At 66.6% G+C, this 55,461-nt stretch carries 59 protein-coding genes (2 of these 59 running past the window's edge); 27 read left to right on the forward strand and 32 right to left on the reverse strand.

Annotated features, from left to right (window positions below; all coding sequences use genetic code 11):
- The 6 genes from B215_RS0116390 to B215_RS0116415 form a co-directional block, all read right to left on the reverse strand.
- Positions 1-187 carry the beginning of a DMT family transporter gene (locus tag B215_RS0116390; protein ID WP_019370730.1) on the reverse strand. 731 nt of this gene lie to the left of the window's left edge, so the window shows 187 of its 918 coding nt (coding positions 1-187); it begins with the start codon at positions 185-187; the stop codon falls past the left edge of the window.
- The gene (locus tag B215_RS0116395) at positions 184-1,185 is read right to left on the reverse strand and encodes a threonine aldolase family protein (RefSeq protein WP_019370731.1); all 1,002 of its coding nucleotides are present in this window, start codon (positions 1,183-1,185) and stop codon (positions 184-186) included. The genes B215_RS0116390 and B215_RS0116395 overlap by 4 nt, the downstream gene beginning before the upstream one ends.
- A 43-nt stretch (positions 1,186-1,228) precedes the next feature.
- Positions 1,229-2,206 (reverse strand): L-histidine N(alpha)-methyltransferase, encoded by a 978-nt coding sequence (gene egtD, locus B215_RS0116400; protein WP_019370732.1) that lies wholly within the window; start codon positions 2,204-2,206, stop codon positions 1,229-1,231.
- Positions 2,206-3,483: an ergothioneine biosynthesis protein EgtB gene (gene egtB / locus B215_RS0116405; protein WP_050990207.1), complete on the reverse strand. Its 1,278-nt coding sequence runs from the start codon at positions 3,481-3,483 to the stop codon at positions 2,206-2,208. The genes egtD and egtB overlap by 1 nt, the downstream gene beginning before the upstream one ends.
- A gap of 64 nt (positions 3,484-3,547) precedes the next feature.
- Entirely contained in the window at positions 3,548-4,111 is a 564-nt protein-coding gene (locus B215_RS0116410) for a cob(I)yrinic acid a,c-diamide adenosyltransferase (protein WP_019370734.1), read from the reverse strand.
- Between the two features lie 9 nt (positions 4,112-4,120).
- Complete coding sequence (locus B215_RS0116415; protein ID WP_152997693.1) at positions 4,121-4,582, reverse strand: hypothetical protein; 462 nt, start codon at positions 4,580-4,582, stop codon at positions 4,121-4,123.
- 161 nt (positions 4,583-4,743) lie between these two features.
- On the opposite strand from B215_RS0116415, the gene ruvA reads away from it, so the two are divergent.
- Positions 4,744-5,340 carry a Holliday junction branch migration protein RuvA gene (gene ruvA / locus B215_RS0116420; protein ID WP_019370736.1) on the forward strand — a complete coding sequence of 199 codons (597 nt, stop codon included), beginning with the start codon at positions 4,744-4,746 and terminating at the stop codon, positions 5,338-5,340.
- Positions 5,341-5,522: 182 nt separating this feature from the next.
- Here ruvA and B215_RS20325 read toward each other — a convergent pair whose 3' ends face one another.
- On the reverse strand, positions 5,523-6,413 hold the full coding sequence (locus B215_RS20325; protein ID WP_019370737.1) for a 2-hydroxyacid dehydrogenase: 891 nt from the start codon (positions 6,411-6,413) through the stop codon (positions 5,523-5,525).
- 107 nt (positions 6,414-6,520) lie between these two features.
- On the opposite strand from B215_RS20325, the gene B215_RS20330 reads away from it, so the two are divergent.
- Genes B215_RS20330 through ruvB form a run of 3 tightly spaced genes read left to right on the forward strand, consistent with a single transcriptional unit; the run spans position 6,521 to position 8,414 of the window.
- Positions 6,521-7,144, forward strand: a complete 624-nt coding sequence (locus tag B215_RS20330; protein ID WP_019370738.1) for a hypothetical protein — start codon at positions 6,521-6,523, stop codon at positions 7,142-7,144.
- Positions 7,141-7,395, forward strand: coding sequence for a hypothetical protein (locus tag B215_RS0116440; protein WP_019370739.1), 255 nt, complete (start codon positions 7,141-7,143; stop codon positions 7,393-7,395). The genes B215_RS20330 and B215_RS0116440 overlap by 4 nt, the downstream gene beginning before the upstream one ends.
- Complete coding sequence (gene ruvB / locus B215_RS0116445; protein WP_019370740.1) at positions 7,392-8,414, forward strand: Holliday junction branch migration DNA helicase RuvB; 1,023 nt, start codon at positions 7,392-7,394, stop codon at positions 8,412-8,414. The genes B215_RS0116440 and ruvB overlap by 4 nt, the downstream gene beginning before the upstream one ends.
- A 44-nt stretch (positions 8,415-8,458) precedes the next feature.
- Here ruvB and thiL read toward each other — a convergent pair whose 3' ends face one another.
- Genes thiL through hisG form a run of 4 tightly spaced genes read right to left on the reverse strand, consistent with a single transcriptional unit; the run spans position 8,459 to position 11,790 of the window.
- Positions 8,459-9,358, reverse strand: a complete 900-nt coding sequence (gene thiL, locus B215_RS0116450) for a thiamine-phosphate kinase (protein ID WP_019370741.1) — start codon at positions 9,356-9,358, stop codon at positions 8,459-8,461.
- A gap of 28 nt (positions 9,359-9,386) precedes the next feature.
- A complete protein-coding gene (gene nusB / locus B215_RS0116455) occupies positions 9,387-9,848 on the reverse strand; it encodes a transcription antitermination factor NusB (protein ID WP_019370742.1) in 462 nt (153 codons plus the stop codon).
- Between the two features lie 8 nt (positions 9,849-9,856).
- Positions 9,857-11,143, reverse strand: a complete 1,287-nt coding sequence (gene hisD / locus B215_RS0116460; protein WP_019370743.1) for a histidinol dehydrogenase — start codon at positions 11,141-11,143, stop codon at positions 9,857-9,859.
- Positions 11,140-11,790, reverse strand: coding sequence for an ATP phosphoribosyltransferase (gene hisG / locus B215_RS0116465; protein WP_019370744.1), 651 nt, complete (start codon positions 11,788-11,790; stop codon positions 11,140-11,142). Before hisG ends, hisD begins: the two co-directional genes overlap by 4 nt.
- 61 nt (positions 11,791-11,851) lie before the next feature.
- Between hisG and B215_RS0116470 the strand changes: the two genes are divergently transcribed.
- Positions 11,852-12,931 (forward strand): DUF2332 domain-containing protein, encoded by a 1,080-nt coding sequence (locus B215_RS0116470; protein WP_019370745.1) that lies wholly within the window; start codon positions 11,852-11,854, stop codon positions 12,929-12,931.
- Between the two features lie 248 nt (positions 12,932-13,179).
- Positions 13,180-15,996 carry a TonB-dependent receptor gene (locus B215_RS0116475; protein WP_026009345.1) on the forward strand — a complete coding sequence of 939 codons (2,817 nt, stop codon included), beginning with the start codon at positions 13,180-13,182 and terminating at the stop codon, positions 15,994-15,996.
- A gap of 50 nt (positions 15,997-16,046) precedes the next feature.
- Here B215_RS0116475 and B215_RS0116480 read toward each other — a convergent pair whose 3' ends face one another.
- The 4 genes from B215_RS0116480 to B215_RS0116495 all read right to left on the reverse strand — a co-directional run bounded on the left by B215_RS0116480 (position 16,047) and on the right by B215_RS0116495 (position 18,744).
- Positions 16,047-16,946: an alpha/beta fold hydrolase gene (locus B215_RS0116480; protein ID WP_019370747.1), complete on the reverse strand. Its 900-nt coding sequence runs from the start codon at positions 16,944-16,946 to the stop codon at positions 16,047-16,049.
- 66 nt (positions 16,947-17,012) lie between these two features.
- Positions 17,013-17,912 carry a pirin family protein gene (locus B215_RS0116485; RefSeq protein ID WP_019370748.1) on the reverse strand — a complete coding sequence of 300 codons (900 nt, stop codon included), beginning with the start codon at positions 17,910-17,912 and terminating at the stop codon, positions 17,013-17,015.
- Between the two features lie 110 nt (positions 17,913-18,022).
- Entirely contained in the window at positions 18,023-18,463 is a 441-nt protein-coding gene (locus tag B215_RS0116490) for an NUDIX hydrolase (RefSeq protein ID WP_019370749.1), read from the reverse strand.
- On the reverse strand, positions 18,460-18,744 hold the full coding sequence (locus B215_RS0116495; protein WP_019370750.1) for a BolA family protein: 285 nt from the start codon (positions 18,742-18,744) through the stop codon (positions 18,460-18,462). Before B215_RS0116495 ends, B215_RS0116490 begins: the two co-directional genes overlap by 4 nt.
- Before the next feature lie 107 nt (positions 18,745-18,851).
- On the opposite strand from B215_RS0116495, the gene B215_RS0116500 reads away from it, so the two are divergent.
- From B215_RS0116500 to B215_RS0116520, 5 genes are all read left to right on the forward strand, one after another.
- Positions 18,852-19,397, forward strand: coding sequence for a J domain-containing protein (locus B215_RS0116500; protein WP_019370751.1), 546 nt, complete (start codon positions 18,852-18,854; stop codon positions 19,395-19,397).
- A gap of 88 nt (positions 19,398-19,485) precedes the next feature.
- The gene (gene yajC, locus B215_RS0116505) at positions 19,486-19,815 is read left to right on the forward strand and encodes a preprotein translocase subunit YajC (RefSeq protein ID WP_019370752.1); all 330 of its coding nucleotides are present in this window, start codon (positions 19,486-19,488) and stop codon (positions 19,813-19,815) included.
- On the forward strand, positions 19,815-21,401 hold the full coding sequence (secD, locus tag B215_RS0116510; RefSeq protein ID WP_019370753.1) for a protein translocase subunit SecD: 1,587 nt from the start codon (positions 19,815-19,817) through the stop codon (positions 21,399-21,401). The genes yajC and secD overlap by 1 nt, the downstream gene beginning before the upstream one ends.
- 12 nt (positions 21,402-21,413) lie before the next feature.
- The gene (gene secF, locus B215_RS0116515; protein WP_019370754.1) at positions 21,414-22,385 is read left to right on the forward strand and encodes a protein translocase subunit SecF; all 972 of its coding nucleotides are present in this window, start codon (positions 21,414-21,416) and stop codon (positions 22,383-22,385) included.
- 4 nt (positions 22,386-22,389) lie between these two features.
- Entirely contained in the window at positions 22,390-22,761 is a 372-nt protein-coding gene (locus B215_RS0116520) for an Mth938-like domain-containing protein (RefSeq protein WP_026009346.1), read from the forward strand.
- 128 nt (positions 22,762-22,889) lie between these two features.
- Here the strand turns inward: B215_RS0116520 and B215_RS0116525 are convergent, their stop codons facing one another.
- The 3 genes from B215_RS0116525 to tgt form a co-directional block, all read right to left on the reverse strand.
- Positions 22,890-24,116: a hypothetical protein gene (locus tag B215_RS0116525; protein WP_019370756.1), complete on the reverse strand. Its 1,227-nt coding sequence runs from the start codon at positions 24,114-24,116 to the stop codon at positions 22,890-22,892.
- A gap of 101 nt (positions 24,117-24,217) precedes the next feature.
- Complete coding sequence (locus B215_RS0116530; RefSeq protein WP_019370757.1) at positions 24,218-24,403, reverse strand: hypothetical protein; 186 nt, start codon at positions 24,401-24,403, stop codon at positions 24,218-24,220.
- Positions 24,404-24,433: 30 nt separating this feature from the next.
- Positions 24,434-25,564 carry a tRNA guanosine(34) transglycosylase Tgt gene (tgt, locus tag B215_RS0116535; RefSeq protein ID WP_019370758.1) on the reverse strand — a complete coding sequence of 377 codons (1,131 nt, stop codon included), beginning with the start codon at positions 25,562-25,564 and terminating at the stop codon, positions 24,434-24,436.
- Between the two features lie 44 nt (positions 25,565-25,608).
- On the opposite strand from tgt, the gene B215_RS21890 reads away from it, so the two are divergent.
- Positions 25,609-26,250 (forward strand): cupin domain-containing protein, encoded by a 642-nt coding sequence (locus B215_RS21890; protein WP_019370759.1) that lies wholly within the window; start codon positions 25,609-25,611, stop codon positions 26,248-26,250.
- Between the two features lie 10 nt (positions 26,251-26,260).
- Positions 26,261-26,422, forward strand: coding sequence for a hypothetical protein (locus B215_RS21635; protein WP_162839588.1), 162 nt, complete (start codon positions 26,261-26,263; stop codon positions 26,420-26,422).
- A 41-nt stretch (positions 26,423-26,463) separates the two neighbouring features.
- Here B215_RS21635 and B215_RS0116550 read toward each other — a convergent pair whose 3' ends face one another.
- Positions 26,464-27,717 (reverse strand): NupC/NupG family nucleoside CNT transporter, encoded by a 1,254-nt coding sequence (locus B215_RS0116550; RefSeq protein ID WP_019370760.1) that lies wholly within the window; start codon positions 27,715-27,717, stop codon positions 26,464-26,466.
- Positions 27,718-27,891: 174 nt separating this feature from the next.
- On the opposite strand from B215_RS0116550, the gene B215_RS0116555 reads away from it, so the two are divergent.
- The 7 genes from B215_RS0116555 (at position 27,892) to B215_RS0116585 (ending at position 32,240) form a co-directional block, all read left to right on the forward strand.
- Positions 27,892-28,539, forward strand: a complete 648-nt coding sequence (locus B215_RS0116555; RefSeq protein ID WP_019370761.1) for a queuosine precursor transporter — start codon at positions 27,892-27,894, stop codon at positions 28,537-28,539.
- A 20-nt stretch (positions 28,540-28,559) separates the two neighbouring features.
- Positions 28,560-29,459, forward strand: a complete 900-nt coding sequence (gene argB / locus B215_RS0116560; protein ID WP_019370762.1) for an acetylglutamate kinase — start codon at positions 28,560-28,562, stop codon at positions 29,457-29,459.
- 75 nt (positions 29,460-29,534) lie between these two features.
- Positions 29,535-29,831, forward strand: coding sequence for a YggT family protein (locus B215_RS0116565; protein WP_019370763.1), 297 nt, complete (start codon positions 29,535-29,537; stop codon positions 29,829-29,831).
- A 10-nt stretch (positions 29,832-29,841) separates the two neighbouring features.
- Positions 29,842-30,150, forward strand: a complete 309-nt coding sequence (locus B215_RS0116570; RefSeq protein ID WP_026009348.1) for a DUF167 domain-containing protein — start codon at positions 29,842-29,844, stop codon at positions 30,148-30,150.
- The gene (gene folD / locus B215_RS0116575) at positions 30,140-31,015 is read left to right on the forward strand and encodes a bifunctional methylenetetrahydrofolate dehydrogenase/methenyltetrahydrofolate cyclohydrolase FolD (RefSeq protein WP_019370765.1); all 876 of its coding nucleotides are present in this window, start codon (positions 30,140-30,142) and stop codon (positions 31,013-31,015) included. The genes B215_RS0116570 and folD overlap by 11 nt, the downstream gene beginning before the upstream one ends.
- Positions 31,015-31,620 carry a hypothetical protein gene (locus B215_RS0116580; RefSeq protein ID WP_019370766.1) on the forward strand — a complete coding sequence of 202 codons (606 nt, stop codon included), beginning with the start codon at positions 31,015-31,017 and terminating at the stop codon, positions 31,618-31,620. The genes folD and B215_RS0116580 overlap by 1 nt, the downstream gene beginning before the upstream one ends.
- Positions 31,617-32,240 carry a MarC family protein gene (locus B215_RS0116585; RefSeq protein WP_019370767.1) on the forward strand — a complete coding sequence of 208 codons (624 nt, stop codon included), beginning with the start codon at positions 31,617-31,619 and terminating at the stop codon, positions 32,238-32,240. The genes B215_RS0116580 and B215_RS0116585 overlap by 4 nt, the downstream gene beginning before the upstream one ends.
- Before the next feature lie 37 nt (positions 32,241-32,277).
- On the opposite strand, the gene B215_RS0116590 is transcribed toward B215_RS0116585, so the two are convergent.
- Positions 32,278-34,080: a hypothetical protein gene (locus B215_RS0116590; protein ID WP_019370768.1), complete on the reverse strand. Its 1,803-nt coding sequence runs from the start codon at positions 34,078-34,080 to the stop codon at positions 32,278-32,280.
- A 61-nt stretch (positions 34,081-34,141) separates the two neighbouring features.
- Here B215_RS0116590 and B215_RS0116595 point away from each other — a divergent pair, with 61 nt between their 5' ends.
- Together B215_RS0116595 and B215_RS0116600 are read left to right on the forward strand one after the other, a co-directional pair.
- Positions 34,142-34,561, forward strand: coding sequence for a GtrA family protein (locus tag B215_RS0116595; protein WP_236704372.1), 420 nt, complete (start codon positions 34,142-34,144; stop codon positions 34,559-34,561).
- A gap of 1 nt (position 34,562) precedes the next feature.
- Positions 34,563-35,294, forward strand: a complete 732-nt coding sequence (locus B215_RS0116600) for a class I SAM-dependent methyltransferase (protein ID WP_019370770.1) — start codon at positions 34,563-34,565, stop codon at positions 35,292-35,294.
- Between the two features lie 50 nt (positions 35,295-35,344).
- On the opposite strand, the gene B215_RS0116605 is transcribed toward B215_RS0116600, so the two are convergent.
- The gene (locus B215_RS0116605) at positions 35,345-36,370 is read right to left on the reverse strand and encodes a glycosyltransferase family 2 protein (protein ID WP_019370771.1); all 1,026 of its coding nucleotides are present in this window, start codon (positions 36,368-36,370) and stop codon (positions 35,345-35,347) included.
- Positions 36,371-36,529: 159 nt separating this feature from the next.
- Between B215_RS0116605 and B215_RS0116610 the strand changes: the two genes are divergently transcribed.
- Both B215_RS0116610 and B215_RS0116615 read left to right on the forward strand, forming a co-directional pair.
- Positions 36,530-38,737 (forward strand): TonB-dependent hemoglobin/transferrin/lactoferrin family receptor, encoded by a 2,208-nt coding sequence (locus B215_RS0116610; protein WP_019370772.1) that lies wholly within the window; start codon positions 36,530-36,532, stop codon positions 38,735-38,737.
- 17 nt (positions 38,738-38,754) lie between these two features.
- A complete protein-coding gene (locus B215_RS0116615; protein WP_019370773.1) occupies positions 38,755-39,738 on the forward strand; it encodes a DUF6607 family protein in 984 nt (327 codons plus the stop codon).
- Positions 39,739-39,827: 89 nt separating this feature from the next.
- Here B215_RS0116615 and B215_RS0116620 read toward each other — a convergent pair whose 3' ends face one another.
- Both B215_RS0116620 and B215_RS0116625 read right to left on the reverse strand, forming a co-directional pair.
- On the reverse strand, positions 39,828-41,633 hold the full coding sequence (locus B215_RS0116620; RefSeq protein WP_019370774.1) for a DUF885 domain-containing protein: 1,806 nt from the start codon (positions 41,631-41,633) through the stop codon (positions 39,828-39,830).
- Positions 41,634-41,716: 83 nt separating this feature from the next.
- Positions 41,717-43,804 carry a RelA/SpoT family protein gene (locus B215_RS0116625; RefSeq protein ID WP_019370775.1) on the reverse strand — a complete coding sequence of 696 codons (2,088 nt, stop codon included), beginning with the start codon at positions 43,802-43,804 and terminating at the stop codon, positions 41,717-41,719.
- Between the two features lie 179 nt (positions 43,805-43,983).
- Here B215_RS0116625 and B215_RS0116630 point away from each other — a divergent pair, with 179 nt between their 5' ends.
- Positions 43,984-44,466 (forward strand): winged helix-turn-helix transcriptional regulator, encoded by a 483-nt coding sequence (locus tag B215_RS0116630; RefSeq protein ID WP_019370776.1) that lies wholly within the window; start codon positions 43,984-43,986, stop codon positions 44,464-44,466.
- A gap of 14 nt (positions 44,467-44,480) precedes the next feature.
- Here B215_RS0116630 and B215_RS0116635 read toward each other — a convergent pair whose 3' ends face one another.
- Both B215_RS0116635 and B215_RS0116640 read right to left on the reverse strand, forming a co-directional pair.
- Positions 44,481-45,467, reverse strand: a complete 987-nt coding sequence (locus B215_RS0116635) for an SGNH/GDSL hydrolase family protein (RefSeq protein ID WP_019370777.1) — start codon at positions 45,465-45,467, stop codon at positions 44,481-44,483.
- A 31-nt stretch (positions 45,468-45,498) separates the two neighbouring features.
- Positions 45,499-46,395 (reverse strand): iron-containing redox enzyme family protein, encoded by an 897-nt coding sequence (locus tag B215_RS0116640; RefSeq protein WP_019370778.1) that lies wholly within the window; start codon positions 46,393-46,395, stop codon positions 45,499-45,501.
- 156 nt (positions 46,396-46,551) lie between these two features.
- Here B215_RS0116640 and B215_RS0116645 point away from each other — a divergent pair, with 156 nt between their 5' ends.
- Together B215_RS0116645 and B215_RS0116650 are read left to right on the forward strand one after the other, a co-directional pair.
- The gene (locus B215_RS0116645; RefSeq protein ID WP_026009350.1) at positions 46,552-49,086 is read left to right on the forward strand and encodes a glycoside hydrolase family 9 protein; all 2,535 of its coding nucleotides are present in this window, start codon (positions 46,552-46,554) and stop codon (positions 49,084-49,086) included.
- A gap of 71 nt (positions 49,087-49,157) precedes the next feature.
- Positions 49,158-50,666: an acetyl-CoA hydrolase/transferase family protein gene (locus B215_RS0116650; protein WP_019370780.1), complete on the forward strand. Its 1,509-nt coding sequence runs from the start codon at positions 49,158-49,160 to the stop codon at positions 50,664-50,666.
- A gap of 9 nt (positions 50,667-50,675) precedes the next feature.
- Here the strand turns inward: B215_RS0116650 and B215_RS0116655 are convergent, their stop codons facing one another.
- From B215_RS0116655 to coaD, 7 genes are all read right to left on the reverse strand, one after another.
- Complete coding sequence (locus tag B215_RS0116655; RefSeq protein ID WP_037514040.1) at positions 50,676-51,341, reverse strand: HAD hydrolase-like protein; 666 nt, start codon at positions 51,339-51,341, stop codon at positions 50,676-50,678.
- A complete protein-coding gene (locus tag B215_RS0116660) occupies positions 51,334-52,311 on the reverse strand; it encodes a cation diffusion facilitator family transporter (protein ID WP_019370782.1) in 978 nt (325 codons plus the stop codon). The genes B215_RS0116655 and B215_RS0116660 overlap by 8 nt, the downstream gene beginning before the upstream one ends.
- 64 nt (positions 52,312-52,375) lie before the next feature.
- Positions 52,376-52,873 (reverse strand): EF-hand domain-containing protein, encoded by a 498-nt coding sequence (locus B215_RS0116665; protein WP_019370783.1) that lies wholly within the window; start codon positions 52,871-52,873, stop codon positions 52,376-52,378.
- Between the two features lie 164 nt (positions 52,874-53,037).
- Positions 53,038-53,319: a DUF2809 domain-containing protein gene (locus B215_RS21035; RefSeq protein ID WP_050990208.1), complete on the reverse strand. Its 282-nt coding sequence runs from the start codon at positions 53,317-53,319 to the stop codon at positions 53,038-53,040.
- A 76-nt stretch (positions 53,320-53,395) separates the two neighbouring features.
- Positions 53,396-54,427 carry a tRNA preQ1(34) S-adenosylmethionine ribosyltransferase-isomerase QueA gene (gene queA, locus B215_RS0116675; RefSeq protein WP_019370784.1) on the reverse strand — a complete coding sequence of 344 codons (1,032 nt, stop codon included), beginning with the start codon at positions 54,425-54,427 and terminating at the stop codon, positions 53,396-53,398.
- A 13-nt stretch (positions 54,428-54,440) separates the two neighbouring features.
- On the reverse strand, positions 54,441-55,229 hold the full coding sequence (locus B215_RS0116680) for a peptidylprolyl isomerase (RefSeq protein ID WP_026009352.1): 789 nt from the start codon (positions 55,227-55,229) through the stop codon (positions 54,441-54,443).
- An 82-nt stretch (positions 55,230-55,311) separates the two neighbouring features.
- Positions 55,312-55,461 carry the final stretch of a pantetheine-phosphate adenylyltransferase gene (coaD, locus tag B215_RS0116685; RefSeq protein ID WP_019370786.1) on the reverse strand. 360 nt of this gene lie beyond the right edge of the window, so only the last 150 of its 510 coding nucleotides appear in the window; its start codon lies beyond the right edge, outside the window — the gene reads right to left on this strand; it ends in the stop codon at positions 55,312-55,314.

Genomic DNA, 55,461 nt, shown 5'->3' on the forward strand with positions numbered 1-55,461 from the left:
GCATCGCGGCCCAGACCAGCGTCGCGGCACCGGCGACGAGGAAGCGATAGCTAACCGACCAGCTGGGCGGCACCACCGCCAGCTGATCCTTGATGACGAGCCAGGTCGAGCCCCAGATCAGGGTGACCAGCAGGAACGGGATCAGGACCGTCAGCCGGGCGGAACGTGGGGTGTCGGCGCCGATCACAGCGCGGCGATCGCCTCGGCGAGCGGCCGGATGGCGTCCTCCGCCTGGTCCCAACTGGTAACGAGGCGGACCTCGCCCTCGGCCCAATCGTAGAAATCGAAGCCGAGCGCGCGCAAGGCTTCGGCTTCCGCCGGGTTCGCTTTCAGGAATACCTCGTTGGCCTGCACCGGGTGCACCAGCCGGTCGCCCGCCGCCTCGGCCAGCAGGCGTGCCCCGGCATTGGCGGCGCGGGCATTGGCGCGCCACAGGTCGTTCTCCAGCATCGCCAGCAGCTGCGCGGCAAGGTAGCGGCCCTTGGAGAAGAGCAGCCCGGCACGCTTGCGGCGGTAGAGCGTCACGTCGGCCAGCTCGGGGCGGAAGAACACCAGCGCCTCGGCGCTCATACCCCCGTTCTTGACGAAGCCGAAGCTCAGCGCGTCGACGCCGGCGCGCCAGGTGACGTCGCCGGGATGGCAGCCGAGATGCGCGACCGCGTTGGCGAAGCGCGCGCCGTCCATGTGCAAGCCAAGCTTCCTGGCCCGCGCCAGATCGCCGATCGCGGCTACCTCGTCGGGCGTGTAGACCAGGCCGTACTCGGTGGCGTTGGTGATCGAGATCGCGTGCGGCTGCACCTGGTGCACGTCGTTGCGGATCGGATCGACCACCGCATGGATGGCCTCGGGCGTCAGCTTGGCGCCGGGGCCGGTGGCGGTCAGCAGCTTGGCGCCGTGCGTGTAGAATTCGGGGGCGCCGCCCTCGTCGCAATTGATGTGCGCATCGCGGTGGCAGACGATGCCGCCATGCGGCGGGCAGAGAGCGGTCAGTGCGAGGCAGTTGGCCGCCGTGCCGGTGGGCACCCACAGCGCGCGGACCTGGGTGCCGAACAGATCGGAGAACGCGCCGTCGAGCCGCTGCGACCACGCATCGCCGTCATAGGCGGTGTCGAGCCTGTTCGCCTCGAGCAGCGCCTGGAGTACGGGCGGGCAGACGGCGGCGGCATTATCCGAAAAGAAGCGCATAGCCAGACCCTTGCGGCCTGGCGCGCGCCCGGTCAACGGCCTGTTACGGCGCCCGGCGCAGCGGCTGGGCTTCGCAGAGGATCAGCGCGAACCAGTCCTTGTCGTCGGTCCATTGCTCGATCGGGGTCCACCCGCCTGAACGGAGCAGCTGGCGGGCGCCGTTGGGGCCGTATTTGTGGCTGTTCTCGGTGTGGATCGTCTCGCCGGCTACCATGCTGAACGGGCGGCCGTCGACGGTGAAGTCGATATCGCGCTGTGCTTCAAGATGCATTTCGATGCGCGCGAAATCGGCGTTCCAGATCGCGCGGTGGCGGAAGGCGTCGACTGGGAGCGTGCCGTCCAGCTCGCGGTTGATCCGGGTCAGCAGATTGAGATTGAACGCGGCGGTCACGCCCGCCGCATCGTCATAGGCAGGGACGAGGATGTCGGGCGATTTCACCCGGTCCATGCCGATCAGCAGCCGTGCGCCTTCGCCCAGCCACTCGCGCATCGCGCGTAGCAGGTCGACCGCGTGCCAGGCGTTCATGTTGCCGATCGTCGAGCCGGGGAAGAAGCCGAGCTTCGGCATCTTCGCCACCTGCTCCGGCAGCGGCACGGGGCGGAGGAAATCCGCCTCGACCGGATAGACCGGCAGGCCCGGAAAGGCCTGGGACAGCTGTGCGGCGGAATGGCGCAGGAATTCGCCGGAGATGTCGATCGGCACATAGGCCGCCGGATCGATGGCGCGCAGCAATCGCGGCGTCTTCACCGACGAGCCCGAGCCGAACTCCACCACCGCCGCATTGGGGGCCGCGAGATCGGCCAGGTCCCCCGCGATCGATTCGAGCAGCGTCGTTTCGGTGCGCGTGGGGTAATATTCCGGGAGTTCGGTGATCTGTTCGAACAGCTCCGAACCGCGCCGATCGTAGAACCACCGGGCGGGAATCGCGCGCGGGCTGGCGGCGAGCCCGGTCAGTACGTCGGCACGGAAATGGGGATCGGCAAGGCTCGCCTGACCGTCTTCGAGTTCCTGCTTGAGCATCAGAGGTCCTTCGCCAGACGCACGCCGGTGAATTGCCAGCGCTGATGGGGGTAGAAGAAGTTGCGGTAGCTGGCGCGGACATGGCCGCGCGGGGTGGCGCAGCTGCCGCCGCGCAACACGAACTGTCCGCTCATGAACTTGCCGTTATATTCGCCGACGGCACCTTCGGCGGCGCGAAAGCCTGGATAGGGGCGATAGGCGCTGCCGGTCCATTCCCAGACATCGCCGAACCAGGCGGGGCCGAGCGCAGACGGGCGCGGCTCGACGGGGCCGGCGGCATCGAGCTGGTTGCCCGACAGCGGATCGGCACCCGCCGCTGCGGCTTCCCACTCGAATTCGGTCGGCAGGCGCGCACCGACCCAGCTGGCATAAGCGTCCGCCTCAAAGAAGCTGACATGGGTGACCGGCGCGGCGGGATCGATCGGGCGGCGGCCATCAAGGCCGAAGCGGGTCCAGACTCCGTCGATCTGCCGCCAGTAGAGGGGTGCTTCGATGCTGTTGGCCTGCACCCAGGCCCAGCCGTCCGACAGCCAGTGGCGCGGATCGGCATAACCGCCATCGGCAATGAAGGCGGCCCATTCGCCGTTGGTGACGGTGCGATCGGCCAGCGCGTGCGGCGTGAGCAGCGCCTGGTGGCGCGGGCCTTCGCAATCGAAGGCGAAACCGTCCGAACTTCCCGGAGGCGGCGCACCGGCACCGATCGTAACAAGTGCTTCGGAGCCCGCGATCCAGCCGATCGGCCCGGGCATCGCGACCGGCACCTTGGCCGCGCCGGGCCAGAGCGCAGGTTCGAGCGGGTTGACCGAGAAATGATGAAGGATGTCGGTGAGCAGCAGTTCCTGATGCTGCTGCTCATGCTGGCAGCCCAGTGCGATCAGTGCCAGCGCATCCGGAGAAAGCGTTGGAATAGCGTCATCGATCGCCGCGTCCACCGCCGCGCGATAGGCAAGCACCTCGTCCAACGTCGGGCGCGATAGCATGCCGCGCCGAGGCCGCGCATGGCGCTCTCCCTCGGCCTCGTAATAGCTGTTGAACAGGAACGGCCAGCGTTCGTCGAACAGGCGATAGCCGGGCACGCCATCGCGCAGCACGAAGGTTTCGAAGAACCAAGTCGTATGCGCGAGGTGCCATTTCGCGGGCGACGCATCGTCCATCGACTGGATCGTCGCATCGGCATCGGAGAGCGGCGCCGCCAAGGCCGCGCTGAGCGCCCGTACCGCCGAAAAGCGGCGGGCGAGCGCTTCGTGCGCCGCGACATTGGCTGGACTTGTTCTCACTTCGTTCTCCTACCGCAAGCTGGCCGGCACGGCAACCCACACGGTCGGATGCGATCGACGCCCGCTATTGGTTACGAGGCCCCCCGGGCACCCACAGAACGTCGTCGCGTCCGTTTTGGTTCATGACGCGTGCGGCCACGAACAAAAAATCTGAAAGTCTATTGAGATAGACAAGTGCGTTGTTGCTGAGTGTGCCCTGATCGTTGGCGGCGACCGCGGCGCGTTCGGCACGACGGGTGATCGCGCGGGCTAGGTGGATCGCGGCAGCGGCGGGGCTGCCGCCGGGCAGGACGAAACTGTTCAGCGGGGCAAGCGCTTCGTTGGCGGCATCGATCGACTCTTCAAGCCAGCGGATCTGATCGGCGGTGATGCGCAGCGCCCCTTCGCGATCGCCCGGCGTGGCGAGATCGGCGCCGAGGTCGAACAGATCGTTCTGGATGCGGGCGAGCACGGGATCGAGAGGATCGCCGGCGAGCAGCGTGCGCGCGACGCCGATCGCGCTGTTCGCTTCGTCGACATCGCCGATCGCCTCCAGCCGGGCGGACGCTTTGGAGACGCGCGAGCCGTCTGCCAGACCGGTGGTGCCGGCATCGCCGGTGCGGGTGTAGATCTTGTTGAGCTTAACCATGGCGCGGGGTTAGCCTGCCCATGCCGGCGATGGCCAATGGATTTTGGGGAAGGTAAACGGCCCGTCTTCGGGATCGACCGAACGCGGACGAACGGCGCGACGCGAGCGGGGGGCGCGGGGACGGGGAAGCCGGCGCAGGATCGCCCGGCGGAAATCGCGCAGGCGGACGACCGAGGCCATGGTGACGGTGACCAGCGCGGCATCGAGCAACGCGCCGATATCGAACATGGCCATCCAGCCGATCAGTTCCGGTCCGATCATGGCGAGCAGCACGCCGCCCTCTTCCTCCATTACCCAGAGGACGGTCGCGGCGAAAAGAGCGCCGAGGAGCAGCAACAGCAGATCCCCGCGCGTCCAGCGGGACAGCCACCGCGCGGGACCGACGACCAGCGCGTGGCGCAGCATCCGCCCGGCTCGCGTATCACCCGAAACCAGCAGTGCCAGCCACAACAGCAACAGGGCGTGGATCATTCGGTCCCCCTTCGTTTCGCCGCCGAATTGGGAGACGGCGTCGGCATTTACCAGAGCCGCATGCGATTTCTGCTTTTCCGAAAGCAATTGTTCTGTTTATGTACCGGTGTGACCGACGTGCTCCTGCCCGCCCGCCCCGCCGCCATATCGAGGCGCGCCCGATGATCGCGCATCTTCGCGGCACGCTGGCGGCGAGCGGCGCCGACCATGCGGTGATCGACGTGAACGGCGTCGGCTATCTGGTCGGGGCCTCGGCCAAGACGCTCGACAAGCTGGGCGCGGTGGGCGAACAGGTGACGATCCACACCGAGATGCTGGTGAGCGAAGATTCGATCCGGCTGATGGGGTTCGCCACCGCCGATGAGCGCGACTGGTTCAAGCTGCTGACCAGCGTGCAGGGGGTTGGCGCCAAGGTGGCGCTGGCGATCCTGTCGATTTTGGCACCTGCCGAATTGCGCACCGCCGTTGCCCGCGCCGATGCGGCAACGATCGCTCGGGCGAACGGCGTGGGACCAAAGCTGGCCCAGCGCATCGTCAACGAATTGAAGGACAAGGCCGGTGGGCTGGCGCTGGGCGGCACCGGCGCGACGGCGGCGCCCAGCGGCGGTGCAGCAGCGGATGCGGTGTCGGCGATGCTCAACCTGGGCTTCAAGCCGGGCGAGGCAAGCGCGGCGGTGAACGCCGCCAGCGACGAGTTGGGCCCGGCCGCGACCCTGGACGCGCTGGTGCGGCTGGCGCTGCGCAAGGCGGCGAAGTGAACTGTCCGCTGCAATTCCTCCCCGTGTCGGGGAGGGATGCCGCGCGGAATCGTCGCGTGGGGGAGGGACCGCGCCGAAGGCGGGGTATAACCGAATGCATGGACCTGCCGCGGCTGGCGCGGCGGCCCCTCTACCATTTGCTGCGCAACTGGTCCCCCTCCCCGTGCCGGGGAGAAGCTTTCTCACAAGAGCGGCGTGGGCAGATTCTGGCCGGCGAAATGGGCGTCGAGATTGGCGAGGACCAGCGCGGCCATGGCCGCGCGACCTTCCTGCGTGGCGCTGCCCTGATGCGGGGCAAGGACGACCTGGTCCAGCGCGCGCAGCGCTTCGGGCACCTGCGGCTCCCGGGCGAACACATCCAGCGCAGCGCCAGCAATGGTGCCCGCCTGCAACGCGGCGATCAGCGCCGGTTCGTCGACCAGGCTGCCGCGTGCGATGTTGATCAGCACGCCCTGTGCACCGAGCGCGGACAGGGTGGTCGCGTCGACGATCCTGTCGGTCTCCGCCCCTCCCGGCGCGGCGAGGATCAGCACGTCGCTCGCGTTCGCCAGCACTGCGATGTCGGGCAGGTAGCGCCACGGCACCGGCTTTTCGCTGCGGGCGGTGTAGAGGAGTTCGGCCGCGAAGGGAGCGGCGCGTTCGGCGATGGCGGTGCCGATCTTGCCCAGGCCGAAGATGCCGATGCGGCGGCCGCTGGCGCGCCTGCCGAGCTGCGCCTTCCAGCCGCCGCCGCGCACCAGCGCATCGTTGGCGGCAATGCGGCGCTGGACGGCGAGCATCAGCCCGATCGCCAGATCCGCGACGTCTTCGGTCAACACGTCGGGCGTGGTGGTGACGCGGATGCCGCGCGCCCGGAGGGCTGCGAGATCGAGCCCATCATGGCCGACGCCGTGGATCGCGACGATTTCCAGCGCCGGCAGCTGGGCGAGCAACGTGCCCCCCAGCCGCATCTGGCCGCCACCGACAATCGCGCGGGTGCCGGGCGGAGGATCGCCTTCGTGCACGGTGAAGCGGTCGGCAAGCTCCGCGCGCAGGGCAGCGGAAACGGGCGTAGCGAGGTAGAGGTCGACCATGGTGCGGTGATGCGCCGCGGTGGTCGGCTTTGCCAGCCCGGAGCGGCAGCACGCGACCGGCGAAAGGCAATGCGATGAACGCGATTGGGTCTGGCTTTGCAGCGCGCATGATCGAATCCATGCCCCCCGGGGTGACGGTGCCTGCACCGCTGGCTCGCTTCTTCGCCTGGCAGGAGGCGAACGGGCTGGTGCGCGCCTTCCGCTCGGGCGGGGAATATGCGCAGATCGATACCGCAAGCGAGGCGGGGTGCATGTATGCCGCGCCAATCGATCCGGGGTATGCCGAGGCCTGGCTGTCGGCGGCGCCGCAGGCCGAGCGCGACCGGCTGGCAGCCTTTTTCCGTACCGGCGGCGATGGTTCCTATGCCGCGCTGTGGCGCGACGATGCCGGCGCCCAGCACATCGTGCATCTGGGATCCGGTTCGGGATCGACGATGCTGGGAGTGCTGGCCAGCGATCCGGTCGATTTCCTGCGGCTGCTGGCGATCGGCTATGAGGAATTGTGCTGGCCCGAACAATATGACCAGACACCGCGCGAGCTCGACGCCGAAAACGAGTATCTGGATGGCCCGCCCTGGGATCGCGCTGCCGCGCTCCGGGCCTGGGTGGAAGCGGCGTTCGGCGTAGCGGTGCCGCCCCGGGCCGCCGACATGCTGGGCCGGATCGCCGATATGGGCGACCGCGACAGCACCGATGCGTTCCTGCGCTGGATACGACGGTGGCAGGCATGACGACGCCGGCGATCGTCCATCTGCGCGACGTGATCACCGACGATGCCGGGCAGGTGGAGCAGGATTACAACTATCTCGTCTACGACTTTGGCGGCGAAATGATCGCGCGGGCCTATCTCGATACGCCACACAAGGTATCGGTGCTACGGCAGGGGCCGGTGCCGGAGCCGGTGCTCGCCTATTTGCGCGCGCGCTTCGACAGCATCGACCAACTCGGCCCCCAAGGCTATGAAACCATCTGGAGCGCATGACAGACACCGATCGCCTTCTCACCGCCGGCCGCCGCAGCGAGGATGTCGACGCGGCGTTGCGCCCGAAGTCGCTTGACGAGTTCGTCGGCCAGAAGGCCGCGCGCGAGAATCTCCGAGTGTTCATCGATGCCGCCCGGGCGCGCGGCGACGCACTGGACCATGTGCTGTTCTTCGGCCCGCCGGGGCTGGGAAAGACGACGCTTGCCCAGATCATCGCGCGCGAGATGGGTGTCGGGTTCCGCTCCACTTCCGGCCCAGTGATCGTCAAGTCGGGCGATCTGGCGGCACTGCTCACCAATCTCGAAGACGGCGACGTGCTGTTCATCGATGAGATCCACCGCCTCAATCCGGCGGTGGAGGAGGTGCTGTATCCGGCGATGGAAGACCGCGCGCTCGATCTGATGATCGGCGAGGGTCCTTCCGCCCGCAGCGTGCGGATCGAACTGCCGCGCTTCACGCTGGTGGGGGCGACGACGCGGCAGGGACTGCTGACGACGCCGCTGCGCGATCGCTTCGGCATTCCGGTGCGGCTGCAATTCTATACGGTGGACGAGCTGGAGCGGGTGGTGACGCGCGCGGCGGGACTGCTGGGCCTGGGCATCGCGCCGGACGGGGCGCGGGAAGTGGCGCGGCGCTCGCGAGGGACACCGCGGATTGCCGGGCGGCTGCTGCGCCGGGTGCGCGATTTCGCCAATGTGCTGGGCGAGCCGGTGGTGCATGCCAAAGTGGCGGATGCAGCGCTCACCCGGCTGGAGGTAGACGCGCTGGGGCTGGATGCGATGGATCGGCGCTATCTGATGATGATCGCCGATGTCTATCGCGGCGGTCCGGTGGGCGTGGAGACGCTGGCCGCGGGGCTCAGCGAGCCGCGCGATACCGTCGAGGAAGTGATCGAGCCCTACCTGATCCAGCTCGGCCTGATCGCGCGGACGGCACGCGGGCGGTGCCTGAACGGGCCGGGCTGGAAGCATCTCGGGCTCAACCCGCCCGCAGGATCGCAGGACGGGCTGTTCGACTGAGGAAAAGCCGTATCCTCCCCCTGGCGGGGGAGGATACACTTCGTTTAAGCTCCGTGCTCGAAGCCCAGGCGCTCGGGAAGCAGGAGCGGCGTGCCGCCATCGTGGAGCGTCAGGCCTGCCCCCTCGCTGAACGCACCTAAGCACGTCGCCGCCACTGGCAGCGGTCCCGGCGGCGCCGCGAACAGCAGCTCGTAATCGTCGCCCGCGGTCGCAGCGGCGAGCCGCGCTTCGCGATCTCCGCCGCGGACGGCCTGGTAGTCCGCCGAAAGCGGCACGGCGGCGAGGTCGAGCGTCACCGCCAGCCCGCTGGCCTCGGCCATGCGGGCCGCGTCGATCAGCAGGCCGTCGGACACATCCATCATCGCATGGACGCCGGAGGCGAGCGCCTGCCCCTCGGCCAGCCGTGGGGTCGGGCGACGATAACGGTCGAGCAGCGTCGCCGGTCCTTCGCCCGACAGCGCGACCGCCAGCCCCGCGCCGCCATCGCCGATCGTACCGGTCACATAGAGCAGATCGCCCGCCTGCGCGCCGCTGCGGGCGGGGGCATGCGCCGAGCGCCCCAGCGCCGTCAGCGAGAGCGTGCGCGGAACGCCTGCAGGCGCCTTCACCGTATCGCCGCCGATCAGCGGGCAGGCGAAGGCCGCCAACGCCGCGTCCAGTCCTGCCAGAAACGACGAATCCCACGCGTCGTCACCCGCGAGCGGATAGCCGAGCAGCACGCCTTCCGGCACCGCGCCCTTGGCGGCGAGATCGGACAGGTTCACCGCCACCAGCTTCCAGGCGACGTCCTCCGCCGGATCGTCCGGCAGATAGTGGACGCCCTCCACCAGTACGTCATGGGTAAGGACGAGATCGCCGAGCACGGCCGCATCGTCGCGCAGCCCGCGCGCCCCGGCATGGAGCGGCAGGTGGCGCAGATAGGCGAGGAACGCCGCTTCGTTCATCCCGCCCGGCACGGGGCAGGGGCGCGCATCAACCGCGCGTGTCCTTGGCGATCGCGTCGAGGATGCCGTTCACGAACCCCTTTTCACGACGATCGTAGAAGGCATCCGTCACGTCGAGATATTCGCTGATCACCGCCGCGGTCGGCACGTCCTTGCGGGCGAGCAGCTCATAGGTGCCGGCGCGCAGGATTTGGCGCATCGGCTTGTCGAGCCGCTCCAGCGTCCAGCCGGTGCTCAGCTTGGCGGCGATGATGCCGTCAATCTCTTCGCGGCGAGCATCGGCGCCGCTGACGATGTCGTCGAAGAACGCGATGTCGGCATCGGCGTACTCAACGTCCTCGATGATCGCACCGAGCCGGTGCTGATGGAATTCGTGGAGCAGCGCGGGGATGGAGGTGCCCTCCATCTCGCGCTGGTAGAGCGCCTGGACGGCAGCGAGGCGCGCGGCGGCGCGGGCCTTGGAACGGGTTCTTGCTTGGGGACTTGCCATAATCTGGTTCACTTCAAACGGATCGCCACCGACTTTGCGTGCGCGGGCAGGCCTTCGGCCTCCGCCAGCGCGACGGCGGCCGGGCCGATCGCGGCGAGCCCGGACGCATCCAGGCTCAGGAAAGAGGTTCGCTTCATGAAATCGAGCACCGAAAGGCCCGATGCGAAGCGCGCGCGGCGCCCGGTGGGCAGTACATGGTTGGGGCCGGCAACATAATCGCCAACGGCTTCGGGTGTGTAGCGCCCAAGGAAAACCGAGCCGGCATGGCGCACCAGGTCGAACAGCGGCTCGGCATCGTCGCAGGCGAGCTCGAGATGCTCGGGGGCGAGGCGATCGACCAGCGGCATCGCCGTGGGCAGGTCGGGCACGAGGATGATCGCGCCGTTGGCGTCCCAGCTGGTTCGGGCGGTAGTGCCGGTGGCGAGCGTGGCAATCTGCGCATCGACGGCCGCGGCGACCTTGTCGGCGAAAGCGGCATCGTCGGTGAACAGGATCGACTGGCTGGTGGGATCGTGCTCGGCCTGGCTGAGCAGGTCGGCCGCGATCCACTCCGGATCGTTCTTCCCGTCCGCCACCACTACGATCTCGGACGGACCCGCCACCATGTCGATGCCGACTACACCGTAGAGCTGGCGCTTGGCCTCGGCCACCCAGGCGTTGCCCGGGCCGGTGACGACGTCGACCGGCGCGATCGTGTCCGTGCCATAGGCTAGCGCTGCGATCGCCTGCGCGCCGCCGACGCGGTACAGTTCGTCGACGCCGGCGACGTGGGCGGCGGCGAGGACCAGCGGGTTCACTTCGCCATTGGGCGTCGGCGTGACCATCACGAGGCGACGCACGCCCGCCGCCTTGGCGGGAATGGCGTTCATCAGCACCGAGCTCGGATAAGCCGCGCGGCCGCCGGGCACATAGACGCCCGCCGCATCGACCGGGGTCCAGCGCGCGCCGAGGCGTATGCCCTGCGCGTCGGTCTCGTCGCGATCCTCGGGGCGCTGCTTGGCGTGATAGACCGCGATCCGCTCGGCGGCGAGTTCCAGCGCAGCGCGCAGCTCGGGGGTGAGCCCTTCATAGGCGGCGAGGCAGTCGGCACGGTCGATCGTCCAGCCCGAGCGATCGAGGTCGTGCTTGTCGAACAGTCGGGTCAGGTCGCGCAGCGCGACATCGCCTTCGTCGCGGACGCGCTTGATGATGTGCGTGACGTTGCGCGCGACATCGTCGTCGGCCTCGCGGCGGGCGTTGACCAGCGCAGTGAACGCCTCCGCAAAGCCGGCTTCGGTGGAATTCAAGCGAATCATGCCACGGCCTTTCGGAAGCCGTCGACCAACGGCACGACTTCGCTCGCGCGCGTCTTAAACGCGGCGCGGTTGACGATCAGGCGGCTGGTCACCTCGGCGATCACTTCCACCTCCACCAGCCCGTTTTCCTTCAGCGTACGGCCCGAGGAGACGAGGTCGACGATGCGCGGGGCGAGACCCAGTACCGGCGCCAGCTCCATCGCGCCGTTGAGCTTCACGCACTCGGCCTGCACGCCGCGCGCCTCGAAATGGGCGCGGGTGATGTGCGGATATTTGGTCGCGACGCGGACATGGCTCCAGCCGCGCGGATCGTCCTGCTCGGCCAGCGCCACCGGCTCGGCGACCGAGATGCGGCAATGGCCGATGCCCAGGTCCACGGGGGCGTAGAGCTCCGAATAATGGAATTCGGCCAGCACATCCGACCCTACGATACCCAGATGCGCGGCGCCGTGCGCGACGAAGGTCGCGACGTCAAAGGCGCGCACCCGGATCAGGTCGATCGCAGGGTTATTGGTCGCAAAGCGCAGCGCGCGCGAGTTCTTATCGGAAAAGGCCGCTTCGGGCACGATGCCGACGGCCGCCAGCAACGGCAGCGCCTCTTCGAGAATCCGGCCTTTCGGCACGGCAAGGATCAACGGCTCGGTCATGGATGCGGGGGCTTTACTTGGGGCGCTGGCTGGGCGCAACACGCGCCAAAGGGAGAAGCCCATGGCAACCGAAGCCGAGAACCGCAAGAGTTTCGCCATCCAGGCCGGCTATTGCGAGGCGATGGACGCGCCGATCACCGCGCGCATCTGTACCGCGCTGGGGCAGGGAATCACGCGGGGCAGCGAAACCGGACGGCGGGTGCTCGATTGGCCAGGGGAGCCTGTCGCCGATGCGTTGGTGTTGCGGCTGGTGGGTGGGCTCCACGCGCTCCACCGGCGCGGCGTCCCCGAATTGCGCCGGGTGTTTACCGGCGAGGAGACCGACATCGCGCGGATCGGCGCAACGCTGGATTCGGTGCTTTCCGGCTATGACTTTACGCTGATGCCTTGGCTTTACGGGCCACCGCAGACCAACGAGGCGGGCCGATCTGCCGGGTTGATGACCGGCATCCTGCACTTGGCAGCGCGCTATGGCCCGCGGTTCGAGGTGCTGGAGATCGGATCGAGCGCGGGCCTGAACCTGATGATCGGGCGCTATCGATTCGACCTGGGCGGAGTAACGGCGGGCCCGGTGGACTCGCGGGTAACGATCCGGCCGGACTGGCGCGGACCGCCGCCGCCGGATGCGGCGGTAACCATTGTGAGCGCGCGCGGGGTGGACATCGCTCCGCTCGACCTGACCGACCCGCGCGATGCGGCGCGGCTGGAAGCCTATTGCTGGGTGGATGCGGTGGAGCGCCAGGCGCGGCTGGCTGCCACGATCACGATGCTGCAGGCGGAGCCGGTGGCGCTGTCGCGCGGCGACGCGGCCGATTGGGTGGAAGCGCGGCTGGCCGAACCGCAGCCGGAGGGCGTGACGCGGGTGCTGATGCATTCGGTGGTATGGCAATATCTGCCCGAGCCCACGCAGCGACGCATCACTGCGGCGATGGAGACGGCGGGCGCCGCCGCGAGTCAGGAGCGGCCGATCGGCTGGGTGATGATGGAACCCAATCGCGATCTTGCCCGGCATGAAGTGCGCGTGCGCGGCTGGCCGGGCACAACGCCGATGGAAATGGTGGCGCTGACCCATGCGCACGGCGCCTGGGTGGAGGGGTGTACGCCCCCGTTCGAAACCCGCGCCTATCGGATGCGCGACTAGCTCGACGACAGCACCGGCATGGCAGAGGGGCGGCCGCGTTGCCGCCCAGCGGCTGCGTGCGCCCGCTGCTAACCGGCTGAACTGAAAGCGGTTTCAAGTTTTTGATTTATTTTTCCGTCACCGTTATTGACAGCTTTTTTATTTTGTCAGACTTAATGGCTGCGACATTACGGGGAACACCCGCAGCGTCCGACACCGCACCGGCCGAAAAAGGCCGGGCGCCCATGCGATACACTGGGGAGGATACGGTGAATCACAAAGCACATCTGATGATTGGTGCCGCGTTGCTGGCACTCGGCAGCGCCCAGCCGGTTTCTGCACAAACAACGGCAACTGCCGGTGACGGAACCCAAAGCGCCCCCAGCGCGACGCCCGCCGAAGAGGTTGCCCAGCAAGAAGAGATCCTGGTCACCGGGATCCGCGCGAGCCTGGCATCCGCGCGCGAAGTGAAGCGCAATTCGGAATCCATTCTCGACGCGATCGTCGCCGAGGATATCGGGAAGTTGCCAGACAATAACGCTTCGGAAAGTCTCGCCCGCCTGCCCGGCGTGCAGGTCAACCGCTATGCCGACGAAGCATCGGGCATCCTGATCCGCGGTCTTCCGGATGTGGGCACCTCGTTCAACGGGCGTGAAATCTTCACGGCGGAAAATCGCACCGTGCAGGTGCACGATTTCCCCGCTGGCGCGCTGGCCGCGCTGGAAGTGTACAAGTCCGCGACCGCCGAGTTGATCGAGCCCGGCCTGGCCGGCCTGGTCAACGTGCGCTCGCGTCGCCCGTTCGACTTCAAGGGGCTGGAGATCGCCGGCACGATCCGCGCTTCGTATAACGATCAGGCCAAGAAGACGAACCCGAACGGCAACCTGCTGATCAGCGATCGCTGGAACACGCCGATCGGCGAAGTAGGCGCGTTGATCAACGTCGCGTACAACCGCTTCTACTACAACAATGCGATTCGCTATCTGAACGGCGGTGTCGATCCGGTTGCGAACAGCAAGGCGACCCTACCGGCCGGCGAAGCGGCAGATTTCCGCCTGCCGTACAGTGTTGGCCTCTATTATCCGCGTGGCCTGCGCGAGCGCCCGTCGGTGAACGGCTCGCTGCAGTGGAAGCCGGCGGACAATCTCGAAATCTATGCCGACGGCTTGTGGCAGGCGTTCCGCAACCAGGGATCGACCGAGAGTTTCGATGTATCGCTGCTGCGCGCTGCGCCGAAGAATGCCGCCGGCGTGGAGGTTCCGCCGAACCTGTTCAACATTGTACGCGTGCCCGGCGAGCCCAATAAGCTCGTCAGCGTGAGCAAGACCGGCGGCTATCCGGCCGAGATGTTCCGATCGACCACCCGCGATTATACCAACACCTATCAGGCGGCCGCCGGGTTCATCTGGACCACCGATCGCGCGGTGATCTCGAGCGATTTCGCCTACACGTTCTCTGAATATGGCGCGAACGAGCGGAGCCTGGATTCGCAGACTGCCTCGGCACCGCCGGTCAATGTGATCTTCGAGAAGGACAAATCGTCCTGGTTCGATCTCGGCAATTACGACATGACCAATCCGGCCAATTATGTCTGGCGCGGCTATTACGAGCGGGAATATTATGTGAGCGGCGCCGGCATCCAGTGGCGCGGCGATGTGGCGCTGGACACCGAACTGACCTGGCTGCCGAAGATCAAGGTCGGCCTGCGCGCCACCGATCGCGACGCCAAGCGCCGTCAGGGCAATCGCTATGCCTATACCGCGACGCTGAATACCCCGTTCACCAGCCTGCCGACCGGTTCGCTGGAGCAGGTGCAGGACGGTTTCCGCGGCGACGGTCCGCCCTTTCAGAACTGGCTGATGCCGTCCTACGAATCCATTCAGAGCAATGCCGAGGCGCTGCGCCAGCTTTCCTATGAAGCACTGCAGCGGATCGTCGCGGCGAACCCGAACGACCAGGGCTATAAGGACGCGCTCGCGCAGTTTTCCACCAAGGCGATCCCGATGGATCCCTATGGCGGCTTCTACGCGCGGGAGGCGAGCTATGCCGCCTATGCGCAGGCGAGCTATGCGTTCGACGTGGGCATCCCGATCGACGGATCGTTCGGCGTGCGCATCGTCAACACCGATGGTCGTTACACGGGTACGTCACGAGTGGTGGCTGCCGACGGGACAGTATCCGCTGTAACCGACACCAATCGCCAGAACTATGTCGATGTGCTGCCCAGCTTCGGGCTGCGCGCGAAACTGGCGGAGGGGCTGCAGGCGCGCCTGGGCTTCACCATGACACGTACCCGGCCGAGCTACGGCCAGCTCAACCCGGCGTTCAGCCTCAATCGCAACACCGATACCAGCTCGGGCGGCAACGCATCGCGCTATGCCTTTTTCGGCTCGGGCGGCAATCCGGACCTGCAGCCGCTGACGTCGAAGAACTATGATGCGACGATCGAGTATTATTTCGGCAGGAACGGCGCAGTCAGCGGTGCGGTATTCTATCGCGATCTGTTCGGCTTCATCAGCAACTATACGCGCGACGTGAATGATCCGACCTATGGCCTGATCCAGATCAGCCGCCCGGAAAACGCCGGCAGCGGCAAGATCAAGGGCTTCGAGGTTTCCGGACAAACCTTCTTCGACTTCCTGCCCGGTTGGCTGAGCGGGTTCGGCGCGCAGGCGAACCTCACCTATGTGGATGCGAAGAACCAGCTGCCCCGCGCGCTGGGCGCCGCCCAGCCACTGGTGCCACTGACCGGCTTGTCGAAATGGACGTACAACATCAGCGGCTTCTACGAGCGGGAAAAGGTGTCGCTGCGGCTATCGTATAATTATCGCAGTTCCTATATCGACTTCTACAGCCGCAATTCGAACGACGAACAATATACGGGGCAGAGCGTGCGGCCAATCTCGCGCCTCGATTTCTCAGGATCGTACACGCCGATCGAGAACATCACGCTGACGGCCGAGGTCAACAACATTCTGGCGCAGCCGTTCAGCAACTTCCGCTATTTCAACGAGACGCAATATTATCCAATCGATGTGCGCTACGAAGGGCGATATTTCAGCCTGGGCGTGCGCTTCCGCTTCTGAACGGCAGCCTCCCTGCTTTCCCCTCGTGCCCGGCTTCGGCCGGGCTTTTTTTAGGCGGGGCGCCGCGCGAGCCAGTCGAGCAGCGCGTCGGTCACTTGCTCTGGCTGTTCCCAGGGGACGAAATGGCCGGCATCGCGGATCGCCACGAAGCTATAGTCCGGGATCAGCGTTTCCAGCCCGTCGAGCAGGCAGGGCAGGAGGCCGCGATCCTTCATGCCCCAGAGGACCAGCGTCGGCTGGGGTTGGAGCGGGAAGGGGCCGTCGATCCAGGCGGGGCGGGGTGGATCCTCGCCGATCGCGGGCACGATGATCTGCGTCGCGCGGTACCAGTTGAGCATCGCGGTGAGCGCGCCCGGCTGGCTCCACTGATCGAGATAGATGGCCTTTTCCTCCGGCGGCACGCGGACCTGGAGATGCTCGCCGAACAGCGATAACAGAAATTGCTCGAGCGCCGACTTGTCCGGCGCGCGATCCAGATCGGTTTCCCGGAAAAAGCGGATATATTGGCTCCCGCGGCGCTGGCCCGGATCGTCGAACAGCTTGCGCTGGAAAACCTGCGGATGCGGCGCGTTGACTATGACGAGCCGCGCGACCCGCTTCGGTTCGCGCAGCGCCGCCATCCAGGCGATGGCGCCCCCCCAATCATGCCCCACCAGTGCAAAGCGATCGATCGCCAGCGCATCGGTCAGCGCGAACAGATCGGCGGCGATCTTGTCCGCCGTGTAGCTTTCGACGCCCTCGGGCTTGGACGACCGCGCATAGCCCCGCTGATCCGGCGCAATGACGAAATGATGTTCGGCCAGCGCGGGGATCTGGTGTCGCCAGGTGCGGTTCGATTCCGGGAAGCCGTGCAGCAGGATGATCGGGGGGTTGGCCGGATCGCCGGCCAGCGCGACGTTGAGGGTGACGCCCGTCGCCAGCGGCAACATCGTCGTTCGCAGTTCCGTCACGCCGTTCTCCCTCTGCCCTAGGCGTGAGGATGCGCTGGATGGACGCGGCGCGCAAGTACCGCAAAACTAGGGATAACTGACGGTTTTCGGCACCTCAGGAATCGGGATGAACTCCTTGTCGTCATTGGGTACCTTGGGGAAGGCGCCGGCCTTCCAATCTTCTTTGGCCTGGTTGATCCGGTCGCGGCTGGAAGAAACGAAGTTCCACCAGACGTGGCGCGGGGTGGCGAAGGCTTCCCCTCCGCAGAACATGACCCGTGCACCCCGTTCCGAGCGCAGCGTGGCGCGGATGTCAGGCCGCAGGATATAGAGCTGCATCGGCACCAGCGGCATGCCGTCCAGGCTGGCATCGCCCATCGCGACATAAAGCGCGCGTTCGTCCGCCGCCGCATCGATCGGAATGCCCGCGCCGCCCTCCAGCACGATATCGGCATAGATGGTCTGGGCGTAGGTGGTGGTCGGAGCGGCGGCGCCCCACAACTCCCCCATGATGACGCGGGCGCGCACGCCGGGCGCCTCGACGATCGGCAGATCGGCGGCGGCGACGTGCTCGAACGCGGGATCGCGCTCCTCATCGGCTTCGGGCAGCGCCAGCCAGGTCTGAATGCCGGAGAGTTCCGGCCCCTTCTCGCGTTCGGCAGACGGTGAGCGCTCCGAATGGACGATGCCATGGCCCGCCGTCATCAGATTGACCGCGCCGGGCTCGATTGTGGCGAAGGTGCCCAGCGAATCGCGATGGTCGATCGCGCCGGCGAACAGATAAGTGACGGTGGCGAGGTTGATGTGCGGGTGCGGGCGCACATCGATGCCGGTGCCGACATCCAGGATGGCGGGACCCATCTGATCGAAAAAGATGAACGGCCCGACCATGGTGCGCGGGCGCGAGGGCAGGGTGCGGTGCACCTTGAAGCCGCCAAGATCGTGCGTGCTGGGCTCGATCATCTGGGTAATGAGGTCGTCGCGCATCGTTGCTCTCCCGCGGGTCGCTTTCCGAATAGCTCCGTCGAGCGCCGCTGCCCAGCCAAAGCACTGGACGGGTTTGCGAACACTGGGTTTCCGGGTGGTGCCCGTCGGAGTTAGTCCGTCAGGGCCAACAATGCCGACAGGTCCTCCGGGAATACCGGTTCGTGGTGCGCGGCGATCTCGGCGGGCGTGAACCAGCGCCAGCTTCGCATCACGCGGCGCTCCAGCTCGGTATGGTGGGCGGTGTCGATCGAGTCGGCGCGGGTGCGGACAAGGAAATAGCGTTCGTCCGCCCAGACCGGCACGCCTTCAATGGTCACGAACTCGACGACTCGGCGCGCGATTTCAGGACCGGGATCGGCGTCGATCCCGGTTTCCTCCATCAGTTCGCGGCGCGCGGCACTGGCATAGTCCTCGCCCGGATCGAGCGCGCCACCCGGCGTGCACCAAAAGGGCGGGCGATCGTCGGGGTCGAACCGGAAGAGCAGCACGCGGCCGGCGCCGTCGAGCAGCAGGATGCGCGCGGCAGGGTGCGCCGTGCGGGTGCCGCTCATTCGTCCGGCGCGCGGGCCTTGATCGCCAGTGCGTGGATGCGGGAGGTAAGGAGATCGGCAAGCGCATGGTTCACCAGGCGCTGGCGGGCGACGCGGTTGAGCCCGATGAAGTCGGCGCTCTCGATCGTCACGGTGAAGTGCGATTCGCCGGTGCCATCGTCGCCCAGATGGCCGCGATGCTGGGCGCTGTCGTTGCTGACATCGAGGTACGACGGGTTGAGGGATCGCGTAAGGCGATCGGCGATCAGATCGGCCAACGGACCGGTAGCGAGGTTGTTCATGGCGCCTATATAAGCCGTTTGTTCGAGGGAGTCGCGTGGCTAGCCGTCAGCCGAAAAAGGATCGTCCGAATACCCGCTTCCACGGCCGGGTGGAGGCGGAGGGAAGAATGTGCGCGGAGCCGGGGTGCACGGCCGCCGGCGAATTCCGTGCGCCGGCACGTGAAGGCGCCAGCGCCGGGTTCGACGGCCCGCCCCCGTTCCGCTGGCTGTGCCTGGATCATGTCCGCGCGTTCAACGCCGGCTATAATTTCTTCGCGGGCATGAGCCCCGACGAGATCCAGGAAGCGCAGCGCCCGATCGCCGGATGGGAACGGGCGACCCGCGCGTTCAGTGCCACCGCCAGCGCCGACCAGCCGCCGCGCTGGGCCGATTTCGCCGATCCGCTGGACGCGATCGGCGCGCGCTTCCGCGACCGGATGAAGGATCGCGCCGAGCGCAAGGACGGGCGGCCGCTTTCGGGCAAGGACCGCGAGGCGCTGAAGGTACTGGACCTCACGATCGACTCGGACCGGACGGCGCTGCGCAAACGCTATTCCGAGCTGGTGCGCAGATATCATCCCGATCGCAATGGCGGCGACCGCAGCCACGAGACGCGATTGCAGCGCGTGATCGAGGCGTATCAGCAGCTGAAGGGATCGCCCGCCTTCGCGTGAATAGTTGCGCCTTCCCAGCGTGCATGATAGCGCCCCCGGCTTGAATGGGGCCAATCCGCGCCCCTCCCATCAGGCATTTCGGAAACCCATGTTCTCCTCTCCAGCATATGCACAGGCTACGGGCGCAGGCAGCACGGCAGCCGGGATCGTTTCGATCCTTCCCCTCGTCCTGATCTTCGTCGTCTTCTATTTCCTGATGATACGCCCGCAGCAGAAGCGGATGAAGACGCTGCAGGACGCCGTGAAGGGCGTGAAGAAGAACGACACGGTGATCACCGCCGGCGGCCTGATCGGCAAGGTGACCCGCGTGGACGAAACCGAAGTCGAAATCGAACTCGGCCCGAACGTGAAGGTGCGCGCGATCAAGTCGACGCTCGCCGAAGTGCGCCCGCTGGGCGCCAAGCCCGCGAACGACTGATGCTGGATTTCCCGCGCTGGAAGGTCTGGACGATCCTGATCGGGGTCGCCGCCATGGTGCTGCTCGCGGTGCCGAGCCTGGTGCCGGAGAGCATCCGCAACACCTGGCCGAGCTGGATGCCCAAGCCCGCCGTCAATCTGGGCCTGGACCTGGCCGGCGGCTCGTATCTGCTGCTCGAAGCCGATACGAGCGACGTGCAGCAGACCAAGCTGGAGCAGATGCGCGAGCAGGTCCGCCTGGCGATGCGGCGCGATCCGCGCGTCGACGTGGGCGACATCTCGATCCAGGGCGGCAAGCTGAGCTTCATGGTGCGCGATCCCAGCAAGGTGGATGCGGCGCGCGAAAAGCTGTTGCCGATGACCAACGGCGTGGGCACCACCGGCCAGCGCGACTGGGAAATCACGGTTGTCGATTCCACCCGTTTCGTGCTGACGCCGACCAAGGCGGGCCTGGCGCAGCAGATCGAAACCGCGATGGACGACGCCCGCGAAGTGGTGGACAAGCGCATCAACGCGCTCGGCACCCGCGAGCCGACGGTGGTGCGCGAAGGCACCAACCGCATCGTCGTGCAGGTGCCGGGTCTTCAGGATCCCAGCCAGCTGAAGGAACTGCTCGGCAAGACCGCCAAGCTCGAGTTCAAGCTGGTCGACACGAGCGTGACCCCGCAACAGATGGCGAGCGGCGATATCCCGGTCACCTCGCAGCTGCTGCAATATGAAAATGGCGCGCCGATCGTCGTCAACCGTACCGCGATGATCACCGGCGACATGCTGGTCGACGCCAAGCAGAGCTACGATCAGAACGGCCGCCCGGACGTGACGCTGCAGCTGAACGGTGCGGGTGCCAAGCGCTTTGCGCGGGTGACGCAGGAAAATACCGGCAAGCCCTTCGCGATCATCGTCGACAACAAGGTCATCTCCGCGCCGAACATCAACGAGCCGATCCTGGGCGGCAGCGCTTCGATCTCGGGCGGCTTCACGGTGGAAAGCGCCAACCAGCTCGCCATCGCACTGCGTTCGGGCAAGTTGCCGATCGCGCTGAAGGTGGCGCAGGAATCGACCGTCAGCCCCGAGCTCGGCGCCGATTCGATCCGCGCCGGCGTCACCGCATCGATCATCGCGATCGTCGCGGTCGTGGTGTTCATGGTGCTCACCTATGGCCGCTTCGGCGTCTATGCGAACATCGCGGTGACCATCAACGTGCTGGTGATCCTGGCGGTGATGGGTCTGCTCAATGCGACACTGACCCTGCCGGGCATTGCCGGCTTCGTGCTGACCATCGGTACCGCCGTCGACGCCAACGTGCTGATCAACGAGCGCATCCGCGAGGAACGCCGCCGCGGCCGCAGCGTGATGCAATCGGTGGAGCTGGGCTATAAGGAAGCCAGCCGCACGATCTTCGAAGCGAACGTCACCCACGCGATTGCCGGCCTGATCATGCTGGTGCTCGGCTCCGGGCCGATCCGCGGCTTCGCGGTGGTGCTGCTGATCGGTATCGCCAGCTCCGTCTTCACCGCCGTGGTGTTCACGCGCATGCTCGTCACGCTCTGGCTGCGCAAGAATCGCCCGAGCGAGATCCATATTTAAGGAAGCGCCGACATGCGGCTCCTCAAGATCGTACCCGACAACACCAATATCGGCTTCGTCCGGGTCCGCGTCATCGCATTTGCGATCACCGCGCTGCTGACCGTCGCCGCGATCGGTCTGGTCGCGGCACGCGGACTCAACCTTGGCGTCGACTTTGTCGGCGGCGTTTCGATCGAAGAAAAGTTCACCTCGGCTCCGCCGCTCGACGAGCTGCGCGCAACGGTGAACGGGCTCGGCTATGGCGAAACGACGCTGCAGGAAATGGGCGGCAAGAACCTCGTTACCATCCGCCTGCCCGTGCCGAATTCGAGCGATCCGGCGGCGACCGATGCGATGGTCGAGCGCGTGAAGAGCGCCGTCGCGGCCAAGTTCCCCGGCGCGACCTTCTCCACCTATTCCACCGTCTCCGGCAAGGTTTCGGGCGAGCTGATCCGCAACGGCGTGCTCGCGGTGGTGCTGGCGATCGCCGGCATCGCGATCTTCTCCTGGCTGCGATACGAATGGCAGTTCGGCGTCTCCACCGCGGTCGCCATCGTGCACGACGTGCTGATGACGCTGGGCTTCTTCGCGCTGACCCGGATGGTGTTCGACCTGAACATCGTGGCCGCGGTGCTGACGATCATCGGCTATTCGATCAACGACAAGATGGTGATCGACGACCGCATCCGCGAGAATATGCGCAAGTACCGCAAGATGGGCATGAGCGAGTTGATCGACCTTTCGGTCAACGAGACGCTGCCGCGCACGGTGATGACCTCCGTCACGATCCTGCTGGCGCTGGGCGCGCTGCTGCTGTGGGGCGGGCATGTGCTGCGCGGCTTCACCGCAGCGATGATGCTGGGCATCATCGTCGGTACCTATTCGTCGGTCTATGTTTCGTCTTCGCTGCTGATCACGTTGGGGCTGAAGCCGGGCGCAAAGCCCGAAAAGGCGGACTCGATCGCCAGCAATGCCGAGCGGGTCGCGCCGCGCGAGCGGCCGTAATCGCGTGAAGATCGAACGGCGCAGCGCGGAAGGGCCGCTCGTCTCCGGCTTTTCCGGCGGCGGCTTTCGCGTCGACGAGAATGTCTATCACGGGCTGATCATCACGCCCGAGCGCGCCGATGGCTGGTCGCCTCCACCGATCGCGGAATTGACCGAGGCTGCGCTAGCCCCGGCCTTCGCGCTCAGCCCGCAGCCCGAATTCCTGCTGCTCGGCACCGGCGCGCGGCTGGTGCGCCCGCCGCTCCAGCTGGTGAAGGCGCTGGAAGCACGCGGCATCGGCGTGGAAGCAATGGACAGCCGCGCGGCGGCGCGGGCCTGGGGGGTGCTCCGCGCCGAGCTGCGCTGGGTGGCGGGCGCGCTCTACCCGCTCGTTTGAGCTTCCCGGCGCACCGCACCGGAATCCCGGCGAAAACCGAAATCCATTCGCCGCTCGGTTTCAGGATGACCTGAGGCGGCTCACCTCCAGTGGGTCCCGGCTTTCCGCCGGGACGACGATGGGAGGACTCACTCCGTTCTTCCAGGCGGTGTTGGTCCCTCTGCCCCGAACAGCGCCGGCAGCGTGCGTTCGAGCCGCGTCAGCGCTCTGTCCCACCGTTCCGGCCCTACCGGGCAACGAAGCCGGGCGAGCAGGTCGTCGTCCGCGTCGAGCGGATCGACGGCGTCGTTCAGCAGATATTGCGCGAACCAGCGGCGCGCCAGTTCCGGATCAGGACGTCGGGCAGTGCCAGCGGCGATATCCGCGAGAAACGGCGGCAACTCCGCATAGGCGTTGAGCCATGAGCCGCTGGCGAATTGCGAATGGCGATGAATCGGTACGCCGAAAAACGCGGCGAGCGCGAAGGTCTTCGAATCGCCGACGAGCATGCCATCGGCATGGCGCGCAATGGCGAGCGTGGCGGCCAGCGGCCCGATCGCCGGCGGCAGCAACACGGCATTGTCGCAATCGCCGATCGCTTCGATCAGCGGGCCGGCATCGACATGCGCATCGTTGAGCGGATGATTGGTGACGGCGAGAGTGAAACGATCGCCCAGTTGCGCGGAGACGTGGCGGACCAGAGCGGCGTTTGGGCGGGGACTAAGCCGGTGGGCGAGGAAGAAGTTGTCGTCCATCTCGCATTCCAGGGGCAGCAGCACCAGCGGGCGATCGGCGGGAATGCCGAGACGCGCGAACAGCGCCAGGCGTTCGTCCGGAGGCGGGGCAAGGCGCTGCTGCAGGCGATGCCATGCGGGCGCAAGCATCGCGTCGAGCCGCGCCTCCTCTGCGGGCGCGAGCGGCGCCAGCGCGCCATAATCGTGCGGACGATCGGCAAGCAGGATCCAGCGGGGCGGCGGGGCAAAAGGCTCGAATCGCCCCTCCATCAGCAGCCGGACGATGCCGGGGAAATGCCGTACGGTGTCGAAATCGGCGGTGCGGCAGAGGACAAAATCGGGCGCGAGATCGCGGACGAAGCCGATCAGTCCTTCGGCATCCTCGGGCACGGTGCGGGTGCTGGGATGGTCCGCGCCGTCCATGATGTACCAGCGCACCTCCGCCAGATCGGCGCAGCGGGCGAGTTCATCCGCGCCGATGCCGGTGCCGCGCCAGGGCGCAGGCGCGAGGATGTGCACCTCGTGACCACTCGCGACCCGGCGGATCAGCGGCTCGACGATGTGGACGAACCACCAGTTCGTCACCATCGGCAGGTAGAAGAGGACCCGCTGGCGCTGCTCGGGGTGCGGGAGGGGCGGCAAGGGAACTCCGTCGGCGGGGGAAGCTGTTTAGCTTATAGGCCGGACGGCGAGGGGCGGGCACCCGCCCGGCAAATTCCACCTCGCCGCGATCGGCCGGGCTGCTACCGCTTGTCCGCGGCGTCCGCGGCGTCCGCGGCGTCCGCGGCGCGTTCGGCGGCAGCCTGCGCGCGGCGGGCTTCGGCTTTCTTCTTCTTGCCCTGATCGTGGTGCCACTTGATGGCGAAGAACATGCCGGTGCCGAACACGGCGATTTTGAACGTGCCCAGCAGGATCGGAACCCAGATCATCCATGTTTCCTTATCTATCGGGTGCCGAACTCAGTCCCGCTTCGCCTGGTACTTCGCCCGGAAATCATTGGCGAAGGCGGTGAGCCGCTGTTCCTCGATCGCCGTGCGCAGGTCTGCCATCAGCGTCTGGTAGAACCACAGGTTGTGCTCGGTCATCAGCATCGCCCCCAGGATCTCGCCGGCGCGGACGAGGTGGTGGATATAGGCGCGGCTCCAGGTGGAGCACACCGGGCAGGCGCAGGCGGGATCGAGCGGGCCCTGGTCCTCGGCGAACTTCGCGTTGCGGATGTTGATCGGGCCGGTTCGCGTGAACGCCTGGCCGGTACGGCCCGAGCGGGTGGGCAGCACGCAATCGAACATGTCGATGCCGCGCTCGACCGCGCCGACGATGTCGTCCGGCTTGCCGACGCCCATCAGGTAACGGGGCTTGGCTTCGTCGAGCTGGCCGGGGGCATAGTCGAGCACGCCGAACATCGCCTCCTGGCCTTCGCCCACTGCGAGGCCGCCCACCGCATAACCGTCAAAGCCGATATCCTTCAGCGCATCGGCGCTGGCCTTGCGCAGGCCCTCGTCGAGCGCGCCCTGCTGGATGCCGAACAGCGCGGCGCGGGCGGCATGCTCCTCGCCCGAATCGAAGCCTGCGCGGCTGCGCCTGGCCCAGCGCATCGAGCGCTCCATCGCCTTGGCCTGCACGTCGCGGGTGGAGGTGGTCGGCACCAGCTCGTCGAACGCCATGACGATGTCCGATCCTAGCAGCCGCTGGATTTCCATCGAGCGCTCAGGGCTCATCATGTGGCGCGAGCCATCGAGGTGCGAGGCGAAGGCGACGCCTTCCTCGCTGCGCTTGGTGAGTTCGGACAGGCTCATCACCTGATAGCCGCCCGAATCGGTGAGGATCGGCCGATCCCAGCCCATGAACTTGTGCAGGCCCCCCAGCCGCGCGACGCGCTCGGCAGTGGGGCGCAGCATCAGGTGATAGGTGTTGCCGAGCAGGATGTCAGCGCCGGACGCGCGCACGTCCTGCGGCTTGACCGCCTTGACGGTGGCGGCGGTGCCGACCGGCATGAAGGCGGGGGTGCGGATCTCGCCGCGCTGCATCGCGATGGTGCCGCGACGCGCCTTGCCGTCGGTGGCGTGGATGGTGAACTGGAAACGAGGCATGCGCCGCTATTGGCGCGTTTGAGGCCCGAAGGGAAGGAGCGCGCGTGACCGAGCAGGACGAGGAATTGCGGGCGATGGCCACCCATCGCGGGCTGAAGCTGGTGAAGTCGCGGCGGCGGAAGCCGGGCGGGGACTTTGGTCTGTACGGGCTGAAGGATGCGAGCGGCGCGGAGGTGTTCGGCTTCGGTGACGGCGGTCTTGTCGCCGATGCGGAGGGGATCCGGGCGTATCTGCGCGGCGGGATGCGCAGCGACTGGAGCACCTCGGTCCAGACGACGCCGGGGCCGAAGCGGGCGCCCAAGCCGACGGCCAAGCCGGTACCGAAGCCGAAGCCGACGCCGCCGCCCAAGCCGCGCTTCAAGCCCGACGTAGCGAATCTGCTGCGCGACCTGCCCGAGGCGAAAGAGGAAGAGGCGTTCGACGATCTGCTCAAGCGGCCCGGCACTCGCATCGAGCGGATCGTCTCGCGCGGGCAGGCGACGGCCGAGGACACCCCGATGGTGCAGGCCTGGGACGAGTGGGTCATCCTGCTGGAAGGGGCGGCGGGCATTCGTATCGAGGACTCCGCCGAGGTTCGGCTGGCGCCCGGCGACCATCTGCTGATCGCCGCCGGCCAGAAACATTGGGTGACATGGACCGCGCGCGACCGTCCGAGCGTTTGGCTGGCCGTGCATCTGAACGAATAGGAGCAGGACGATGGCCGACCCGATCAATCCCGGGGATGACGCGGCACCGGGTACCCCCGGCACCGGCGAAGACGTCTGCCGCCGTTGCAACGGATCCGGGCAGATCGATGGCGGCGAATGCCCGATCTGCGGGGGGACGGGAACAGTGATCGAGGGGATTGGCGGGGGGTGACGCTTGTTATCCCCTCCCGCCAGCGGGAGGGGAATAGAAACTCACGGTAGCAGCAGCCCTGCCAGTGCCGCCGACATCAGGTTGGCAAGGCTGCCGGCGACCAGCGCCTTGAGCCCCAGCCGCGCGATCACCGGACGCTGGTTCGGCGCGAGGCTGCCGGTAGCGGCCATCTGGATCGCGATCGAGCTGAAATTGGCGAAGCCGCACAGCGCGAAGGTGATGATCGCCTTGCTGCGCGGCGCGAGATTGGTGGCGTTGCCGAGATCGATGAAGGCGACGAACTCGTTGAGCACCACCTTGGTGCCGAACAGGCCGCCAGCCGTCGTCGCCTCGTGCCACGGAATGCCGAGCAGCGCCATCACCGGCGCGAAGATCGCCCCGATGATCGACTGGAAGCTGAGCCCGGAATAGCCGAACCAACCGCCCGCCGCGGCGAGCAGGCCATTGGCCAGCGCGACCAGCGCGACGAAAGCGAGCACCATCGCGCCCACCGCGACCGCGATCTTCACGCCCGTCGAAGCGCCGGTGGCTGCCGCCATGATGATGTTGGCGGCGCGTTCCTCCTGAAAATCTTCCTCGGCAACGCGAATCACGTCGTCTTCGCCCGTCAGCGGCGCATCGGCGCGGCTGGGTTCGTCGGGCATGATGATCTTGGCCATCAGCAGCCCGCCCGGCGCCGCCATGAACGACGCAGCGAGCAAATAGGGCAGCGACGTCGGCCCCAGCAGGCTGGCATAGGCGGCGAGGATCGTGCCCGCGATACCGGCCATGCCGACGCTCATCACCGCAAACAGCTGCGACGGCGCGAGCTGCGCGAGATAAGGGCGAATCACCAGCGGCGACTCGCTCTGGCCGACGAAGATATTGGCGGCCGCACAGAGTGATTCGACCTTGCTGACCCCGGTGACCTTCTCAATCGCGCCGCCGATCCAGCGGACGACGAACTGCATGATGCCGAGATGGTAGAGAATCGACACCAGCGCGGCGAAGAACACGATCACCGGCAGCGCGGCGATGGCGAAGCTCTGGCCGCCAATCTCCGGCTTGGCGAGATTGCCGAACAGGAAGCTCGTGCCGGCGCTGGCATAGCCGAGCAGCGCGGAGACACCGCTGGCCATCGCGTGCAGCCCGCTCTGGCCCCAGCTGGTGCGCAGCACGAGGATGGCGGTGCCCGCCTGCAGCGCGAAGGCGGCGCCGACGACGCGCAGGCGGATCGCCCGGCGATTGCTGGAAAGCAGGAAGGCGATGCCCAAAATCGCCAGCACCCCGAAAATGCCGCTCGGGAATTGAGTCATTCTGAAGTCGTATGTCCCCACGCCGGCGGAATTCCTGCCAGCAAACCCGCCGACCATACACGTGGTGGCGCATCTTGCCAGAGGGTTACGCGCCGCCGCGCGGGACAGCGGCGCGCGACAGGGAGCGCACCGCGCCATCTTCCACCGCGCCGCCTTTGGCGCTAGCACCCGGCGATGGACACCCCCAAGCTCGCGATGCCGCGTTCGCTCTTCGTCTTTGCCATCCTGTATGGCGGCATGGTCTGCATGGCGGGCGTGCTGGGCGTGAAGCAGGTGGCACTGGGGCCGCTGGCGGTGGAAGCGGGCATCTTCGCCTTCCTGCTGCTGGTTGTGCTGTCGAGCGCGGTCGCCGAGCTGCACGGACAGGCCGTGGCCACCGGGCTGGTGCGGCTGGGCTTCATCCCGCTGCTCGTCTCCGCGGCGCTGATCCAGCTGGTGCTGGTATTGCCGACCGATCCCGGCATGTACCCGCCGGCCGTGGACGCCTTCCCGATCGTGGTGGGGCAGGGCATGCGGATGATGCTGGCGGGCTTCATCTCCTATGGCACGTCGCAGACGCTGAACGTGTTCATCTTCAACAAGCTGCGCGGCAAGGAAGGGCCGAGCGGCCTGGTGTGGTTCCGCGGGATGCTGGCGAGCGTGGTGTCGCAGATCGTGGATACGGTGCTGTTCATCAGCATCTCCTTCCTCGGCGAACGGCCGATCCTGGAGCTGATGGCCGGGCAGATGCTGACCAAGGTGGTGCTGTCGATCGTGCTGGTGCCGTTCCTGATCACCGGCGCGGTGGTATTGGGGCGCGCACTCGATGGACGTACGGCCTGAGCGGCTTTAAAGGGCCGCGCATGACCGACCACGCACCCCATCCGGCGCTGCTCGCCAAGGCCGAGACCCTCACCGAAGCGCTGCCCTATCTGCAGCGCTATGCCGGCGCCACCTTCGTCGTGAAATATGGCGGCCACGCCATGGGCGACCCTGAGCTGGCGCGCGACTTCGCCGAGGACGTGGTGTTGCTCAAGGCGGTGGGGATCAATCCGATCGTCGTGCATGGCGGCGGGCCGCAGATCGGCCGGATGCTCAAGCGGCTGGGCGTCGAATCGACCTTCGTCGGCGGCCTGCGCGTTACCGACAAGGCGACCGCCGAGATCGCCGAAATGGTGCTCGCGGGATCGATCAACAAGGAAATCGTCGCCTGGATCACCGCAGCCGGCGGCAAGGCCGTGGGCATTTCGGGCAAGGATGCCGGCCTGGTGCGCGCCGAGAAGGTGAAGCGCAGCGAGGCTGATCCGCTGCAGGGCATCGAGCGGCATGTCGATCTGGGCTTTGTCGGCGAGCCGGTGGCGGTGGACATCGCGATTCTCAAATCGCTTGCCGCATCGGGCTTCATCCCGGTGGTGGCGCCGATCGCGCTGGGTGCGGATGGCCACACCTACAACATCAACGCCGACACGATGGCCGGCGCGATCGCAGGCGCATGCGGCGCCAAGCGCTTCTTCCTGCTGACGGATGTGCCGGGGGTCCTCAGCAAGACGGGCGACCTCCTGACCGACCTGGATGCCGCGCGGGTACAGGCGCTGAAGGATGACGGCACGATTTCCGGGGGCATGATCCCCAAGGTGGAAACGTGCGTGAACGCAGTCGCCGCCGGCGTCGACGCGGCGGTGATCCTCGACGGACGCATCCCGCACGGTATGTTGCTCGAAATCTTTACCCGCCAGGGCGTAGGCACGCTCGTCCATAGCTGATTGTCCTGCGGACGATCGATCCTATATCGCTCCTGTAACGGTGCCCTGGAGAGAGAATTGACTCAGATTGGCCTGATGCTGCTGCAGATCGTGCAGGTAGTGCTGAACATCGTCTGGTGGATCATCGTGATCCAGGCGATCCTTTCGTGGCTGATCGCGTTCAACGTCATCAACACGCACAGCGATTTCGTTCGTTCGGTGTGGACGGCGCTGCAGCGGATGACGGAGCCGCTCTACCGCCCGATCCGTCGCATTCTGCCCGATTTCGGCGCGCTCGATATCTCGCCGTTGATCGTGCTGCTGATCCTGTACATCCTCCAGACGATCGTGATCCCGCGGATCGCGCTGATGGTCGCCGGCGCCGCGCTCTAAAGGGTGTGCGGTGCCTGCCTGGCGGCCTAGCGCCACAGGAATCGAGATCGCCGTGCGCGTGACGCCCCGGGCGTCGCGCGACGTGCTGGCGGCAGGGACCGACGACCATTTCACCGCCCGGCTCGCCGCCCCGCCGGTGGAGGGCGCCGCCAACGCAGCGCTGGTGCCGCTTGTTGCCAAGGCATTCGGGGTGGCAAAACGCGACGTGGTGCTGATCGCCGGCGAGACGTCGCGGTTGAAGCGGCTTTCCATCCGGGGAGACATGCCGGCTCTGGAACAGATCGCTCGCAGCCTCTATGGCGAGGCACATGACGGCTGAGATCATCGACGGCAAGGCGTTTGCCGCGGGCCTGCGCGCCCGCATCGCGGACCTGGTTCCTGCATTCGAAGCGGCGGCGGGGCGCGTGCCCGGCCTCGCCGTGGTGCTGGTTGGCGAGGATCCCGCGTCCGCCGTTTATGTGCGTTCCAAGGGCAAGCAGACGCGCGAGGCCGGTATGGCGAGCTTCGAGCATCGCCTGCCTGCCGATACGACGCAGGAGGCGCTGCTCGCGCTGGTCGATCAGCTCAACGCCGATGGTGCGGTGGACGGCATCCTCGTGCAGCTGCCGCTGCCCAGGCATATCGACGCGCAGGCGGTGCTGCAGCGAATCGATCCCGACAAGGATGTCGACGGGTTCCATCCCGTGAATGCCGGGCGACTGGCAACGGGCCTGGAGGGCTTTGTGCCTTGCACGCCGCTGGGCTGCCTGATGCTGCTCCAGGATCGGCTGGGCGATCTTTCCGGCCTGAACGCCGTGGTGATCGGCCGTTCGAACATCGTCGGCAAACCGATGGCGGCGCTGCTCACCCAGGCGAGCGCGACGGTGACGGTGGCGCATTCACGCACCCGCAACCTGCCACACCATCTGCTGCATGCCGACATCGTGGTGGCGGCGGTGGGAATCGCCCATTTCGTGAAGGGCGAATGGTTGAAGCCGGGCGCAACCGTGATCGACGTGGGCATCAACCGCACCGAAGACGGGCTTGTCGGCGATGTCGAATTTGATAGCGCGGCGAGCGTTGCGGGTGCGATTACCCCCGTGCCGGGTGGAGTGGGGCCGATGACAATCGCCTGCCTGCTGCGCAACACCCTCGTCGCCGCGCACCGCAATGCCGGGGTGCCGCTGGAGGCGGACGCGATCTGATGCTGCTTGCGCTGCTGCTTCAGGCCACCGCGCCGCAAACCGCGATCGATGTCGAACGCGCCTTCGATGCGGCGGCACAGGCAGAGGGGCAGTGGACCGCGTTCCGGCGCTATGCCGCGGCCGATGCGTGGATGTTCGTGCCGGAGCCGGTGAACGCCCAAGCCTGGCTGAAGGACCGCAAGGATCCGGCACAGTCGGTGCGCTGGTCGCCGACCCACAGCTATGTCGCCTGCGATGGCAGCCTGGCGGCGAACACCGGCGGCTGGACCCGACCGGACGGATCGGTGGGGTATTTCTCCACGCTCTGGCAGCGGCAGACCGACGGCGCCTGGAAGTGGACGCTCGATCATGGCGACGTGTTGCAAGCTGCGCGTCCCGCTGTCGCAAAGCCCGCGGTGCAGCGGGCGGCCTGCGGCGCCAAGCCGACAGAGATCGCGTTTGCGCCCTGTCCCTCCACCCGGAGGTGCCGTCAGGGGCGATCGGCCGATGGCACGCTGATATGGGATTGGAGCTTCGACGCCGATGGGCGCCAGCTGACCGTGATGCTGTGGACCGGCAAGGCGTTCGAAACGGTTCTCCAGGACGAGGTGCGTAGCGGCCGATGATCGAGCTGTTCGTCTCCTCGCTGGTCACCTTCTTCGTCATCATCGACCCGCCCGGCTGCGCGCCGATCTTTGCCGGGCTGACGGCCGGGACCAACGCGGTGCATCGCCGCGCAATGGCGGTACGCGCGGTGATGGTCGCGGCGATCATCCTGTTCGGCTTCGCCTTGTTCGGCGAGGCGCTGCTGCACGCGCTGGGGATCAGCCTCAACGCCTTCCGCATTGCCGGCGGCATCATGCTGTTCCTGATCGCGCTCGAGATGGTGTTCGAGAAGCGCACCGAACGCCGTGAAGATCGGGCGGAGAAGGTGAAGGCCGAGGACCCGGTCGACATTTCGATCTTCCCGATGGCGATGCCGATGATCGCGGGTCCGGGATCGATCGCGTCGGTGATGCTGCTGATGTCGCAGAGCAGGGGCATCCAGCAATCGCTGGTGGTGCTGGCCGCGATGCTGTCGATTCTGCTGCTGACGCTGGTGGCGCTGCTGGCGGCGGGGCCGATCATGCGCGTGGTGGGCGCCAAGATCGAAGCGGTCGTATCGCGGCTGCTGGGCGTGCTGCTGGCCGCGCTGGCGGTGCAGTTCGTGATCGACGGTATCCGATCGTCGCTCGCAGCGGGGTGAGCGGCATGCCCCGCCCGCAAGGGGAGGGGCGCAGCGCTTATCTGTCGTACCGGATCTTCCACAGCCGGTACGGCGAGCCGTCAGCCAGCGGCACCGGTTCGAGCCAGTCGGGCACCTGACCCTTGGCGAGCTGGGCGTAGAAGCCCACCGGGTTGCGGGCGCGGTACACCGTGGTTTCCGACATGTTGGGGCAGAGCAGCAGATAGCCGGCCTTGTGCCGAGCAGCGATGGCGCGGAAGGCGTCGGCGCGGCCCGTGAAGGCATGATGCACATCGAGGATCGCGGTGCCATTGCGATGATAAGGCCCCGCGACGGCGTTGTGATGCGTGACGACGATCAGCCGCGGCCCGAGATCGACCTGGGTGAACATCGTCGCAGCCGGAATGGCGTTCAGCGTCCGCAGCTGCGAAGTGCGGGTGCAGGCGATATTGGCCTGACGCACCCGGTCGCTGCCCGGCTTGCCCGCGCTCTTGTTCGCCCAAGGCATCTTCACGCCGCTCGCCAGCGCGCCGACGATGGCGAAGGCCAGGACGGCAACGCCGATGCGCAGCCACAATGGGCCGCGACGGGCGAGCCATGGGACGGCAAGCCAGATCATCGCGGTGATACCCGGCACCGCCAGCAGCTGCGCGCCCGGCGCCGCGCGCAGCTGCCACAGCAGCATGGCGGCAGCGAAGGCGGTGAACAGCATGATTGCGGCCCAGCCGGTGAGGCGCGGGCTCCGCCGTGCGTTCCACACCGCCAGCATCGCGCCGATCAGCCCGAGGCCGGCAACGACGGCGATGGGGATCGCGGTATCGCGCGGGTGGCGGTAGATCGGCCGCGCCTCACGCACATTCGACAGCCAGGTCGTATAGAGTTCGTCAGACACTTGCTCGGGGCGGCCGAGGCATTGCGGGAAGAAGTGCACGAACCCCGCAACGATGATGCCGCCGGCCAGGGCTGCCAGCGCCAGCCGCAGCCAGCGCGATCCCGGGTTGGCCAAGGTGAGGGCGACCAGCAGCGCTCCGGCCGCCACCAGCACGCTCAGCCACACCGGCGTCAGCGCATCGCAGCGCATCGCCTGATTCGCGTTGGAAGCGAACAGCACGAAGCCGATCGCCGAGCCGCCGCCAAGAGTGAGGCCATAGACCATCAGTCGCCGGCGATCGCCTGCATCCCACACCCAGCGCAGTCCGAGGATCGCACCGGCCATCGCGCAGAAGGGCAGGAGTTCGAGCCCGATCGACAGCGAGAAGGCGCTCGCCAGCCCAACCACCGCGCCGCCGCGCGCGGGCTTGGGATCGGCAAGACCCGCGACCGTCATTGCCAGCGCGGCGAGTTGCCAGCCATGATGATCGATCCGCATCGGTGCGTACATCGGCAGCGTCGCGCCGCAGGCGAACAGCAGCAGCGCCAGCGCGATCGGCCAGGCGAGCGGCGCGACGAGACGGCGGACGGTGAGCGAGATGCCCGCCATCGTGATCGACAGCGGCAGCAGCGGGGCAATGCCGCACGCCCATTTTTCTGCCGTCGCCATGCCGACGAACGGCTTGAGCAGCAGGATCAGGCCCGCGATCGGCAGATCGACGACGCGCGACCAGTGGATGTCGAACCCGCCCAGCGCCGGATCCATCCGATACTGGCGCAGATCATACCAGCCCTGGCCGGCGAGCAGCGCACGCACCTGCATCAGCCGCATATTGTCGTCGGTATCGCTCAGGGTGAGCCAATAGATGTTGCCTTGGCGCTGGACGAGGAACCAGGTGACCGTGCAGGCCCAGACGAGCAGCGTCCAGCCGAGCCAGTGGCGATCCAGTTCGTGTCGAACGCGGAAACCGCGAAAGGGGGTGGCCGTCAAAATCGCTTTCCTCGAATGCTGGTGCGCATTAGGGCGGGGCAGGGTCCAAGGGCAAGCGAGTGTGACGGCGGTTTTGCAGAGAGTGGAGGCGTTGCGCGCCAGCGGGGTGCTGGGGCAACTGATACGCTTCGTCATCGTCGGCGGGCTTTCCACCGTGGTGTATGCCGCGGTTTATTGGCCGCTTGCCACTTATGTGATTTGGCCGGTGCTTGCCTCGGTGGCGGGATTTCTGGTCGCTGTGGTGTTCGGCTATGTCTTTCACAGCCGCTGGAGCTTTCAGGGGCATGGCGCCGAAGAAAATGCGGCGCTGAAGTTCAAGTTTTTCGCGGTGCAATCGGCGGGCATGGTGATGAATGCCGGTTTCACCTGGTTGCTGACCGGTCCGCTCGTGCACGGGCCGACCTGGTGGCCGCTGGTGCCGGCGGTGCTGGTGACGCCGTTCGCAACGTTCGCACTCAATCGCTGGTGGGTTTTCGGCTGACATGGACCGCATCGTTTACGACCGCATGGCGGCGCATGATTCCACCCATTGGTGGTACCGCGCCCGTCGCGACATTCTGGCGGACTATCTGGCCCGCTACGGCGCGGTGCCCAAGGGCGCGAAGATCCTCGAGATCGGGTGCGGCACCGGGCACAACCTGCCGATGCTCGGCGCGTTCGGGGAAGTGGATGCGATCGAGATCGATCCCGCCGCGCGAGCGATCGCGAGCGAGCGCCTGGGCAAGCCCGTCGGCGCATCGCCGCTACCGGAACTCACCGGGGTGCAACCCGCCAGCTATGATCTCGTCGCGGTGCTCGACGTCGTCGAGCATATCGAAGACGACGTTGCGGCGCTCCAGGCGATGGCGCGAGTGCTCAAGCCCGGTGGCAAGATCCTGATCACCGTCCCCGCGCATCAGTGGATGTGGAGCGCGCATGACGTGGTGAACCACCACAAGCGACGCTATTCGAAGGCGACGCTGCTCGCCGCACTCGAAAAGGCGGGGCTGACGTGGCGCAAGCTGCGCTGGTTCAACTCGCTGCTGTTCCCGGTAGCGGTGGCGGCGCGCTTCGCCGGCAAGCTGATGGGCAAGGACGACAGCGACGACTCGCCGCCGCCCGCGCCGCTCAACAAGGCGTTCGAGCTGGTGTTCGGGCTGGAGCGGCATCTGCTCGGCCGGCTGCCGATGCCGCCGGGGCTTTCGATCATCGTGCTGGCCGAGCCGAAGGGCTGAGGAAGCGCCGCGCTCTTCCCCCCTCCCGCTAGCGAGAGGAGGGATGCGTTTCACTCCGCCGCGTCGTTGTGCCTTGCTTGCGGGGATACGCTGATCGTCCCCGAATCCTGCTGTCGATAGCCGAGCGACGCATGCGCCTGCACCGGCCCTGCCACGTCGGCGATCAGGTAGAGCGGCCGCCGCTTCGATTCCACATATAGCCGGCCCAGATATTCGCCGATCATCCCCAGCACGAACATCTGCACCGCGCCGAGCACTACCACGACCAGCATCGTGGAGGTCCAGCCCTGAACCGCGCGGCCGAGCAGCCAGGCGACGAGGATGTAGAGCACCAGCAGCACCGAGGCCGCGGTCAGCAGCAGGCCGACATGGCTCGCGAAGCGCAAGGGCGCCGTGGAAAAACCGGTGATCGCGTCGAGCGCGAAACGGATCATCTTGCCGAGCGGGTACTTGGTCTCTCCGGCATGCCGCTCGTGCCGGTCATAGACGAACGGCACCTGGCGGAAGCCGATCCAGGCGACCATGCCGCGGATGAAGCGCGCCTGTTCGGGCAGCGACAGCAGCGCATCGAGCGCGCGCCGGCTCATCAGGCGGAAGTCGCCGGTGTCGAGCGGGATCGGCGTGTCGGTGATGCGATCGAGCATCCGGTAGAACACCGCCGCGGTCGCTTTCTTGAACAAGCTTTCGCCCTCGCGCTTGCGGCGCACCGCATAGACGACGTCGGCACCCTGCGCGGCCATCGTGGCGCGCATGTCGGTCAGCAGCTCGGGCGGATCCTGAAGGTCCGCGTCGATGATCAGAATCTGCTCGCCGGCGCACAGGTCCAGACCCGCGGTGAGCGCGAGCTGGTGGCCGTGGTTGCGCGAGAGGTTGATGGCGACGAGATGCGGATCGGCGGCGGACAGGCGCTGCATCACCTCCCAGCTGCGGTCGCGCGAGCCGTCGTTGACGAAGACGATCTCATAGGATTCGCCCACCGCAGTACGCGCGGCCGCGCTGACGCGGGCGTGGAGCATGTCGAGGCATGCTTCCTCGTTATAGCAGGGGACGACGACGGAAAGCTGAGGGCGGTTCATGATCGAGGCTCTGTAGCGCTGCCGAAGGATGACGTCGAGCGGGCCGGTTCGGCGATACGGCTCGCCAATACGGAGATCGTTACGCTGGGGGTTTGACGGCCATCTCTTTGCAGCTATAGCAACTGCGAATCAGTTGCAGTATCAAAAGAGGGAAGCGCCGTGATCCACTCCATCGTCCGCCTCGCCGGGGCGGCGAGCTTGTTCGCCTATCTGTCCACGCCCGCCGTTGCGCAAACCAACGTGTCGCAGCAGCCCCCTGCCGCCACCGGTGAGACAGCGAAGCCGAACGCCGAGACGATCACCGTCACCGCCACCAGGCTCGCCACAGATACCCAGAAGGTGCCGGCGACCGTCACCGTCATAACCGACGAGAAAATGGCGGATCAGCTGGTCAACGACATCAAGGATCTGGTGCGGTTCGAACCGGGAGTCAGCGTACCCCGACAGCCGGCGCGGTTCGGCGCGGCATCGGGAACTACGGGGCGCGCGGGCAATGAAGGCTTCATCGTGCGCGGCATTGGCGGCAATCGCGTGTTGATCCAGGTGGACGGCGTCCGCGTGCCGGACGGCTTCACCTTCGGCGCGCAGAGCGTGGGGCGCGGCGATTATGTGGACCTGGGCCTCGTCAAATCGGTGGAGATCCTGCGCGGGCCCGCCTCGGCGCTGTATGGCAGCGATGGTCTGGCTGGTGCGATCAGCTTCGTCACCGCCGACCCTGCCGACTTCCTTGAGGGGGGCAAGACGATCGGCGGGCTGGTGCGCGCAGGCTATCAATCCGCCGATCAGGAATGGAGCGAAACGGGCATTCTGGCAGGTCGCACCGGCGACTGGTCGGCAATGGTTGCCTATACGCGGCGTGATTTTGCCGAGCTGGACAACAAGGGAGTGATCGGCGGCAGCGGGGCCGCGCGCACCCAACCCAATCCGCAGGACGGCGAATCGAACGCGCTACTCGGCCGCATCGTCTTCGAGCCCGGCAATGGTCACAAGCTGCGCCTGACCGGCGAATATCTGGACAACAATCTCGACACCAATGTGCTGACCAGTGTGAGCAGCACCGTCACCGGGACCACGGCGAACGACAAGACGAAGCGCAAGCGCGCGGCGTTCGACTGGACGTGGAGCGGGCAAGGCGCGATCCAGAGCACGCGATTGAGCCTGTATTGGCAGAAATCGGAAGACAGCCAGTTTTCCGCCGAGGACCGAACCGTGCTGGCGGATCGCACGCGGCTGAACACGTTCGACAATCGCGTGTTCGGTGCATCGGGCGAAATCGTGCTGGCTTATGAAACGGGCGCGCTCCGTCACCGGCTGATCTTCGGCGCCGATGCCAGCAGGACCCGCCAGGAAGGAATTCGCGACGGCACCGTGCCGCCGGCCGGGGAAACCTATCCCACCCGCGCTTTTCCCAGCACCGACTTCACGCTGGCCGGCATGTTCGTATCGGATGAGATCGCGGTTGGGCCGGTGACGCTGTTCCCGGCGCTGCGGTTCGATCACTATGCGCTGGATCCGCAGAATGACCCGCTATTGCCTGCCTTCCAGGAAGCGCGGCAGAGCGGATCGCGGGTGTCGCCCAAGGTCGGTGCAACGCTGGCGCTGGGCCGGGGATTCAGCCTTTTCGGCAACTACGCCCAGGGCTTCAAGGCGCCCGAACCGAGCCAGGTGAACCAGTTCTTCCAGAACCTCGCCTTCGGCTATCGTTCGGAGCCCAATCCGGGGCTGCGTCCGGAAACCAGCAGAAGCGTGGAAGGCGGCATCCGCTTCGGCGGGGGCGGCGTGCGCGCGCAGCTGACCGCGTTTCACGCCGATTACGACAATTTCATCTCGCAGGAAGTGGTGGGCGGCGCCTTCACTCCGGCCAATCCCGCCGTCTACCAGTTCATCAACCTGGACGAGGCGCGGGTGAAGGGCATCGAGGGCAAGCTGGATGCGACACTGGGCCGGGGCTTCACCGCCAATCTCGCATTCGCCTATGGCGACGGCCAGGTGATCCGCGATGGCGTGTGGCGCTCGCTTTCCACGGTCGATCCCACCAAGGTGGTCGGCGGAATCGGCTATCGCGCTCCGGACGGGCAGTTCGGCGGCCAACTGATCGTCACGCATAGCGCGCGCAAGAAGGACAGCAGCACCAACGGCGTATGCACCGGCGCCTGCTATCGTCCCCCTGCGTTCACCATCGTCGATGCCACCGCCTTTTTCCGCGTGACCGACGGGCTGACGCTGCGCGCCGGCGTCTTCAACCTGTTCGACCTGAAGTATGCTTGGTGGAACGATGTGCGCGGGCTGGCCGCCACCTCGACGATCACCGACGCCTTCACTCAGCCGGGACGCAACGGCAGCGTCTCGATCAGCTATCGCTTCTGACAGATCGGGGAAAGAGCATGAAGATTCAGCGCATTGGCCTTTTGGCTTTGGGGCTGCTGGCGATGCTGCCGGCGCTGCCGGCAGCCGCGGACGGGCCGGTCCGGCCACGCAGCGCGGCCGAGGAGCAGGCGTCGTTCGAAGCCGATCGGCGCGACATTCTGGGCATGGCGGGCGCTTACAAGGTCCGCTTCGACATGCAGGAGGCGACCGCCTGGCGTGCCGACTACACGCCGATCGAAGCCAAGGTTTCGGGCGGCCACGAAGTGGTGCGGGTGATCGAGGACAGCGGTCGCAAGATCGTGCTGCAGCACCTGTTGGTGGTGGAGCATGACGGCAAGAGCCATGTCATCAAGCACTGGCGGCAGGACTGGGAATATGAACCGGCCCGCGTGCTCGTCTATGCCGGGCCCAACGAATGGAAATGGGAGGCCGTAGCCGAGGCGATGCGCCGCGGTCGCTGGTCGCAGACCGTATACCAGGTGGACGACAGCCCGCGCTATGGCGGCTGGGGGCAGTGGACGACCGAGGGCGGCGTGCGCCGCTGGCGCTCCAACTGGACGTGGCGGCCCCTTGCCCGTCGTGATGCGGTGCGCGGGCCGGTCTATGACCGCTATCTGGGCATCAATCGTCATCAGCCGACGCCGAGCGGCTGGGTCCATTGGCAGGACAATACCAAGATGGGCCTGTTCGACGGCAAGCTGCAGCCAGTCGTCCAGGAATATGTGCTGAACAGCTATACCCGCTTCGACGGCTATGACGTGAAGGCAGCCGACGCCTATTGGGCGGCGACCAAGGGCTATTGGGCGGCGATCCGCGCAGAGTGGGATCGGATCGCCAACGCCAAGAACGGCATTCGCATCACCGAAGCGGCCGAGGCGGGCACGGTGATCGCCAGCCGGCTGCTGACGATCGCCGATGAGATCCAGGCCGGCAAGACCAGCGAGGCTGCGGGCATCGCGTTGGCCAAGAAGCTCATGGATCAGGCGACGAAAGCCGCCTGATCCGGCGCGCGGGACGGGGAAGTCGAAGGCCACCGTCCCGCGCGCGAACTTCTCGATCCGCTCCCCGATGGCGTAAGGTGGCCCGGCGGTTACACCATCGCCTTGGCGCGTTCCTCCACCAGGCGTTCGAACATGGTGAGCGGCATCGCGCCGAGGCGGATCACCTCGTGAAACTGCTGCAGGTTGAACTTGTCGCCGGCAATCGCCTGCGCCTTGGCGCGGGCGCGGGTCCAGGAAATGTGGCCGAGCTTGTAGCTGCATGCCTGGCCCGGCTGGGTGCAGTAGCGCTCCACTTCGCGCTGCGAGCGGGCGCGGGGGAAGCCGGTAGTTGCCACCAGATAGTCGGTTGCCTGATCGCGGCTCCACTTCTTGGTGTGGATGCCGGTATCAACCACCAGGCGCGCCGCCCGGAACAGGAAGGACTGGAGATAGCCGGCGCGCTCCAGCGGCCCGTGATAGGCACCCAGCTCGTCTGCCAGCTGTTCGGCATAGAGCGCCCAGCCTTCGGTATAGGCGCCGAAAAAGCCCATCTTGCGGATCAGCGGCCCTTCGGCGGACTGGGCGGTGCTGATCTGCAGATGGTGACCCGGCAGCCCTTCGTGGAAGGTCAGCGCCGGCAGCGAGTATTTCGGCCAGTCGGCCACGCTCTTCAGGTTGATCCAGTAGATTGCAGGGCGCGACCCATCGAGCGCGGCGCGGCTGTAATAGCCGTTGGACGCGCCGTCCTGGATCTCGACAGGCACGGCGCGGATTTCGAGCGGCGCCTTGTTGGGATTGAGGAACGCCTTGGGCAGCAGCGTAGCAACGTCCTCCACGCCCTTGTTCAGGCTGGCGAGCAGCGCGGCGCGGCCTTCCGGCGTATCGGCATAGAGCTGATCGGCGCGGGCGTTCAGCGCCGTCAGTCGCTCGCCGACACTGCCGCTGCGCAGCCCCTGCTGCTTGAGCAGCGCATCGAGCGTCGCGGTGATTTCGGCCACCTGCTCCAGGCCCATCTTATGGACCTGATCGGGGGTGAAATCGGTGGTCGTCGCCTGCGCCAGCGCCGCGGCATAGATTTCCTGGCCGCGCGGCACATCCCACAAGCCGGCCGAGGGGCGACCCTTGGCGTTGAGATCGCGCATGAGCGCCATCTGGCGATCGAGCGCGGGATAGATTTTCTGCTCGACGATGGACGCGGCGCGCGCCTGCCAGTCGCCGGCAAGGCCCTTGTCGCGCGTGCGGCGGACGATCGATTCGGTCAGCGTGTTCGCCGCCGGTGCGGGGCTGCGCAGCTTGGCCATCTGCGCAAGCGTCAGTTCCAGGCAGAAGCGCGGGGCGACCAAGCCGCGGCCTGCGGCCTCCTTCTGATCGGCCGTATCCTGGTCCAGCGAGCCCGCAAAGGCGTTCAGCCGATCCAGATAGGCTTCGGCGTCGTCCTGGGTGACGATGGTGTGGCTGGTGTTCAGGAAATCGGGCGTCGAGAAATAGGCGCCGCCCTGCTGGAAGATCGGGAAGGGGCGGATCACCGAATCAACCTGGAACTGGTCCTGCGGCAGGGTGGCGTTGTGCAGCGAATAGAGCACGACCTCGCGGTCCAGCCGGGCGCCCTCGGACAGGCTGTCCGGGGCAAAGCTCTCGATCTTGGTGATGGCGGCCTTGGTATCGGCCAGATTGCGCGCCTTGGCCGCCGGGCTGGTGTCGCTCAGTTGATGCTTCAGCGCGGCATTGGGCCCCTTGTCGAACCCTAGCGAGGTGGCGAATTCCGGCGAGCGCTGAATACGCGCCATCACGATCTGGTTGTAGACGGCGTTGATTTCGGCATCGCGGGTGCCGGCCACCGCCGCGCGCGCGGCGGCGGGCAACAGCGCCGCCAAGGTGGCGACGCTCGACGATCCGAGAAACTGGCGACGATCCATGCTGATGCTTTCCCCCCTTTGCAGATTGAGAGGGAGCCTAAGCGCCTATAATTGCGGGGACAAGGCCCGGGCTTCGAGGCGGATCAGGCGCGCTCCGCCCAGCTCACCGCATCCGCCGCGCGCAGCGCCGCCAGCAGCTTCATCAGATGCGCGGCGTTCCGCACTTCCAAGTCGATCGTGTTGGTGTGGAAGGTGGTGTCGCGGTTGTCGAGGCGCAGGCCGAGGATGTTCGCCTTGTGCTGGCCGATCAGCGTCGCGACGGTGCCCAGCGCACCAGGTTCGTTCTTCAGCGTCACCGCGATTTCCGCCACCCCGCCGTCGGCTTTGTCGCCCCAGGTGAGATCCACCCAGTCGGCCTCTTCCACTTCGGCCAGGCTGGGGCAATCGATGCGGTGTACCACGATCGGCTGATCGGGATGGCGCACGCCGACGATGCGATCGCCCGGCACCGGCCGGCAATCCTCCGCGAAGGTGAAGGCGACGCCGGGGGTAAGGCCCTTGATATCGATGGCGTGCTGCTGCGGCGGCAGATCATGGTCGTCGCCCGAGGAAGAGCCGGGCATCAGCGCTTCCATCACCTGCCCGTCGGTCAACGAGCGCCGGGCGATCGCCTCCATCAGCGAGGCATCGTCCGGCAGCTTGAGCCGCTTCAGCGCATCGCCCAGCGCTCCATCGCCCGGCGGGACGGGCAGGCGGGCGAGAATGTCCTCATAGAGCTTGCGGCCGAGCCGGATCGTCTCGTCCCGCTCCTTCTGGCGCAGATGCCGGCGGATCGCCGCGCGCGCCTTGCCGGTGATGGCGAAGTTCAGCCAGTTGGGCTGCGGCTCCTGCGCCTTGGAACGCAGGATCTGCACCTGATCGCCCTGCTCGATCTCGGTCCGCAGCGGCACCACCCGGCCGTTGATCTTGGCGCCGACCGACTGGTCTCCGAGATCGGTGTGGACGGCATAGGCGAAATCAACCGGCGTCGCCCCTTTGGGCAGCTGGATCAGCTCGCCCTTCGGCGTGAAGGCGAAGATGCGATCCTGGTACATCGCCATTCGGGTGTGCTCGAGCAGCTCCTCGGGGCTTTCGGCATGCTCCAGGATCTCGATCAGGTCGCGGATCCAGCTCACCTGCGTGTCAGGCCGCACCGCGCTCTGCTTATAGGCCCAGTGCGCCGCCAGGCCGAATTCGGCCTGGGCGTGCATGTCGCGCGTGCGGATCTGGATTTCCACGCGGGTATCGGCGGCATGGATGATCGTGGTGTGCAGCGAGCGATAGCCGTTGCGTTTCGGCGTGGAGATGTAATCCTTGAACCGCCCCGGCACCATCGGCCAGCGCCGGTGGATCACGCCCAGCGCGCGATAGCATTCCTCCTCGGTATCGACGATCGCGCGAAAGGCCATGATATCCGACAGCTGCTCCAGGCTGACATGGCGTTCGGACATCTTCTTCCAGATGGAGAAGGGGTGCTTCTCACGGCCCGAAACCTCCGCTTCGATGCCGCCGCGCGCCAGCAGCTGCCGCAACCCGCCCGAAATGCTCTCGATGCGGTTCACGCCTTCGACGCGGAAACGCTCGAGCCGGCGGGTGATCGATTCGAAGGCTTCCGGCTCCAGCTCGCGAAAGGCGAGCGTCTGCATCTCCTTCATGAACTCGTACATGCCGATCCGCTCGGCGAGCGGGGCATAGATGTCCATCGTCTCGCGCGCGATGCGGCGGCGCTTTTCCTCCTTCTTGATGAAGTGGAGCGTGCGCATGTTGTGCAGCCGATCGGCCAGCTTCACCAAGAGCACGCGGATGTCGTCGGACATCGCGAGCAGGAACTTGCGCAGATTTTCGGCCGCGCGCTCGCTTTCGGTCTGCGCTTCGATCTTGGAGAGCTTGGTGACGCCGTCCACCATCCGCGCGACGTTGGGGCCGAACAGGCGCCGGATCTCCTCCGGCGTGGCCACCGTATCCTCGATCGTGTCGTGCAGAATCGCCGTCGCGATCGTCTCCGCATCGAGATGCAGGTCGGTCAGGATGCCGGCTACTTCGATCGGATGGCTGAAATAGGGGTCGCCGGAGGCGCGCTTCTGCGTGCCATGGGCGTTCACCGAGAAGACATAGGCGCGGTTGAGCAACGCCTCATCGGCCTGGGGGTCATAGGATAGGACCCGGTCTACAAGTTCATACTGACGCAGCACATCTCTAGATGAAGGCGCGCGTGGCAGATTTGCAACCCGTTTGAGCGCCAAAATCCTACCATTGCGCTCGGGTGTTGCACTTTGCCAACGCGATCGGCCCGGAAAGCACAAGCAATGCCGTGCTTTGCCGCGTCACCCCGCCGGTTTCGCTTGGCTGGATTATGCGATAGAGTAGTCGAATGGAGTATGCCGTTCCCCTCCCGCCCTGCACGCTGCCGCCCACCTGCAGCCTGCCGGCCGCGCTGGAGGCGGTGGGCGAGCGCTGGTCGTTCCTGATCCTGCGCGGCGCGTTCAACGGCATCCGCCATTTCGAGGAATTTCATTCCGGTCTGGGGATTGCGCGCAATATCCTCGCCAACCGGCTGGCTCGGCTGGTCGAGCACGGCATTCTGGTGCGCGAGCCCTGCGACGACGATCGGCGCAAGGTGGAATATCGCCTGACCGAAAAGGGCCATGCGCTGCTGCCGACGATGATCGCGCTGCGCCAATGGGGCGAGCGCTGGGAAACCGGCGTGCCCGCCTCGCCGATCCTGGTCGATGCGCGCGACCGCCAGCCGATCGCGCCGGTGACGGTGCAGGCGCATGACGGGCGCGTGCTCGGTCGCGGCGACCTGGTATGGGCGTTGCCCGAGGAGATATCGCCCGCGCTCGCCGCCGAATAGCGTGCGGTCGCCGCTCAGTCCGGGGCGATTTGTCGTTCCACCAGGTCAGCCATCCGCTGCTGGTCCTTAAGCGACGGATGATAGTCGCACGCGGTGAGCTCCAGGGTTGGAACCTCGACCACGCGTGCACCGGTTTCGCTCGCAACCGCGCGAACATCCGCGACGAAGCTCGCCGCGCCCATCAGCAGGATCTTCGCCTGCGGCTGCTGGGCTTTCAGTGCCCGCACAAAGGCGATGTAGCTGGCGCGATACGCCGCCCGCAGCGCCGCCTCGTCCTTCCATGCCTCGCCGGGGTGGAGCGGGGTGGAGAAATCGTTGGTGCCCAGGTTGATGACGATATGCTGTGGGCGCCACGCCGCGTCCTGCGCCGCCGCCGCCGGGGCCCCAGGAAGCGCGCGCGGATAGAGCAGGGGCAGGTTTTCACCCGGCTTGCCGCCATTATAGTTGCGCACCATGCCTTCACCCGAAAAGGCGATGACGCGATAATCGGCGTCGAGTTTCCTCGCCAGCAGCGGCCCGAAGGCAAGTTGCGTGTTGGTGCTATCGTGCACCATCGTGCCGGGACAGCTCCGGACCGTCGCGGTGTCGCCATAGCCGACGCTGTGCGAATCGCCGATAAACTCGATCTGCCGACTACGCGGTGCGGGCGGCAGGGGAGTGCCGTCGGTGAAGATGCCGACCATGCGGCTGCCGCCGCTCTGGCTTTCGGTTCGCTTCTCGACGCGCACGACATGCGGGCCATCCGCCAGCCCGGCGAAGTGCAGCCGGGCAAGACCCGGCCGCGTCAAGATCGCCCGCTCCACGCCGTCGACGAGGATGCCGAGATGATCCTCGCCTGCCTCGACCGCGACGGTGACGGAGGTGCCGCGGAAACGCCCCTCGAAATAGACGCCTGGCCAGCCGAACCGGCCATCGGTCGTCACCCGTCCGCCGCTATGCAGCGGTACGGCGGTTTCAGCGGGCGCGAGCAGCAGGGCCGCGGCGAGGACAGGCTTCAACATGCCTCGCGTCTAGCTTGTGGTCGGGGCCGCGTCAGCCCCAGAGCCGCTCGCGATACGCCTCGAAGCAGCGCGCGCCGCAGCGTAGGCGGATCAGCGCGCCTTCGGCCATCGCCGTCGCGCGGCGGGGATCCTCTTCCACAGCCGGACGGATCGCCTCGCGATTCCAGTCCTCGCTGTGCTTGATGTCGAGCACGGCGTGCAGTGTGAAGTAGCGCGCTTCCTTTGGGCTCAGCCCCACGCGCTTCAGCCCTTCCGCCGTCGCTGCCGAGCGGCCGGGGGCTGTCAGCTCGATTACGCCCAGTGCGCCCACCGAATGCCAGGCATAGCGGCGGCTGCTCGCCATTGCCGTCATCGCATTGGCAAGGCAGAGGCTCTCCCACACGGTATTCTCGATCACCGGTGTGACGGCCAGCGTCTCGACCAACGCGTCTAGCATCGGTCCATGCATGCCCTTCTCGGTGCCATGGCCCATCTCGTCCCAATAATTGCGGGCGAGTTCGAGCTTGGGGCGCGTCGGCAGCTTGACTTGCGTCATCGCCACCAGGTCGTCGAATCCGGCTTCTCCGGCGGCTTCCTGTTCGAAGAACCATCGAAGCTGATCTCGATCCGCCTGCTCGGCCAGCCAGGGGAAGAGCGGATCGCCCTGGCCTGGACCGGTCGCTTTCAGCTCTTCGAACCAGGCGATAAAGCCATCGGCATCGGTCGGCGCGGCGGCCGCCTCGTCGGCGACCTCGGCGCGCAGTTCCTCAAGGAACGCGCCCTGCAGCCGCTCCATGCGAACGTCACGCTCGAACAGCCGCTGCCAGTCGTGGGACGGGAAGCCGGGTTCGAGCCGCTCCCGATTCCAGTGCGCGAGACCACGCTGGAAGCTGTCGGTCAGAAACTGCGAACGAAGGGGCTGCGCAAATTCGCGCGCGAGGGTGGCCATGGGGAAAACTCTCTCCTGCTTGGCCGCTTCAACTATCGGTCACTTGGCGGAGTTCCGATCCAATTAGCTGGATCAACCATCTGGCAGTCGTCAGCTGGCCATGTTAGCGATAACGCGAACAACGCGGAGCCTATCCGCAATCGGGGAGGAAATTGCATGAAAGCCATGGCCTTGGCGGCGCTGCTCGCCACCACCACGCTTGTCTCCGCGCCCGCCGGGGCGCAGACGAAGCCTGCCCTTATGCTGAATGACAGCGGCTATTTCGAAGCGCCCGGCGTAAACGTGCTGGTCTTCTCCAACTGGTATGACGGGCTGTTCGCCGATTCGAAGATCAGCGGCGTGGAAATCATCCATCAGGGCGAGCGTACCGCCACCAACGGCGATGTCCGCTTGTCCGCAACGCCGGGCCAGTGGGACGCGATCGGGCGGATGGTGAAGCGGACGGTGGATCCAAAGAGCGGGGCGATCGAGGCGCTGCTCGAATATCCCGACTACAAGTTCCAGTACCGCATCCGCGCCGAGCGCAAGGGCGAGAGCGTCACGATCGCCGTGCTGCTGGATCAGCCGCTGCCGGCGGCGCTGGCCGGCAAGGCGGGGTTCAACCTGGAATTCCTGCCCGCCGCCTATTTCCACAAGAGCGTGCTGGCCGATGGCAAGGCACAGACCTTCCCCCTCTATCCCGCGAGCGACATGGTGGCCGGCGGCGAACGCAATGCCGCCAGCGGCCGTGACTTTGGTCCAGGTGCCGAGCCGCTGCCGTTCGCGACCGGCAGCACGCTGGTGCTCGCGCCCGAAGATGCCGGGCGCCGGGTGACCATCCGATCCGCGACCGGGCCTATCGGCCTGTATGACGGGCGTGCCCAGGCGCAGAATGGCTGGTTCGTGGTGCGGGGCGTGCTCCCCTCCGACAAGACCGGCCGCGTGCTGGAATGGACGCTGACTCCCAACGCCGTGCCGGGCTGGACTCGGGCGCCGGTGATCGGCCATTCGCAGGTGGGCTATGCACCCGGCCAGGCCAAGACGGCTGTGATCGAGCTCGATCCCGCGATGAAGGCACCGCCCGCCACCGCCCGGTTGCTGCGCATTGGCGCCGACGGCAGCGCGACGCCGGTGCTGACCGCCGCCGCCAAGCCGTGGGGCAAGTATCTCCGCTACGCCTATCGCCAGTTCGATTTCTCGGCCGTTCGTACGCCCGGCCTATACCAGATCGATTATGCCGGGGTGCGCACCGCCAGCTTCCGCATCGGCGACGACGTCTATGCCACCGCGTGGCAGCCGACGCTCGACGTGTACATGCCTATCGCGATGGACCATATGCTGGTCAACGAGGCGTACCGCGTGTGGCATGGCGACAGCCATCGCGACGATGCCCGCCAGGCCCCGGTCAATCACGAGCACATCGATCTCTATCGTCAGGGGCCGACCACCGACACGCGCTTCAAGCCGGGCGAGCATGTTCCGGGGCTCGATGTCGGCGGCTGGCTCGACGCCGGCGATTTCGACATCCGTACCCAGACCCAATATGCGGTGGTGCGCCAGCTCGCCGAGATTTGGGAGCGCCATCAGGTGACGCGCGATCAGACGCTGGTCGATCACGATCTCCGCCGCGTCGAGATGCATGTGCCGGACGGCAAGGCCGATGTGCAGCAGCAGATCGAGCATGGCGTGCTCTACCTCGCCTCGATGTACGATGCGGTGGGCCATGCGGTGCACGGCGTGGTCGAGCCCGATGTCGCGCAGTACACCCATCTCGGTGACGCGGCGTCGAAGACCGATGGGCTGATCTATGATCCGTCGCTGAAGTTCGGCGAGCGCAAGGGCGGCCGCAGCGGCACGCCCGACGATCGCTGGGTGTTCACCACCCGCGCCAGCGCGCTCGATTATGGCAGCGTCGCCGCGCTCGCCGCCGCCAGCCGAGCGCTGCGGGGGCATAACGATGCGCTGGCCGACAAGGCGCTCAACCTCGCCAAAAAGGTGTGGGCCGAAGAGCAAAGCCACGCACCCTTCACCTACAGCCATGGCAACACCACCGGCAATTGGCTGCCCGGCGAACAGTTCGACGCGGCGGTGGAGCTGTTGGTCACCACCCGCGATCCGGCCTATGCCGCGCAGGTGCAGGCGCTCTGGCCGCAAATTGCTCCGCGCTTCGCCTTCTTCGCCCAGAGCGCGACCCAGGCGCTACCTTTCATGCCGGCGAGCTATCGTGATGCGGTCGCCGCCGCGGCGCGGACTTGGAAGGCCTCGTTCAAGCCCGAGAACCCGTACGGCGTGCCGATCACCACCGGCGGCTGGGCGGGCAATGGTGCGGTGATCGAGACCGGCCTTGCCGACTATGCCGTCCACAAGGCGTTCCCGGAGATCAGCGACGGCAGCCTCGTCTTCCGGGCGCTCGATTATCTCTACGGCACCCATCCGGGTTCGGACATCTCGTTCGTTTCGGGCGTCGGCACCGTTTCCAAGGAAGTCGCCTATGGCAGCAACCGCGCCGATTTCAGCTTTCTTGCCGGCGGCGTGGTGCCGGGCGCGTTGATCCTGAAGCCCGACTTTCCGGAGAACAGCGAAAGCTGGCCCTATTTCTGGGGCGAGAACGAATATGTCATCAACATGGGGCCGATCTATATCGCGCTCGTCCAGGCCGCGAACGACCTGCTGAAAACGCGTGCGCCGGGTGCATCCGCCCAGCCCAAGTAGGTAATTGCAACAATTGCACGCGCCTCGATAGGGCTGCATCGCCACGCGCGTCGCAGCCCTTAAGAGGTTTCATGTCCCGTATCGCTCACCCCGGACTCGCCGCCAAGGTCACCACCGCCGAGCACGCCGCCTCGTTCATCGCCAATGGCATGACCGTGGGGATGAGCGGCTTTACCGGTTCCGGCTATCCCAAGGCGGTGCCGACCGCGCTCGCCGCGCAGATCGAGGCGGAACATGCCGCCGGCAAGCCGATGCGGCTGAAAGTGTGGACCGGCGCGTCGACCGGCCCGGAGCTGGACGGCGCGCTCGCCCGCGTCGACGGCATCTCGGCGCGGCTGCCCTATAATTCCGATCCCATCGCCCGCGAGAAGATCAACGCCGGCGAGATGGACTATGTCGATCTGCACTTGAGCCAGGTGGCGCCGCTCGCCTGGGAGGGATTTCTCGGGCCGCTGGACGTCGCGGTGATTGAGGTTGCCGGTATTCGCGAAGACGGCTCGCTGATCCCCTCCACCTCGGTCGGCAACAACAAGACCTGGCTCGATGTCGCCAAGCGCGTGATCCTGGAGGTCAACAGCTGGCAGAACCCGGCGCTGGAGGGGATGCACGACATCTATTACGGGACTGCGCTGCCGCCCAACCGCGTGCCGATCCCGCTCACGGCCCCCGATCAGCGCATCGGCCAGCCGACGCTGCGCTGCGATCCGCACAAGGTGATCGCGGTGGTCGAGACCAACGCCCCCGATCGCAACCTGCCCTTCGCCGCACCCGATTCCAGCGCGCTTGCCATCGCGCAGCACCTGATCGAGTTCTTCCGCCACGAAGTCGGCAAGGGCCGGTTGCCGCCGTCGCTGCTGCCGCTGCAATCGGGCGTGGGCAACATCGCCAATGCGGTGCTCGCCGGGCTGCTGACCGCGCCGTTCGAGAACCTCACCGCCTATACCGAGGTGCTGCAGGACGGGATGCTCGACCTGCTCGCCGCCGGCAAGCTGCGCATGGCGAGCTGCACCGCCTTCTCGCTGAGCCCCACCGCCGCCGAACGGCTGAACCAGGATCTCGATTGCTTCCGCGATCGGATCCTGCTGCGCTCGCAGGAGATCAGCAACCATCCGGAGGTGGTGCGTCGCCTTGGCTGCCTGGCGATGAACGGGATGATCGAGGCGGATCTGTACGGCAACGTCAATTCCACCCACATCATGGGTTCGCGCATCCAGAACGGCATCGGCGGATCGGGCGACTTCGCGCGCAATGCCTATATCTCGATCTTCATGTCGCCCTCGACCGCGAAGGGCGGTGCGATCTCGGCGATCGTGCCGCACGTTGCCCATGTCGATCACATCGCGCAGGACGTGCAGATTGTGGTGACCGAGCAGGGCCTGGCCGATCTGCGCGGCCTCGCGCCCCGCAAGCGCGCCGAGCAGGTGATCGAACGCTGCGCCCACCCCAGCTACAAGCCGATGCTGCGCGACTATTATGAGCGCGCGCTGGCGGGCAGCTATGGCAAGCAGACCCCCATGCTGCCGGGCGAAGCCTTCGCCTGGCACCAGCGCTTCGTGCAAACGGGGACGATGCAGGGCTGAGCGCGGGATTCAGCCGCGGTGGCGGCTGACATAGGCGAGGATGTCTTCCGGCGTGCGGAACAGCGCGTCGGGAGACATGCCGCGCAGCAGATCCTCCGCGGCATAGCCCCATAGAACCGATCCGGCGCGCATCCCCACTTCGCGCGCGGCATCGACGTCGCGGGTCTCGTCGCCGATCGCCAGTGCTGCGTTCGGCGCGACGCCCATCTTGCGCAGCACCCGGCGAAACTTGGGTGCCTTGCCGAACAGCGAGGAGCCGCAGGCATAGCAATGGATCTGTGCCGCATGCTGGGGCCCCAGGATCTTGCGGGCATTGGCTTCGGAATTGGACGTGACGAGCGCCAGCTTTACGCCGGTTTCGACCAGCCGCTCCAGCAGGTTCGGCGTGCCGGGAAACAGTTCGATCCGATGGGCCTCGCGGCTGACTAGCTTGCGGACGTAGCGCGCGATCCACGGCATCTTCCAGCGCGCAATGCCAAGGAATTCGATCACCTCGCGCGAACTCTTGCGGCGGAGCAGCTCCACTTCATCCGGCGCGATCTTGCGGAAGCGGAAGCGTTCGGCGAGATCGTTGGCGACCGAGACGAACCAGTCACCGCTGTCGGACAGGGTACCGTCGAAATCGAAAATGACGAGATCCAGGGGCTGGGATGTCGCGACACCCCGTTCAGCCATGTCTGCCACCAGTTCCATGCATCCGGCACTCCGCCCCGTCGCCCAGTTCGATTTGTATCGTACAGTGATCGATCCGGAAATCCTGTGCGAGACGTTGCTGCAGATCCATCAGGAAAGCGTCCCCCGGATGACCGGCGGGCATCACCAGATGCGCGGTGAGCGCAGCTTCCGTGGTACTCATCGGCCAGACATGAAGATCGTGGACGCGGGTGACGCCGGGCTGGCCGAGCAGCGTCGTTTCCACGGCTTCTAGATCGATGCGGTCGGGCACCGCCTGCAGCACCATCGTCAGCGATTCGCGCAGCAGCCCCCAGGTGCCGACCAGGATGACCAGCACCACCAGCAGGCTGATCGCCGGATCGATCCAGCGCAGCCCGGTCCACCAGATCAGCGCGCCGGCGAGCACCACCGCCACCGACACCGCCGCATCGGCAGCCATGTGGAGATAGGCGCCGCGGATGTTGATGTCGTGCTCCCGCCCGCGGGCGAACAGCAGGGCGGTGCCCAGGTTCACGAGGATTCCTGTCCCGGCGACGAGCATCACCGGCATCGGCGCGACGGCGGGCGGATCGGCCAGGCGCTGAATCGCCTCGAGCAGGATCGCGCCCACGGCGAGCAGCAGCAGCAGCGCATTGGCCAGCGCGGCAAGGATCGAGGACGCACCCAGGCCATAGGTGAAGCGGCGGGTGGCAGGGCGCTTGCCCAGTTCCGCGCCGACCCAGGCGATGAGCAGGCCGAGCACGTCCGAAAGATTGTGTCCCGCATCAGCGAGCAGCGCCATCGATCCGGTCCACAGGCCGGCGCCGCCTTCGATCAGCACGAAGCCGATGTTGAGCGCCGTGCCGATGGCGAAGGCGCGGCCGAAATCGGCGGGAGCATGGCTATGGCCGTGATGATGGCCATGGCCGTGCGCATGGCCATGATCGTGACCATGGCCATGATGGCGTGCGTGTGAATGATCCCCGGACATGCGTAACGATCCTAGCGGGCGGGCATCCCGGGATGCCAGCCCCTTGTGCCGAACGGAGGCGCGTTCATCGACGGCCGCGCTTGCCATTCATGGGATTGAATGCCGGCGGCCGGATCGTCACCAGCTCGCTGCGCTCTATGGCGCCATCCTTGTTTCTGTCGAATCGGGCGTAGATCGCATCGAATCGCGCCTGGAACTCGGCCCAGCTGATCCGGTTGTCCCCGTCGCGATCCAGCTCGAACGGGCTGGGCAGCGTGTTGCGGTCGCCCATCCAACGCAGCGACCAGTCCGAATAGGCGATATAGCCGAGGCTGCCGGCATGGGCGGCATCGGCGCTGTCGAAGCTGCGCTTGAGGCCCGTGTCGAACTCGACGCGGGTGACGCGTGCGTCGCCATCCGCATCGAAGCCGGCTATCAGCAGCGCGATGGGTTCGGCGATCACCGTTGCCTGGGGCTGCGGCGTAGGCGCACCGGGGGCGATTGGCGTCGGCGGCGCAGCCCGGTCCTGCGCAAAAGCGTGAAAGGGAAAGGTGCAGGCGGCAAGCAACAGGAACAGGCGCATCAAACCCTCGTCATCGGCCGGGCAGCAGGGAGAAACTGGTCCGGAGCGCTCTCGATAGCCGCATTCTCGGGCTAGCGCATAGATGCGTCAGCTGCTGGCCGCTGCACAAACCGATCCCGCACGCCGCGAACCTTGCTCCAGCACGACAACGGCAGCGGCGCCGATCAGATAGGCCGCGAAATCCTTCCAGTCGAATCCGGTGCCCAGAAGCGCGCGGGCAGCGGCGAGCTGCCTAGGCCGAGATGCCGTACCAGATGAAAATACTGCGAAATCTCGATCGCGAACGCGAGCAGGGTTGCCGCCAAGATAGCGCGGCCGGGGCGGATCGTGGTGGTTGCGCGCAGTGCCAGATAGACGAGCACCACTGCCAGGCTGTCCCCCGCATAGGGGCGGATGACCGGATCGTGCAACCAGAGCGCGATGGCCGCTTCAACGGCGAACAGCACGACCGCCGCCAGCGCGTAACCCCAGCGTATTTGGACCCAAGGGCGCGGAGCGGACGGCAGCGAACGGCCCCCCGCGTTACCGGCCGGGCAGCAGCAGGCTGGAATCGCCGTAGCTGTAGAAGCGATAGCCGTTTGCGATGGCGTGCGCATAGGCCGCCTGCATGCGATCCAGCCCCATCAACGCGGATACCAGCATGAACAGCGTCGAGCGCGGCAGGTGGAAGTTGGTGACCAGCCCGTCGACGCCCTTGAAGCGGTAGCCGGGGGTGATGAAGATCGCGGTGTCGCCTTCGAAGGCCCGGATCACGCGATCGTCGTCGGCAGCGCTTTCGAGCAGGCGCAGGCTGGTGGTGCCGACAGCGATGATGCGATTGCCGGCGGCGCGCACGGCATTGAGGCGATCCGCCACCTCGGGTGTGATCCGGCCCCATTCTGCATGCATTTTGTGGTCGGCGGTGTCCTCCGCCTTCACCGGCAGGAAGGTGCCGGCGCCGACATGCAGCGTAAGAGTGGTGTGGCCGATCCCCGCCGCCTCCAGCGAGGCCATCAAGGCTGGCGTGAAATGCAGCGCGGCGGTGGGGGCGGCGACGGCGCCTGGCTCTGCCGCGAACATCGTCTGATAGTCCTCGGCATCGCGCGCGTCGGTCGGGCGCTTGGAGGCGATATAGGGCGGCAAGGGCATACGGCCGCAGCGTTCGAGCAGCAGCTCGACCGGCTCGTCGCCCTGGAAATCGAGTGCGAAGCTGCCATCCTCGACGCGCTCGGAGGCGATGGCGACCGCGCCCGGCCCGAAGTCGATGGCGTCGCCGTCGCGCAGCCGCTTCGCGTTGCGAATAAAGGCACGCCAGCGGCGCGGGCCTTCGCGCTTGTGGAGCGTTGCGCCGATCCGCGCCTCCCCACGCGTCCCTTCCAGCTGGGCCGGGATGACGCGCGTGTCGTTAAACACCAGGCAATCCCCGGGTCGAAGCTGCCCGGCGAGATCGCCGACGATCGCATCGCGCGTCTCCATCCCGTCCAGCACGAGCAGACGAGCGGAATCGCGGGGTGAGGCGGGCCGAAGGGCGATCCGCTCGTTCGGCAGTTCAAAATCGAAAAGGTCGACGTTCACGGCGCTGGCGCGATCACTTCTTCTTCGGCGCCGGCTTCTTCGCGGCCGGTACCGGCTTCTTCACCGGCGGCTTGGCGGGCGTCTCGGGCAGCAGCATCGGCGCGGCTGCTGCCGGGGCGGTGGGGGCGAGCGGCTGATAGGGCGGGGGATTGTCCGATTGGATATAGGCGTGGACGATCACCGTGGGGTTCTGCGGCGGCTCGCCGCGCTGGATCTTGTCGACCCATTCCATGCCGGAGATGACGCGGCCGAACACGGTATAGTCATGGTCGAAGGCCAGCTTTGGCTGCATCATGATGAAGAACTGGCTGTTGGCGCTGTTCTCCGCTTCGGTCTTCTGCTCGGGCGTGGCGTTGTCCGGCGCACCGCGCCGCGCAGCCGAAACGCTGCCGCGGACGTGCGGCAGCGAGCTGAATTCGGCGGGCACGTTGGGCAGATCCGAATCGCCCGTGCCGTCGCCCTTGGGATCGCCGCCCTGCGCGATATTATAGGGATCGTCGACGACGCGGTGGAAGGTGAGGCCGTCGTAGAAATGACGGCGCGTGAGCGTCTTGATCCGCTCGACCATCTTCGGCGCCACGTCCGGGCGAAGCCGGATCAGCACGCGGCCGCCGGTGGAAAGATCGAGAACCCAGGTGTTCTCGGGATCGGCCTGCACCAGCACGGAGGGCCGGGCGGCGGCATCGGCATTCACGCCACGAAACGGCTCGATCACCGGCTGCGGCTTCCCGCCACCCTGGGCCAATGCCGGTACGGCAAACAGCGTGGCAGCCATGGCGGCCAATGTGGCTAGGAAACGCATTGAACTTCCCACTCGCTCTAGATGAAGGCGCGGCTCTAACCCAATCGCCGGGCGCCGCAAAGCCCGGCGCGAAACGCTGCGATCAGCGGCTGCCCTTGCGGCCGATCTGGTCGATCCGGGCGACGACATCGGCTTCGACCGAAGGCGTGACGAAACGATGGATCGGGCCGCCATAGAGCGCGATTTCCTTGACCAGCCGGCTGGCGATCGGCTGGAGCGATACGTCCGCCAT

It is taken from the genome of Sphingomonas sp. ATCC 31555, assembly GCF_000282895.1.
In the GTDB taxonomy this organism is placed as follows: domain Bacteria; phylum Pseudomonadota; class Alphaproteobacteria; order Sphingomonadales; family Sphingomonadaceae; genus Sphingomonas.

Coding starts and splice junctions, on each gene's coding strand:
- B215_RS0116395 (WP_019370731.1), bottom strand. CDS start 1,185: ATGCGCTTCTTTTCGGATAATGCCGCCGCCGTCTGCCCGCCCGTACTC.
- egtD (WP_019370732.1), bottom strand. CDS start 2,206: ATGCTCAAGCAGGAACTCGAAGACGGTCAGGCGAGCCTTGCCGATCCC.
- B215_RS0116410 (WP_019370734.1), bottom strand. CDS start 4,111: ATGGTTAAGCTCAACAAGATCTACACCCGCACCGGCGATGCCGGCACC.
- B215_RS0116415 (WP_152997693.1), bottom strand. CDS start 4,582: ATGATCCACGCCCTGTTGCTGTTGTGGCTGGCACTGCTGGTTTCGGGT.
- ruvA (WP_019370736.1), top strand. CDS start 4,744: ATGATCGCGCATCTTCGCGGCACGCTGGCGGCGAGCGGCGCCGACCAT.
- B215_RS20325 (WP_019370737.1), bottom strand. CDS start 6,413: ATGGTCGACCTCTACCTCGCTACGCCCGTTTCCGCTGCCCTGCGCGCG.
- B215_RS20330 (WP_019370738.1), top strand. CDS start 6,521: ATGATCGAATCCATGCCCCCCGGGGTGACGGTGCCTGCACCGCTGGCT.
- B215_RS0116440 (WP_019370739.1), top strand. CDS start 7,141: ATGACGACGCCGGCGATCGTCCATCTGCGCGACGTGATCACCGACGAT.
- ruvB (WP_019370740.1), top strand. CDS start 7,392: ATGACAGACACCGATCGCCTTCTCACCGCCGGCCGCCGCAGCGAGGAT.
- thiL (WP_019370741.1), bottom strand. CDS start 9,358: ATGAACGAAGCGGCGTTCCTCGCCTATCTGCGCCACCTGCCGCTCCAT.
- nusB (WP_019370742.1), bottom strand. CDS start 9,848: ATGGCAAGTCCCCAAGCAAGAACCCGTTCCAAGGCCCGCGCCGCCGCG.
- hisD (WP_019370743.1), bottom strand. CDS start 11,143: ATGATTCGCTTGAATTCCACCGAAGCCGGCTTTGCGGAGGCGTTCACT.
- hisG (WP_019370744.1), bottom strand. CDS start 11,790: ATGACCGAGCCGTTGATCCTTGCCGTGCCGAAAGGCCGGATTCTCGAA.
- B215_RS0116470 (WP_019370745.1), top strand. CDS start 11,852: ATGGCAACCGAAGCCGAGAACCGCAAGAGTTTCGCCATCCAGGCCGGC.
- B215_RS0116485 (WP_019370748.1), bottom strand. CDS start 17,912: ATGCGCGACGACCTCATTACCCAGATGATCGAGCCCAGCACGCACGAT.
- B215_RS0116490 (WP_019370749.1), bottom strand. CDS start 18,463: ATGAGCGGCACCCGCACGGCGCACCCTGCCGCGCGCATCCTGCTGCTC.
- B215_RS0116495 (WP_019370750.1), bottom strand. CDS start 18,744: ATGAACAACCTCGCTACCGGTCCGTTGGCCGATCTGATCGCCGATCGC.
- B215_RS0116500 (WP_019370751.1), top strand. CDS start 18,852: ATGTGCGCGGAGCCGGGGTGCACGGCCGCCGGCGAATTCCGTGCGCCG.
- yajC (WP_019370752.1), top strand. CDS start 19,486: ATGTTCTCCTCTCCAGCATATGCACAGGCTACGGGCGCAGGCAGCACG.
- secD (WP_019370753.1), top strand. CDS start 19,815: ATGCTGGATTTCCCGCGCTGGAAGGTCTGGACGATCCTGATCGGGGTC.
- secF (WP_019370754.1), top strand. CDS start 21,414: ATGCGGCTCCTCAAGATCGTACCCGACAACACCAATATCGGCTTCGTC.
- B215_RS0116530 (WP_019370757.1), bottom strand. CDS start 24,403: ATGATCTGGGTTCCGATCCTGCTGGGCACGTTCAAAATCGCCGTGTTC.
- tgt (WP_019370758.1), bottom strand. CDS start 25,564: ATGCCTCGTTTCCAGTTCACCATCCACGCCACCGACGGCAAGGCGCGT.
- B215_RS21635 (WP_162839588.1), top strand. CDS start 26,261: ATGGCCGACCCGATCAATCCCGGGGATGACGCGGCACCGGGTACCCCC.
- B215_RS0116550 (WP_019370760.1), bottom strand. CDS start 27,717: ATGACTCAATTCCCGAGCGGCATTTTCGGGGTGCTGGCGATTTTGGGC.
- B215_RS0116555 (WP_019370761.1), top strand. CDS start 27,892: ATGGACACCCCCAAGCTCGCGATGCCGCGTTCGCTCTTCGTCTTTGCC.
- argB (WP_019370762.1), top strand. CDS start 28,560: ATGACCGACCACGCACCCCATCCGGCGCTGCTCGCCAAGGCCGAGACC.
- B215_RS0116565 (WP_019370763.1), top strand. CDS start 29,535: ATGCTGCTGCAGATCGTGCAGGTAGTGCTGAACATCGTCTGGTGGATC.
- folD (WP_019370765.1), top strand. CDS start 30,140: ATGACGGCTGAGATCATCGACGGCAAGGCGTTTGCCGCGGGCCTGCGC.
- B215_RS0116580 (WP_019370766.1), top strand. CDS start 31,015: ATGCTGCTTGCGCTGCTGCTTCAGGCCACCGCGCCGCAAACCGCGATC.
- B215_RS0116585 (WP_019370767.1), top strand. CDS start 31,617: ATGATCGAGCTGTTCGTCTCCTCGCTGGTCACCTTCTTCGTCATCATC.
- B215_RS0116600 (WP_019370770.1), top strand. CDS start 34,563: ATGGACCGCATCGTTTACGACCGCATGGCGGCGCATGATTCCACCCAT.
- B215_RS0116605 (WP_019370771.1), bottom strand. CDS start 36,370: ATGAACCGCCCTCAGCTTTCCGTCGTCGTCCCCTGCTATAACGAGGAA.
- B215_RS0116615 (WP_019370773.1), top strand. CDS start 38,755: ATGAAGATTCAGCGCATTGGCCTTTTGGCTTTGGGGCTGCTGGCGATG.
- B215_RS0116620 (WP_019370774.1), bottom strand. CDS start 41,633: ATGGATCGTCGCCAGTTTCTCGGATCGTCGAGCGTCGCCACCTTGGCG.
- B215_RS0116630 (WP_019370776.1), top strand. CDS start 43,984: ATGGAGTATGCCGTTCCCCTCCCGCCCTGCACGCTGCCGCCCACCTGC.
- B215_RS0116635 (WP_019370777.1), bottom strand. CDS start 45,467: ATGTTGAAGCCTGTCCTCGCCGCGGCCCTGCTGCTCGCGCCCGCTGAA.
- B215_RS0116640 (WP_019370778.1), bottom strand. CDS start 46,395: ATGGCCACCCTCGCGCGCGAATTTGCGCAGCCCCTTCGTTCGCAGTTT.
- B215_RS0116645 (WP_026009350.1), top strand. CDS start 46,552: ATGAAAGCCATGGCCTTGGCGGCGCTGCTCGCCACCACCACGCTTGTC.
- B215_RS0116650 (WP_019370780.1), top strand. CDS start 49,158: ATGTCCCGTATCGCTCACCCCGGACTCGCCGCCAAGGTCACCACCGCC.
- B215_RS0116655 (WP_037514040.1), bottom strand. CDS start 51,341: ATGGCTGAACGGGGTGTCGCGACATCCCAGCCCCTGGATCTCGTCATT.
- B215_RS0116660 (WP_019370782.1), bottom strand. CDS start 52,311: ATGTCCGGGGATCATTCACACGCACGCCATCATGGCCATGGTCACGAT.
- B215_RS0116665 (WP_019370783.1), bottom strand. CDS start 52,873: ATGCGCCTGTTCCTGTTGCTTGCCGCCTGCACCTTTCCCTTTCACGCT.
- B215_RS0116680 (WP_026009352.1), bottom strand. CDS start 55,229: ATGCGTTTCCTAGCCACATTGGCCGCCATGGCTGCCACGCTGTTTGCC.